49 protein-coding genes and 1 pseudogene (2 of these 50 cut by a window edge) are annotated in these 57399 nt (G+C 72.9%); 37 read left to right on the top strand and 13 right to left on the bottom strand.

Annotated elements, in window-relative coordinates:
* Positions 1–169 (top strand): annotated as a pseudogene (locus OIE51_RS06435) (IucA/IucC family protein); it begins 1581 nt to the left of the window's first position.
* Positions 170–212: 43 nt separating this feature from the next.
* Positions 213–2264 (top strand): ATP-dependent DNA helicase, encoded by a 2052-nt coding sequence (locus tag OIE51_RS06430; RefSeq protein ID WP_326596181.1) that lies wholly within the window; start codon positions 213–215, stop codon positions 2262–2264.
* A 39-nt stretch (positions 2265–2303) separates the two neighbouring features.
* On the opposite strand, the gene lexA is transcribed toward OIE51_RS06430, so the two are convergent.
* Positions 2304–3053, bottom strand: coding sequence for a transcriptional repressor LexA (lexA, locus tag OIE51_RS06425; RefSeq protein WP_326596180.1), 750 nt, complete (start codon positions 3051–3053; stop codon positions 2304–2306).
* Between the two features lie 473 nt (positions 3054–3526).
* On the opposite strand from lexA, the gene nrdR reads away from it, so the two are divergent.
* The 6 genes from nrdR (at position 3527) to OIE51_RS06395 (ending at position 10098) form a co-directional block, all read left to right on the top strand.
* Positions 3527–4030, top strand: coding sequence for a transcriptional regulator NrdR (nrdR, locus tag OIE51_RS06420; RefSeq protein ID WP_326596179.1), 504 nt, complete (start codon positions 3527–3529; stop codon positions 4028–4030).
* 98 nt (positions 4031–4128) lie between these two features.
* Positions 4129–7032, top strand: coding sequence for a vitamin B12-dependent ribonucleotide reductase (locus tag OIE51_RS06415; RefSeq protein ID WP_326596177.1), 2904 nt, complete (start codon positions 4129–4131; stop codon positions 7030–7032).
* A 9-nt stretch (positions 7033–7041) separates the two neighbouring features.
* On the top strand, positions 7042–7941 hold the full coding sequence (locus OIE51_RS06410; protein ID WP_326596175.1) for an SDR family oxidoreductase: 900 nt from the start codon (positions 7042–7044) through the stop codon (positions 7939–7941).
* 122 nt (positions 7942–8063) lie between these two features.
* The gene (locus OIE51_RS06405; protein WP_326596174.1) at positions 8064–8672 is read left to right on the top strand and encodes a YdbC family protein; all 609 of its coding nucleotides are present in this window, start codon (positions 8064–8066) and stop codon (positions 8670–8672) included.
* A 42-nt stretch (positions 8673–8714) separates the two neighbouring features.
* On the top strand, positions 8715–9380 hold the full coding sequence (locus OIE51_RS06400; RefSeq protein WP_326596172.1) for a histidine phosphatase family protein: 666 nt from the start codon (positions 8715–8717) through the stop codon (positions 9378–9380).
* A 13-nt stretch (positions 9381–9393) separates the two neighbouring features.
* Complete coding sequence (locus OIE51_RS06395; protein WP_326596171.1) at positions 9394–10098, top strand: ribonuclease HII; 705 nt, start codon at positions 9394–9396, stop codon at positions 10096–10098.
* A 23-nt stretch (positions 10099–10121) separates the two neighbouring features.
* On the opposite strand, the gene OIE51_RS06390 is transcribed toward OIE51_RS06395, so the two are convergent.
* Positions 10122–12314 carry a RecQ family ATP-dependent DNA helicase gene (locus tag OIE51_RS06390; protein ID WP_326596170.1) on the bottom strand — a complete coding sequence of 731 codons (2193 nt, stop codon included), beginning with the start codon at positions 12312–12314 and terminating at the stop codon, positions 10122–10124.
* A gap of 141 nt (positions 12315–12455) precedes the next feature.
* Between OIE51_RS06390 and OIE51_RS06385 the strand changes: the two genes are divergently transcribed.
* From OIE51_RS06385 to OIE51_RS06360, 6 genes are all read left to right on the top strand, one after another.
* Positions 12456–13607, top strand: a complete 1152-nt coding sequence (locus tag OIE51_RS06385; RefSeq protein ID WP_326596169.1) for a DUF4192 domain-containing protein — start codon at positions 12456–12458, stop codon at positions 13605–13607.
* Between the two features lie 31 nt (positions 13608–13638).
* Positions 13639–14379: an NUDIX hydrolase gene (locus tag OIE51_RS06380; RefSeq protein WP_326596168.1), complete on the top strand. Its 741-nt coding sequence runs from the start codon at positions 13639–13641 to the stop codon at positions 14377–14379.
* Between the two features lie 79 nt (positions 14380–14458).
* Positions 14459–16246, top strand: coding sequence for an ABC transporter ATP-binding protein (locus OIE51_RS06375; RefSeq protein WP_326596166.1), 1788 nt, complete (start codon positions 14459–14461; stop codon positions 16244–16246).
* Between the two features lie 142 nt (positions 16247–16388).
* Entirely contained in the window at positions 16389–17366 is a 978-nt protein-coding gene (locus OIE51_RS06370) for a FadR/GntR family transcriptional regulator (protein ID WP_326596165.1), read from the top strand.
* Positions 17367–17639: 273 nt separating this feature from the next.
* The gene (locus OIE51_RS06365) at positions 17640–19274 is read left to right on the top strand and encodes an RNA polymerase sigma factor (protein WP_326596164.1); all 1635 of its coding nucleotides are present in this window, start codon (positions 17640–17642) and stop codon (positions 19272–19274) included.
* Between the two features lie 108 nt (positions 19275–19382).
* Positions 19383–20297, top strand: a complete 915-nt coding sequence (locus OIE51_RS06360; RefSeq protein WP_326596163.1) for a S1 family peptidase — start codon at positions 19383–19385, stop codon at positions 20295–20297.
* A gap of 65 nt (positions 20298–20362) precedes the next feature.
* Here the strand turns inward: OIE51_RS06360 and OIE51_RS06355 are convergent, their stop codons facing one another.
* Complete coding sequence (locus OIE51_RS06355) at positions 20363–20593, bottom strand: DUF7455 domain-containing protein (RefSeq protein ID WP_326596161.1); 231 nt, start codon at positions 20591–20593, stop codon at positions 20363–20365.
* Between the two features lie 428 nt (positions 20594–21021).
* Here OIE51_RS06355 and OIE51_RS06350 point away from each other — a divergent pair, with 428 nt between their 5' ends.
* Positions 21022–23139, top strand: a complete 2118-nt coding sequence (locus OIE51_RS06350; protein ID WP_326596159.1) for a DNA gyrase/topoisomerase IV subunit B — start codon at positions 21022–21024, stop codon at positions 23137–23139.
* Positions 23140–23152: 13 nt separating this feature from the next.
* Here the strand turns inward: OIE51_RS06350 and OIE51_RS06345 are convergent, their stop codons facing one another.
* Positions 23153–24070, bottom strand: coding sequence for a sucrase ferredoxin (locus OIE51_RS06345; RefSeq protein ID WP_326596158.1), 918 nt, complete (start codon positions 24068–24070; stop codon positions 23153–23155).
* 115 nt (positions 24071–24185) lie between these two features.
* Here OIE51_RS06345 and OIE51_RS06340 point away from each other — a divergent pair, with 115 nt between their 5' ends.
* Positions 24186–25223 carry a CobW family GTP-binding protein gene (locus OIE51_RS06340; RefSeq protein ID WP_326600521.1) on the top strand — a complete coding sequence of 346 codons (1038 nt, stop codon included), beginning with the start codon at positions 24186–24188 and terminating at the stop codon, positions 25221–25223.
* A 29-nt stretch (positions 25224–25252) separates the two neighbouring features.
* Here the strand turns inward: OIE51_RS06340 and OIE51_RS06335 are convergent, their stop codons facing one another.
* Entirely contained in the window at positions 25253–27700 is a 2448-nt protein-coding gene (locus OIE51_RS06335; protein WP_326596157.1) for a DNA gyrase/topoisomerase IV subunit A, read from the bottom strand.
* 141 nt (positions 27701–27841) lie between these two features.
* On the opposite strand from OIE51_RS06335, the gene OIE51_RS06330 reads away from it, so the two are divergent.
* The 3 genes from OIE51_RS06330 (at position 27842) to OIE51_RS06320 (ending at position 31510) form a co-directional block, all read left to right on the top strand.
* Entirely contained in the window at positions 27842–29224 is a 1383-nt protein-coding gene (locus OIE51_RS06330) for a M16 family metallopeptidase (protein WP_326596155.1), read from the top strand.
* Positions 29221–30606 carry a M16 family metallopeptidase gene (locus OIE51_RS06325; RefSeq protein ID WP_326596153.1) on the top strand — a complete coding sequence of 462 codons (1386 nt, stop codon included), beginning with the start codon at positions 29221–29223 and terminating at the stop codon, positions 30604–30606. The genes OIE51_RS06330 and OIE51_RS06325 overlap by 4 nt, the downstream gene beginning before the upstream one ends.
* A 226-nt stretch (positions 30607–30832) precedes the next feature.
* The gene (locus OIE51_RS06320; protein ID WP_326596152.1) at positions 30833–31510 is read left to right on the top strand and encodes a GntR family transcriptional regulator; all 678 of its coding nucleotides are present in this window, start codon (positions 30833–30835) and stop codon (positions 31508–31510) included.
* Positions 31511–31614: 104 nt separating this feature from the next.
* Here OIE51_RS06320 and OIE51_RS06315 read toward each other — a convergent pair whose 3' ends face one another.
* Positions 31615–31905 carry an HPr family phosphocarrier protein gene (locus OIE51_RS06315; RefSeq protein WP_326596151.1) on the bottom strand — a complete coding sequence of 97 codons (291 nt, stop codon included), beginning with the start codon at positions 31903–31905 and terminating at the stop codon, positions 31615–31617.
* Positions 31906–32000: 95 nt separating this feature from the next.
* Between OIE51_RS06315 and OIE51_RS06310 the strand changes: the two genes are divergently transcribed.
* From OIE51_RS06310 to OIE51_RS06295, 4 genes are read left to right on the top strand one after another with little or no spacing between them, the layout of a single operon-like run.
* Positions 32001–34733, top strand: a complete 2733-nt coding sequence (locus tag OIE51_RS06310) for a bifunctional acetate--CoA ligase family protein/GNAT family N-acetyltransferase (protein WP_326596150.1) — start codon at positions 32001–32003, stop codon at positions 34731–34733.
* 49 nt (positions 34734–34782) lie between these two features.
* Positions 34783–35370 (top strand): DUF5998 family protein, encoded by a 588-nt coding sequence (locus tag OIE51_RS06305; RefSeq protein ID WP_326596149.1) that lies wholly within the window; start codon positions 34783–34785, stop codon positions 35368–35370.
* A 41-nt stretch (positions 35371–35411) separates the two neighbouring features.
* Positions 35412–36602, top strand: coding sequence for an alkaline phosphatase family protein (locus tag OIE51_RS06300; protein WP_326600519.1), 1191 nt, complete (start codon positions 35412–35414; stop codon positions 36600–36602).
* 16 nt (positions 36603–36618) lie between these two features.
* A complete protein-coding gene (locus tag OIE51_RS06295; protein WP_326596148.1) occupies positions 36619–37308 on the top strand; it encodes a thymidine kinase in 690 nt (229 codons plus the stop codon).
* 39 nt (positions 37309–37347) lie between these two features.
* Here the strand turns inward: OIE51_RS06295 and OIE51_RS06290 are convergent, their stop codons facing one another.
* On the bottom strand, positions 37348–38127 hold the full coding sequence (locus tag OIE51_RS06290; RefSeq protein WP_326596146.1) for a VOC family protein: 780 nt from the start codon (positions 38125–38127) through the stop codon (positions 37348–37350).
* 88 nt (positions 38128–38215) lie between these two features.
* Here OIE51_RS06290 and OIE51_RS06285 point away from each other — a divergent pair, with 88 nt between their 5' ends.
* Complete coding sequence (locus OIE51_RS06285) at positions 38216–39055, top strand: sulfurtransferase (RefSeq protein ID WP_442811872.1); 840 nt, start codon at positions 38216–38218, stop codon at positions 39053–39055.
* A gap of 10 nt (positions 39056–39065) precedes the next feature.
* Here OIE51_RS06285 and sepH read toward each other — a convergent pair whose 3' ends face one another.
* Positions 39066–40076 (bottom strand): septation protein SepH, encoded by a 1011-nt coding sequence (gene sepH / locus OIE51_RS06280; protein WP_326596144.1) that lies wholly within the window; start codon positions 40074–40076, stop codon positions 39066–39068.
* A 505-nt stretch (positions 40077–40581) separates the two neighbouring features.
* On the opposite strand from sepH, the gene OIE51_RS06275 reads away from it, so the two are divergent.
* Positions 40582–41712 carry a ferrochelatase gene (locus OIE51_RS06275; RefSeq protein WP_326596143.1) on the top strand — a complete coding sequence of 377 codons (1131 nt, stop codon included), beginning with the start codon at positions 40582–40584 and terminating at the stop codon, positions 41710–41712.
* Positions 41713–41741: 29 nt separating this feature from the next.
* Positions 41742–42587 carry an inositol monophosphatase family protein gene (locus OIE51_RS06270; protein ID WP_326596141.1) on the top strand — a complete coding sequence of 282 codons (846 nt, stop codon included), beginning with the start codon at positions 41742–41744 and terminating at the stop codon, positions 42585–42587.
* A gap of 103 nt (positions 42588–42690) precedes the next feature.
* Here the strand turns inward: OIE51_RS06270 and OIE51_RS06265 are convergent, their stop codons facing one another.
* Positions 42691–42852, bottom strand: a complete 162-nt coding sequence (locus OIE51_RS06265; protein WP_326596139.1) for a hypothetical protein — start codon at positions 42850–42852, stop codon at positions 42691–42693.
* A gap of 297 nt (positions 42853–43149) precedes the next feature.
* On the opposite strand from OIE51_RS06265, the gene OIE51_RS06260 reads away from it, so the two are divergent.
* The 3 genes from OIE51_RS06260 (at position 43150) to OIE51_RS06250 (ending at position 45647) form a co-directional block, all read left to right on the top strand.
* Positions 43150–43803 carry a response regulator transcription factor gene (locus OIE51_RS06260; RefSeq protein WP_326596138.1) on the top strand — a complete coding sequence of 218 codons (654 nt, stop codon included), beginning with the start codon at positions 43150–43152 and terminating at the stop codon, positions 43801–43803.
* 3 nt (positions 43804–43806) lie between these two features.
* Entirely contained in the window at positions 43807–45075 is a 1269-nt protein-coding gene (locus OIE51_RS06255; protein ID WP_326596136.1) for a sensor histidine kinase, read from the top strand.
* Between the two features lie 272 nt (positions 45076–45347).
* Entirely contained in the window at positions 45348–45647 is a 300-nt protein-coding gene (locus OIE51_RS06250; protein WP_059011443.1) for a DUF4193 domain-containing protein, read from the top strand.
* A 20-nt stretch (positions 45648–45667) separates the two neighbouring features.
* Here the strand turns inward: OIE51_RS06250 and OIE51_RS06245 are convergent, their stop codons facing one another.
* Positions 45668–46123: a DUF3093 domain-containing protein gene (locus OIE51_RS06245; protein WP_326596134.1), complete on the bottom strand. Its 456-nt coding sequence runs from the start codon at positions 46121–46123 to the stop codon at positions 45668–45670.
* A gap of 58 nt (positions 46124–46181) precedes the next feature.
* Here OIE51_RS06245 and dut point away from each other — a divergent pair, with 58 nt between their 5' ends.
* From dut to OIE51_RS06230, 3 genes are all read left to right on the top strand, one after another.
* On the top strand, positions 46182–46703 hold the full coding sequence (gene dut, locus OIE51_RS06240) for a dUTP diphosphatase (RefSeq protein ID WP_326596132.1): 522 nt from the start codon (positions 46182–46184) through the stop codon (positions 46701–46703).
* 1 nt (position 46704) lies between these two features.
* The gene (locus OIE51_RS06235; protein WP_326596131.1) at positions 46705–47475 is read left to right on the top strand and encodes a DUF3710 domain-containing protein; all 771 of its coding nucleotides are present in this window, start codon (positions 46705–46707) and stop codon (positions 47473–47475) included.
* 95 nt (positions 47476–47570) lie between these two features.
* A complete protein-coding gene (locus OIE51_RS06230; protein ID WP_326596129.1) occupies positions 47571–47870 on the top strand; it encodes a DUF6343 family protein in 300 nt (99 codons plus the stop codon).
* An 85-nt stretch (positions 47871–47955) separates the two neighbouring features.
* Here the strand turns inward: OIE51_RS06230 and OIE51_RS06225 are convergent, their stop codons facing one another.
* A complete protein-coding gene (locus OIE51_RS06225) occupies positions 47956–50283 on the bottom strand; it encodes a helicase-associated domain-containing protein (protein WP_326596128.1) in 2328 nt (775 codons plus the stop codon).
* Positions 50284–50464: 181 nt separating this feature from the next.
* Here OIE51_RS06225 and OIE51_RS06220 point away from each other — a divergent pair, with 181 nt between their 5' ends.
* Together OIE51_RS06220 and OIE51_RS06215 are read left to right on the top strand one after the other, a co-directional pair.
* Positions 50465–50875, top strand: a complete 411-nt coding sequence (locus OIE51_RS06220; protein WP_326596126.1) for an OB-fold nucleic acid binding domain-containing protein — start codon at positions 50465–50467, stop codon at positions 50873–50875.
* A gap of 4 nt (positions 50876–50879) precedes the next feature.
* The gene (locus OIE51_RS06215; protein ID WP_442811871.1) at positions 50880–51677 is read left to right on the top strand and encodes a DUF3159 domain-containing protein; all 798 of its coding nucleotides are present in this window, start codon (positions 50880–50882) and stop codon (positions 51675–51677) included.
* A 140-nt stretch (positions 51678–51817) separates the two neighbouring features.
* Here the strand turns inward: OIE51_RS06215 and OIE51_RS06210 are convergent, their stop codons facing one another.
* Both OIE51_RS06210 and OIE51_RS06205 read right to left on the bottom strand, forming a co-directional pair.
* Complete coding sequence (locus OIE51_RS06210) at positions 51818–52489, bottom strand: potassium channel family protein (RefSeq protein WP_326596125.1); 672 nt, start codon at positions 52487–52489, stop codon at positions 51818–51820.
* Complete coding sequence (locus OIE51_RS06205; protein ID WP_326596123.1) at positions 52486–53151, bottom strand: potassium channel family protein; 666 nt, start codon at positions 53149–53151, stop codon at positions 52486–52488. The genes OIE51_RS06210 and OIE51_RS06205 overlap by 4 nt, the downstream gene beginning before the upstream one ends.
* A 37-nt stretch (positions 53152–53188) precedes the next feature.
* Between OIE51_RS06205 and OIE51_RS06200 the strand changes: the two genes are divergently transcribed.
* From OIE51_RS06200 to OIE51_RS06190, 3 genes are all read left to right on the top strand, one after another.
* Positions 53189–55210, top strand: coding sequence for an APC family permease (locus OIE51_RS06200; protein WP_326596122.1), 2022 nt, complete (start codon positions 53189–53191; stop codon positions 55208–55210).
* Between the two features lie 45 nt (positions 55211–55255).
* Entirely contained in the window at positions 55256–56620 is a 1365-nt protein-coding gene (locus tag OIE51_RS06195) for a class I SAM-dependent RNA methyltransferase (protein ID WP_326596121.1), read from the top strand.
* Positions 56621–56771: 151 nt separating this feature from the next.
* A protein-coding gene (locus OIE51_RS06190; protein ID WP_326596120.1) for an AfsR/SARP family transcriptional regulator crosses the window boundary here: on the top strand, positions 56772–57399 show its beginning. Its footprint extends 2210 nt past the window's final position; the window shows 628 of its 2838 coding nt (coding positions 1–628); its start codon is at positions 56772–56774; the stop codon falls past the right edge of the window.

Below are 57399 nucleotides of genomic sequence, written 5' to 3'. Positions count from 1 at the left end.
GTTCCCCGAGCTGAAGGAGCGCTACGAGACCTTCGACCTGCTGACTCCGCGCATCGAGCGGCTCTGCTTGAACCGCAACCGGCTCTATCTGGACGGCTACCGGGACCGGCCGCGGCGGCCGCACGCGGCCGTGCACGGAACTGTCGCGAATCCGCTGCACTCCCCCTGAGCGGGCGGCGGATGTCAGAGCCGCCGCGTAAGGTGACAGCCCTATGACTGTCACATCCGGGGAGCCCTCCGCGCCCACCGAGTCACCCGTGTCCGAGGAGCCCACCGGGCTCGCCCTCACGGATCTGCTGCACGCCGCGGTCGCCGCCGTGGGCGGGGCCGAGCGGCCGGGGCAGGTCGCCATGGCCCAGGCCGTGGCCGAGGCCATCGAGGACGACACGCATCTGCTGGTCCAGGCGGGCACCGGGACCGGTAAGTCGCTGGGCTATCTGGTGCCGGCTGTCGCGGGCGGCGACCGCGTCGTCGTCGCCACCGCGACGCTGGCGCTGCAGCGGCAGCTCATCGAGCGGGATCTGCCGCGCACGGTCGAGGCGTTGCACCCGCTGCTGCGCCGTCGCCCGGAGTTCGCCACGCTCAAGGGCCGGTCGAACTATGTGTGTCTGCACCGCTTGCGTGAGGGCGTGCCGCAGGAGGACGAGGAGGGCCTCTTCGACCCCTTCGAGGCCGCCCAGGCGGCTCAGCAGGCGGTCGGAGGGCCGAGCAGCAGGCTGGGCAAGGACCTGCTGCGGCTGCGGGACTGGGCCGATGAGACCCAGACAGGGGACCGGGACGACCTGACGCCCGGTGTCTCGGACCGCGCCTGGTCGCAGGTGTCGGTCTCGTCGCGGGAGTGCCTGGGCGCGAGCAAGTGCGCGTACGGGGCCGAGTGCTTCGCCGAGGCGGCCAGGGAGCGGGCGAAGCTGGCCGAGGTCATCGTCACCAACCACGCGCTGCTGGCCATCGACGCCATCGAGGGCGCCCCCGTGCTCCCGGGCCACGACGTGCTGATCGTCGACGAGGCGCATGAGCTGGTGTCCCGGGTCACCGGCGTCGCCACCGGCGAGCTGACCCCGGGCTCGGTCAGCCGGGCGGTGCGGCGCGCCGCCCGGCTCATCGACGAGAAGATCGCGGACCAGTTGCAGACGGCGGCGGAGACGTTCGAGCGCCTGATGGAGCTGGCCCTCCCCGGACGGCTGGAGAAGATCCCCGACGACCTGGGGTACGCGCTGATGGCGCTGCGGGACGCGGCCCGCGCGGTGATCACCGCCCTGGGGAACACGCGGGACGCCTCGCTCGCGGACGAGGACGTGGTGCGCAAGCAGGCACTGGCCTCGATCGAGACGATCCAGGACGTCGCGGAGCGGATCACGCAGGGCTCCGAGTACGACGTGGTCTGGTTCGAGCGGCACGACCGGTATGGCGCCTCGCTGCGGGTGGCCCCGCTGTCCGTCTCCGGGCTGCTGCGGGAGAAGCTCTTCGCGGAGCGCTCGGTCGTGCTCACCTCGGCGACGCTCAAGCTCGGCGGCGACTTCAACGGCGTGGGCGCCTCGCTCGGGCTGGCCCCGGAGGGGGAGCACGGCGAGGACTTCCCGGAGTGGAAGGGCCTGGACGTGGGGTCCCCGTTCGACTATCGCAAGCAGGGCATCCTCTATGTCGCGCAGCATCTGTCGCCGCCCGGCCGGGAGGGCAGCCGCGCCGACATGCTGGACGAGCTGGCCGAGCTGGTGGAGGCAGCGGGCGGGCGGACACTCGGGCTGTTCTCCTCGATGCGGGGCGCGCAGGCGGCGGCCGAGGAGCTCCGCGGTCGGCTCGACCTGCCGATCCTGCTCCAGGGGGAGGAGACCCTGGGCGAGCTGATCCGGACCTTCGCCGAGGACACGCGGACCTGTCTGTTCGGCACGCTCTCGCTCTGGCAGGGGGTGGATGTGCCTGGGCCGAGCTGTCAGCTCGTGGTGATGGACCGCATCCCGTTCCCGCGCCCTGACGATCCGCTGGTCAGCGCCCGGCAGAAGGCGGTGGAGGAAGCGGGGGGGAATGGATTCATGGCGGTGGCGGCCACGCATGCCGCGCTGCTGATGGCCCAGGGAGCGGGGCGGCTGGTCCGTGCCACGGGCGACCGGGGCGTGGTGGCCGTGCTGGATCCCCGGCTGGCCAAGGCGCGCTACGGAGCGTTCCTCCGCGCCTCGATGCCCGGCTTCTGGTACACGACCGATCGCAATCAGGCGCGCCGGTCGCTCGCGGCGATCGACGCGGCAGCGCGGGCGACCGCGTCGTGAGAAGGGGCGCGAGCCAGAGGGCGCGGTCGACGCGGCGGGTCAGACCCGGCGCATGACGGCGACGACCTTGCCGAGGATCGTGGCCTCGTCGCCGGGGATCGGCTGGTATGCCGCGTTGTGCGGGAGGAGCCAGACATGGCCGTCCTCGCGCTTGAAGCGCTTCACGGTCGCCTCGCCGTCCAGCATGGCGGCCACGATGTCGCCGTTCTCCGCAACGGGCTGGCGGCGGACCGTCACCCAGTCGCCGTCGCAGATAGCAGCCTCGATCATCGAGTCTCCGACGACCTTCAGCACGAAGAGCTCGCCGTCGCCGACGAGCTGCCTGGGGAGGGGGAAGACGTCCTCGACCGACTCTTCGGCGAGGATCGGGCCACCGGCCGCGATCCGGCCGACCAGCGGCACATACGAGGCGGCGGGCTTGCCGGCCGTGTCCGCGGCCTGGGGCGTCGGCGTGTCGGCACCGCGCACCTCGTACGCGCGGGGGCGGTGCGGGTCGCGACGCAGGAATCCCTTGCGCTCCAGGGCCATGAGCTGATGGGCCACGGACGAGGTGCTGGACAGGCCGACGGCCTGGCCGATCTCCCGCATCGACGGCGGGTAGCCGCGGCGCTGCACGGAGTCCCGGATGACCTCGATGACCCGGCGCTGGCGGTCGGTGAGGCCCGAGCTGTCGGCCCTGATCCCCGGTGGGCGCCCCGGCAGCGAGCGGGCGGGCGCGGCTCCCGGCGTGCCCAGCCGGTCTTGGCGGCGCTCAGCGGCGGTGATGGCGTCGTCTGCTGCGGTGGTCATGTCGGCCCCTTCTCAGGTGGTACTCGCTAGTCAGACAACGGTAGTTGCTATCGAAAGGTTGCGCCAAACACACGTTCGAGTGAAATATCGCAGATCGCCTGACGTGGTCGCAAAACCGGGTGTATGGCCCCTCGGTAAAAGGGGACTCCGGCCGCGAACGGTAACCGCCCGTGCGATAGCCTCCCATGCGGCCGCCACCCGCCCGACCCCGGGCCCCGTTTGTCGCGGCGCGACACGCGTTCTGATGATGTTGACAGCGGAACCCTAGATGTAGTGGTTTCATGACTGGCGGCTCCCCACAAATTGTGGTCCTGGGTCCTCATCGGCGGTGGATATCGCCTATGCTGGTGATCGCCCCCACAGGCCGTTCGAACGGCCTGGCGAGGTCATGACGCCGTGCCCGCACGCCCGGCGTCCGCACGCTGCGTCACCGAGCTGTCGGAAAGTCGGAAAGTCGGAAAGGGAGAGAAGAGATGCACTGCCCCTTCTGCCGACACCCCGACAGCCGCGTCGTCGACAGCCGCACCGCCGACGATGGCACCATGATCCGCCGTCGCCGCCAGTGTCCGAGCTGCTCCCGGCGGTTCACCACGGTGGAGACCGCCTCGCTGATGGTGATCAAGCGCAGCGGCGTCACCGAGCCGTTCAGCCGGGACAAGGTGATCGTCGGCGTCCGCAAGGCGTGTCAGGGCCGTCCCGTCACCGAGGACGCCCTCGCCCAGCTCGGCCAGCGGGTCGAGGAGGCGGTGCGCGCGACCGGCAGCGCCGAGCTGTCCACGCACGACGTCGGCCTCGCCATACTCGGGCCGCTCCGCGAGCTGGACCTGGTGGCCTACCTGCGCTTCGCGTCCGTCTATCGGGCCTTCGACTCGCTCGAGGACTTCGAGGCCGCCATCGCCGAGCTGCGCGAGGGCTTCCCCGCCGCTGACGACCGGCCGGACTCCGCGCCCGCGCGGACCGGGGCCGACAAGAGCTGACCGGGGCGCATCGCCGCGCCACGGTCGATGGAACGACAACACGTGACCTTGCCCCGGCCGGGTCACACCAGGGCGTTGTGCCCGAACAGGGAGGCGGAATGACTGAGACGACGAGCGGCCCGGCACGAGGCTCCCGCACCAAGGGTGGCAAGGGAAGCAAGGGCCTGCGGATCGAGCGCATCCACACCACCCCCGGCGTGCACCCTTACGACGAGGTGGTCTGGGAGCGCCGTGACGTCGTCATGACCAACTGGCGCGACGGTTCGATCAACTTCGAACAGCGTGGCGTCGAGTTCCCCGACTTCTGGTCGGTGAACGCGGTCAACATCGTCACGAGCAAGTATTTCCGCGGGGCGGTCGGCACGCCGCAGCGCGAGACCGGCCTCAAGCAGCTCATCGACCGCGTGGTGAAGACCTACCGGCGGGCGGGCGAGGACTTCGGGTATTTCGCCTCCCCGGAGGACGCCGAGACCTTCGAGCACGAGCTGGCCTACGCGCTGCTGCACCAGGTCTTCAGCTTCAACTCGCCGGTGTGGTTCAACGTCGGTACCAAGCAGCCGCAGCAGGTCAGCGCCTGTTTCATCCTCTCCGTCGACGACTCCATGGAGTCGATCCTCGACTGGTACAAGGAAGAGGGGATGATCTTCAAGGGCGGCTCGGGCGCGGGGCTGAACCTGTCCCGTATCCGCTCCTCCAAGGAGCTGCTGTCCTCCGGGGGCAACGCCTCGGGTCCGGTCTCCTTCATGCGCGGCGCGGACGCCTCCGCCGGGACGATCAAATCGGGCGGCGCCACGCGCCGCGCGGCCAAGATGGTCGTGCTGGACGTGGACCACCCGGACGTGGAGGCCTTCATCGAGACCAAGGTGAAGGAGGAGGAGAAGATCCGCGCGCTGCGCGACGCGGGATTCGACATGGACCTGGGCGGCGACGACATCACGTCGGTGCAGTACCAGAACGCGAACAACTCGGTGCGAGTCACCGACGAGTTCATGCGGTCCGTCGAGGCCGGCGAGCGGTTCGGCCTGCGGGGGAGGACCAGCGGCGAGATCATCGAGGAGGTCGACGCCCGCGGTCTGTTCCGCAAGATGGCGGAGGCCGCCCACGTGTGCGCCGACCCCGGCATTCAGTATGACGACACGATCAACCACTGGCACACTTCGCCCGAGACCGGCCGGATCACCGCGTCCAACCCGTGCAGCGAGTACATGCACCTGGACAACTCCAGCTGCAACCTGGCCTCGCTGAACCTGATGAAATTCCTCTCCGACGACGGCGAGGGCCACCAGGCGTTCGACGCCGCGCGGTTCGCCAAGGTCGTGGAGCTGGTCATCACGGCCATGGACATCTCGATCTGCTTCGCGGACTTCCCGACCCAGAAGATCGGCGAGACCACGCGCGCCTTCCGCCAGCTCGGCATCGGCTACGCCAACCTCGGCGCGCTGCTGATGGCGACCGGCCACGCGTACGACTCGGACGGCGGCCGGGCCCTGGCGGGCGCGATCACCTCGCTGATGACCGGCACCTCCTACCGGCGCTCCGCCGAGCTGGCCGCGGTCGTCGGCGCGTACGACGGGTACGCCCGCAACGCGGACGCCCACAACCGCGTCATGCGGCAGCACGCCGAGGCCAACGACGCGGCCCGGCGGATGGACGACCTGGACACCCCGGTCTGGTCGGCGGCCACCGAGGCGTGGCAGGACGTTCTCCGCCTGGGCAAGAAGAACGGTTTCCGCAACGCGCAGGCGTCCGTGCTGGCCCCGACCGGCACGATCGGCCTGATGATGGACTGCGACACCACGGGCATCGAGCCCGACCTGGCGCTGGTGAAGTTCAAGAAGCTGGTCGGCGGCGGCTCGATGCAGATCGTGAACAACACCGTGCCCAAGGCCCTCAAGCGCCTGGGGTACCAGCCGGAGCAGGTGGAGGCGATCGTCGCGCACATCGCCGAGCACGGCAACGTCGTCGACTCCCCCGGTCTGAAGCCCGAGCACTACGAGGTCTTCGACTGCGCCATGGGGGAGCGGTCGATCGCGCCCATGGGGCACGTGCGGATGATGGCCGCCGCCCAGCCGTTCCTCAGTGGCGCCATCTCCAAGACGGTCAACATGCCGAGCACCAGCACGGTGGACGACGTGGCCGAGATCTACCTCCAGGGGTGGAAGCTCGGCGTCAAGGCCCTCGCGGTGTATGTGGAGAACAGCAAAGTCGGTCAGCCGCTGTCCGCCAAGAAGAAGGACAAGGAGGGCGAGCGGCCGACGGGGTCGGCCCGGGCTCCCGAGCCGGAGAAGGTCGTGGAGTACCGCCCGGTGCGCAAGCGGCTGCCGAAGGGCCGGCCCGGGCTCACCACCTCGTTCACGGTGGGCGGCGCCGAGGGGTACATGACGGCGAACTCCTACCCGGACGACGGGCTGGGCGAGGTCTTCCTGAAGATGTCCAAGCAGGGCTCGACCCTGGCGGGCATGATGGACGCCTTCTCGATCGCCGTCTCGGTGGGCCTCCAGTACGGCGTGCCCCTGGAGACGTACGTCTCGAAGTTCACCAACATGCGCTTCGAGCCGGCCGGTATGACCGACGACCAGGACGTCCGGATGGCCCAGTCCATCGTGGACTACATCTTCCGCCGGCTGGCGCTGGACTTCCTGCCCTTCGAGACCAGGTCGGCCCTGGGAATCCACACGGCGGGCGAGCGGCAGCGCCACCTGGAGACCGGCTCGTACGAGTCGGCCGACGAAGACATGGACGTCGAGGGGCTCTCCCAATCCGCGCCCCGCCAGCCGCAGGCCGGCCGGTCCGGCGGCTCGGCGGCGGCGCCCGCCGCGGCGGCGGAGCCGGAGGAGGAGCGGCCCGCGCCGAAGGAGGCGCACAGCTCCACCGAGCTGCTGGAGATCCAGCTCGGCCTGAACGCGGACGCGCCGCTGTGCCTGTCCTGCGGGACGAAGATGCGCCGCGCCGGTAGCTGCTACCTCTGCGAGGGCTGCGGCTCCACGAGCGGCTGCAGCTAGTGATCCCCGGTGCCACCCGCCGTGCCGCGCGCGGTGGGTGGCACCGGCCTGTCCGGCCCGCCCATGGTGCGGCTGCGCGTTCCGGCCGGCTCCGCGAGGATGGAGGCGGCGGAAGGCGATGACCATGACCATGGGGCGATCATGCACAGCGTGATCCTGGTGACCGGCGGTACGGGGACACTCGGCCGCGAGGTCGTGCGCAGGCTGCTGGAGGACGAGCACGAAGTGCGCGTTCTCAGCCGCCGGGGGCGCGCGGAGGGGGAGCGGCTGCCGGTCGAGTGGGTGCGCGGTGATCTGAGGACCGGTGGCGGGCTCGGCCCGGCGCTGTCCGGCACCGACGCGGTCGTGCACTGCGCGACGGCGAACGGGTCGGGCGACGTGGCGATGACGCGGCGGCTGGCCGAGGCCGCGCGGGCCGCCGGGGCACCGCACCTGGTGTACATCTCGATCGTGGGCGCCGACCGGGTGCCCGGCTTCCCCTATTACCGGGCGAAGCTGGAGTGCGAGCGGATCGTCGCGGAATCCGGGCTGCCGTGGACGGTGCTGCGGACCACGCAGTTCCACGGCCTGATCACCCGGCTGGTGGCGGCGCAGCGCCGGCTGCCGGTGGTGCTGACGCTGGGCGGCGGGGTGCGGCTGCAGCCGGTGGCGGAGCGGGAGGCGGGCGAGCGGCTGGCGGAGCTGGCGGTCGGCGAGCCGGCCGGACGGGTCGCCGATCTGGCGGGGCCCGAAATCCGCACGGCGCGCGATCTCACGCGGGCGGCGGCGCGGGCGGCGGGGACGCGCCGTTCCGTGGTGCCGCTGCGGCTGCCGGGGAAGGCGTTCCGCGCGGTGCGGGAAGGAGCGCTGCTCGCGCCCGACCGCGCGGTGGGCCGGATCGCCTTCGACGACTTCCGGTCCGCCCGGTGATCCCGGCCACGCGATGAAGGACCGGTACCGGCGGGTGAGTTGACCGCCGGGAAGCGCTGGGTGTGATCGCGTGATCGACGATCTCGTCCACCCCTGACGCGAGTTGGCCGTACGATGGCGCGGTGCTGGTCAAGTGGATGCGGTGCACCGTCGTCGACCGAGTCGGCTTCGAGCGCGGGCAGCGGAAGTGGGCGGGACTGCTCGGCGAGCCCGGATTCCGGTCCCAGGGTGGCGGCTGGAGCCGGACCCGGCCGGGCGTCGTACATCTCTTCGGCTTCTGGGAGAGCCGCGCGTTCTACGACTCCTTCATGGCCCGCTCCCACGACCGGCTCGCGGCGGCCCAGAGCGGCACGTTCCAGGACATGCGGGTGCGGCTCTTCCAGTACCGCTTCGACGTCAAGATGGGCTTCGAACCGCGCTTCACCGACGCGAACCTGCTGCGGGTCGCGCACTGCCGCGTCCACAAGGAGCGCGCCGAGCACTTCGCGCTGATGCAGGAGAAGGTGTGGAACCCGGCGATGGCCGGATCGCCCGGGATGCTGCGCGGGGTCTTCGCCGAGGCGGAGCCGGACTGCGAGTTCCTGGTGCTGTCGATGTGGGACTCGGCCGCTGAGCGCGCCAAGTACCGCACCGAGCGGGTGGAACGGCTCGCGCTGCGCGCGCAGACCGGGGCCGACGTCGCCACCATCGCCGGCGACGTGATCGACATGGAACGGGCCTGGACGGTATGACCGCCCCCGGCCTCCCGCTCGGCGCAGAACTAGGCTGACACCATGGCACAGCCCCGGCGTATCGTCCTCCTGCGGCACGGAGAGTCACAGGGGAACTACGACGACTCCGTCTACGAGCACCTTCCCGACCACGCGCTGGCGTTGACGGAGAAGGGCCGACGGCAGGCCGAGGCCGCCGGGGAGCGGCTGCGCGCGGTCTTCGGCCAGGAGCGGGTGTCCGCCTACGTCTCGCCGTACCGGCGCACCCACGAGACTTTCCGCGCCCTCGGACTCGATCCGGCCAGGGTACGGGTGCGCGAGGAGCCGCGGTTGCGCGAGCAGGACTGGGGGAACTGGCAGGACCGCGAGGACGTGCTCCGCCAGAAGCGGTCCCGCGACGCCTATGGGCACTTCTTCTACCGTTTCGCCCAAGGGGAGTCGGGAGCCGATGTCTACGACCGGGTCGGGGCCTTCCTGGAGAGCCTGTGGCGCAGCTTCGAGGAGCCGGACCACCCGCCGAACGTGCTGCTGGTGACGCACGGGCTGACGATGCGCCTGTTCTGCATGCGCTGGCTGCACTGGTCCGTCGCCGAGTTCGAGTCGCTGTCCAACCCGGGCAACGGGGAGACCCGGGAGCTGCTGCTCGGCCGTGACGGCAGGTACCACCTCGACCGGCCCTTCGAGCACTGGCACACCCCCAAGCGGCCCTTCGACGGCTGGTGCACATAGGGTGGCTCGCGTCATGCCGTACGAGCCTCCCACCCACCGAGTCGAGCGGTCGCTGCGCGCCACCACCGGAGCGCGGCTGGTCGCGGGCGTCGACGAGGTCGGGCGCGGAGCCTGGGCCGGTCCGGTCACCGTCTGCGCCGCTGTCACCGGACTGCGCCGCCCGCCCGAGGGACTCACCGATTCCAAGCTGCTGACGCCGCCGCGCCGGACCGCCCTGGCCGAGGTGCTCACCGGCTGGGTGACCTCCTACGCGCTCGGCCACGCCTCACCGGGGGAGATCGACAGCCTCGGCATGACAGCCGCGCTGCGTCTGGCGGCCGTCCGCGCCCTGGGGGGACTGCCGGAGTGGCCGGACGCCGTGATCCTGGACGGGAAGCACGATTATCTGGGCGCGCCCTGGCGGGTGCGGACGGTCATCAAGGGGGACCAGTCCTGCGTCGCGGTGGCCGCCGCCTCCGTCATCGCCAAGGTGCGGCGCGACGCGATGCTCGTGGAACTGGCCCCGGAGCACCCCGAGTTCGCCTTCGACAGCAACGTCGGCTATCCTTCGCCCACGCACCGCGCCGCGCTGGAGGAGCTGGGCCCGACCCCGCACCACCGCAGGTCGTGGGCCTACCTCGACGCGCTGCCCCGCTGGCGCCATCTCAAGCTCCCCTCTCATCGCGACGCCCTGGCCACCGAATCGCTGGAGAGCGCCGGTCAACTCGGCATGTTCTGAAGCTCGCCGCAGCCCGGTCACCGTCAGCCCTGCACGGCCAGCACCAGCGGTAGCACTTCCCCGGCGCCCGAGGTGCGCAGCAGCCGCGCCGCCAGGGCGAGGGTCCAGCCCGACTCGGTGAAGTCGTCGACGAGGAGCAGTGGCCCGCCCGCGGCCCGCACCGCCTCCGTCAGCTCGGGCGCCAGCCGGAGTGACCCGCTCAGCGCCCGCACCCGCTGGGCGCTGTTGCCGCGGCCGGGCGAGGCGGTCCCGGGCTCCCGCTCCACCGTGCCGAGCAGCGGCATGCGCCCGACGGCGGCGATCCGTTCGCCGAGCGAGCGCACCAGCCGGGGCCGGGACGCCGAGCCGACCGTGACCACGCCGACCGGCCGGCCCGGTGCCCCGGCGGCGCCGGACGTCCAGCCGTCGGGCGCCCGTGCCCAGTCGGCGAGCACGGTGACCACCGCGTCCACCACGTCGTCGGGCACCGGAGCGTCCGGAGCCCCGGGGGTGAGCAGCGGGCGCAGCCGGTTCCCCCAGCCGATGTCGGACAGCCGTCCCAGGGCGCGGCCGGGCGCGGCCTGCTCGCCGGCCGGGATGCGTCCCTTCAGCTCGATCCCCACGGCGGGCAGGCCGGTCGGCCACATGCGGCGTGGCTCGATCGGCGCCCCGGGCCGTGCCAGCTCGCCGTGGGCCGCCTCCAGGGCGGCGGGCTCCACCTCCGGGGCGAACGGGCTCCGCGCGCAGACGTCGCACCGGCCGCAGGGCGCGGCCTCCTCGTCGTCGAGCTGGCGCCGCAGGAACTCCATGCGGCAGCCGGCCATCGAGGCGTAGTCGCGCATCGCCTGCTGCTCCGCCTCCCGCTGCCGCGCCACGCGCGCGTACCGGAGCGCGTCGTACTCCCAGGGGGCGCCGGTCGCCGTCCAGCCGCCCCGTTCCCTGCGCACCGCGCCGTCCACGTCGAGGACCTTGAGCATCATCTCCAGCCGGGAACGCCGCAGGTCGACGAGGGGCTCCAGCGCGGGCAGCGAGAGCGGCCGGCCGGCGTCCGCGAGCGCCTGGAGCGTGCGCCGCACCTGGTCCTCCGGGGGGAAGGCCAGCGACGAGAAATACCGCCAGATCGCCTCGTCCTCGGGTCCTGGCAGCAGCAGCACCTCGGCGTGGGCCACGCCGCGTCCCGCGCGGCCCACCTGCTGGTAGTAGGCGATGGGGGAGGACGGGGAGCCGAGGTGGACCACGAAGCCCAGGTCGGGCTTGTCGAAGCCCATGCCCAGCGCCGAGGTCGCCACCAGGGCCTTCACCCGGTTCCCCAGGAGATCTTCCTCGGCGGCCTGGCGGTCCGCGTGCTCCGTGCGCCCGGTGTAGGCGGCCACCCGGTGCCCGCGCGCCGCGAGATGGGCGGTCACCTCCTCGGCGGCGGCGACGGTCAGCGTGTAGATGATGCCGGAGCCCGGCAGCCGGTCGAGATTGCCGTCGAGCCAGGCGAGCCGGTGGGCCGCGTCCGGCAGCCGCAGGACGGACAGCCGCAGGCTCTCCCGCTCCAGCGGCCCGCGCAGCACCAGGGCCTCGCTCGCGTCGACGCCGGTGCCCAACTGCTCGGCGATGTCCGCCGACACCCGGGCGTTGGCCGTCGCGGTGGTGGCCAGCACCGGGACGCCCGCCGGCAGTTCGGCGAGCAGGGTGCGCAGCCTGCGGTAGTCCGGGCGGAAGTCATGGCCCCAGTCAGAGATGCAGTGCGCCTCGTCGACCACCAGCAGGCCGGTCGTCGCGGCCAGTTGGGGCAGGACGTGATCGCGGAAGTCCGGATTGTTCAGCCGCTCCGGGGAGACGAGCAGGACGTCCACCGCGCCGGCCTCCACCTCGGCCCGCACGGCGTCCCACTCCTCGATGTTCGCCGAGTTGATCGAGCGGGCCCGGATACCGGCCTTGGCGGCGGCCTCGACCTGGTTCCGCATCAGGGCCAGCAGCGGGGAGACGATCACCGTAGGACCGCTGCCTCGCTCCCGGAGCAGGGCGGTGGCCACGAAATACACCGCCGACTTGCCCCAGCCGGTGCGCTGCACCACCAGCGCCCGCCGGCGCTGGGCGACGAGCGCCTCGATGGCTCGCCACTGGTCGGTGCGGAGCCGGGCGCCGACATCGCCGACGAGGCGCGAGAGCACCGCGTCCGCCGCCGCGCGCAGCTCCTCGGTCTCCGGCTCGGGACGCGGGTCGGGGCCCGCGGAAGGGTGTCGCATGCCCCCATGCAAGCCGATGACCCCGCGTCCCCGCCAACCAGCCTGTGGATAACCCGGTCATTCTTATGACTCGTATGCTTCGCGGGCGGAGCTGTGGACAACGGACGCCGCCGAACCGCCCGGACCCGGCATCCTCACGCCATGACCCGACACAGCGGATCCGCGCCCGTACTGACCCTGTCCGACTGCCGCGTCAAGCTCCGCGGCCCGGCCGAGCTGGCCGACGCCCTGCCCTACCTCATGGGGTACCACCCCGACGACTCCATCGTGCTGATCGGCCTGCACGGCCCGCGAGGGCGCCTCGGGGGGCGCATCCGCACCGGCATTCCCGACAGCCGGGACGGCTGGGACGCGACCGCCGACCAGCTCGCCGCCTGCCTGGTGGAGAACAGCGAGGCCCGGGGCACCCGCCCGGAGGCGGCGGTGGTCTATCTCTGCCAGGACCCGCCCGACGGAGCCCCGGCCGCGGACACCATGGAGCGGCTCCGGCCGCTGGCCCAGCGGCTGCGCACCGCCTGCGGCGCCCTCGAAGTCCCCGTCTGGGAGGCGCTCTACGTCTCGCGCGACCGGTACTGGTCGTACTGCTGCGCCGATCCCGGCTGCTGTTCCGGCGACGGGAACGAGCTCCCCCGGGCGGGGACTTCGGCGATGGCCGTGGCCGCGGCGTACGCGGGGATCGAAGTGCGTGGCTCGCTGACGGAGCTGAGACGGCGGTTCGCGCCGCTCGGCGAGCCCGTCGAGGGCCGGCAGATCAGGGCGCTGGACGCGGCGGCGACCGCGCTCGTGCCCCGCATGCTCGGCGGTGTCCCGGCCGTGGCCGGCGTCCGGGTGGAGACCGCGGAGCTGGCCGAGCGGTTGATGGGCCGCTTCCGCCGGGTCCCCGCCCCGGCGGGTGGTGGTGAGGCGGCGGCCGACGCCACCGACGACGCGCTGCTCACTTCGGACGACGCCGCGCACCTCATCCTGGGCCTCCAGGACCGAGTCAGCAGAGACCGGGCGGCCGAGTGGATGGAGGGCGCCGACGCCCCGGTGGCGCTGCGCCTGTGGCGTGCGCTGGCCCGGCGTTGCGTCGCGGCCTACCGGCAGCACGCGGCGGCCCCGCTCACCCTGGCCGGCTGGGTCGCCTTGTCCTCGGGGGACGAGACCGGCGCCCAGGTGGCGCTCGCTCTGGCCCTGGAGACGGACCCGGAGTACGTGTTCGCCGGGCTGTTGCACCAGGCGTGCAACGACGGTCTGGATCCCGAGCCGCTGCGCCGCTGCATGCGGCAGCAGCGGGCCGCCCGCGGGCGCTGATTCCGGTCGTGGGTCCCCCTATGATCACGACATGCCCTACGACCCGTCGGAGTTCCCGCCGTTCGCCGTCACCGTCGATCTGGTCGTGCTCACCGTCCGGCGGCATGCGCTCTGCGCCCTCACCGTGCGCCGCGCCGAGGAGCCGCACCGGGGCCGGTGGGCGCTCCCCGGCGGCTTCGTCCGGGTCGACGAGGACCTGGCCTCGGCCGCCGCGCGCGAGCTGGCCGAGGAGACGGGGCTCCGGGCGCAGGACGCGGGCAGTCGGCACGCGGGCGCCTATCTGGAACAGCTCGCGACCTACGGCGATCCGCACCGCGATCCGAGAATGCGCGTGGTCAGTGTGGCTCATCTGGTGCTGGCCCCGGATCTTCCGGCTCCCACGGCGGGCGGTGACGCGGGCAGCGCCCAGTGGACGCCCGTGGCACGGCTGCTGGGCGGCGCTGAGGGCGGTGCCGTCGAGCGGCTGGCGTTCGACCACGCGCGGATCCTCGCGGACGGAGTGGAGCGCGCCCGGTCGAAGATCGAGTACTCCTCGCTCGCCGCCGCCTTCTGTCCCGCCGAGTTCACCGTCGGCGAGCTGCGCAGGGTCTACGAGGCGGTGTGGGGAGTCGCCCTCGATCCGCGCAACTTCCATCGGAAGGTGACCGGGACGCCCGGTTTCCTGGTGCCCGTCGGCGGCACGACGACCCGTCAGGGCGGTCGCCCTGCCCAGTTGTTCAGGGCAGGTGGCGCGACGCTGCTCAACCCGCCGATGCTGCGCCCCGAGGTGTAGTCCGCAACGCCTGCGCGTTGCGCGGAAAATCCGATATGTCCCGTTATCGTGCCAGGGTGCACCCCCAACGGGAGGATCGATGATCCAGGCCATCGGACTCACCAGCGCGACTCGGCGCGGCCGGCCCCCGACCGTTGACGATCTCACCTTTGAGGCGCGCCCGGGCAGTGTCACCGCGCTCCTCGGGCCGCCGGGAGCGGGCAAGTCCACGGCCCTGCGGCTGGCGCTCCAACTGTGCCCGGGACGCGGTGTCGCGCTGCTCCGGGGACGGCCGCTGGACCGAGTCCCGCACCCGGCGCGGGAGGTCGGCGTCCTGCTCGGCGACGTCCCGGGCCACCCGCGCCGCACCGCGATCGGACACCTGCGGATGCTGGCCGCGGTGGCCGGGATGCCGGCCGGCCGGGCCGAGGACGTGCTCGACGTGGTGGGCCTCAGTGGGCTCGCCGACCAGCGGCTCGGACGGTTCTCGCTGGGCATGGACCGCAGGCTGGGACTGGCGGTCGCGTTGCTGGGCGATCCGCACACCCTCGTCCTGGACGAGCCCGCGCGCGGCCTGTCCCCCCGCGAGGGCGCGTGGCTGCGCGGTCTGCTGCGCGGATACGCGGACCACGGTGGCGCCGTGCTCGTCACCAGTCAAGACCCCGCGGAGGCCGCGCGGTTCGCCGACCGCGTGGTCAGTCTGCGCGCCGGGCGGCTGGTGGCGGACCAGGCGGTCGAGGACTTCGCCCGCGCCCGGCTGCGGCCCCGGGTGGCCGTGCGCACCCCGCACGCCGACCGGCTCGCGGCGCTGCTCACCCGGGAGTTCCGGACGGAGCGGGATCCGGCGGGGGCGGGTCCGGCGGAGGTGGTGCGGGAATCCGGCAACAGGCTGTCGGTCTTCGGCAGCGACTGCGCGGTGGTCGGCGAGATCGCCTACCGGCACCGCGTCGTGGTGCATCAACTCGCGGACGAGCTGGGCGACTCCGGTGACCGGGCACCGGCCGGGCCGCTGCATCGCGCGGACGGCAGGGCGGCGGGCGCGCCCGGCGGCGCCCGCCGCCCTGCCGTCCGTTCCGGCGCGCGCGGGGCGGCGCTGCCGCCCCGGCTCCCGGCGGTGCCGCCGCCCGGGCCGAGCTGGCCGGTGCGCTACGAGCTCCGCCGGTGGGCCGGGGTGGGCACCGGGTGGTGGCTGATGGGCGCCACGCTGCTGGCCGCCCTGGTGACCGGCCTGGTCCTGGCCTCGGCCGGCACCCGTTCCGCCGAGCGCGTGCTCACCGGCTGGCCCCGCCCCTTGCCCCTGCCCCCCGTCGCGATCGCCGCGGGCGTGCTCGGCGCGCTGGCCTTCGGCCAGGAGTTCCGCTATCCCGCGCTCGCCCCGGCGCGGGTCCTCGTGCCGCGCAGACTCTCCTTGCTCGCGGGCAAGCTCGTCGTCTCGGCGACCGCGGCACTCCTGCTGTGCTGTGCCACCGTCATCCTCAACTCCACCACACTCACCCTCCTGTTCGGCCAGCACATCCCCATCGACGGCCCCTGGCAGACCGTTCTGCTCGCCACCGCCGCGCTGTCCGTCGCCTGTGCCTGGGCGGGCCTGCTCGCCGCCGGTGTCTTCCGGTCCACGTTCCTCGGGCTCGCGGCCGTCGCCGCCGTGCCCCTGGGGCTGGCCCCGGCGCTGCGGGCCCTGCCGGTGGGACCCGCGGGCCGGTCGCTCGACGGACTGTCGGGTCGGCTGCACGCCTTGACCACGCTTCCGTTCCCGTCCGGAGCCGACCGCTGGCTGTCCGCGAGTGTGCGCCTCGCGTCCCAGCCGATCGGCTGGGCGCTCGGTCTGTCGCTCACGGTGCTGCTGTGCGGATACGCCCTCGTCAGCCTGCGCAACAGCCCGCGCTGAGCGGCCAGTAGCCCGGCGGCGCGCGGCGGCCCGCGGGGCGCTCCGCCTCAACGCCCTTGCGCGGTGTCCGGCTTGGACGGGCGACGTCCATTTCCTTCCGGTTAGGCGTCAATTATGCGGGAGTCGCCGATCACCCTTTCGTGTGCTTTTCACCAAAGACCTCAAGGTGCCAACGGGCGCCGCCGACAAAGGAGGCGTGACTACCCTTGCGCACTCCATGATGACCCCCACTCGTTCCACCGACCCGGGCCGCGGCGGCCCCAGCGAGCTCGACCGGTACTCCTACGCCGAATCCACCGGCGCCGCCCGCACCACCAACGCGCCCGCCTGGGACGGCGACCCGGACATGGGCCGCGTCGGCCGCCGGGCCGCCGGCACCCGCGGCCGCGGCCTGCACGGGCAACTTGTGCAGCAGCTCGGGCAGATGATCGTCTCCGGCGATCTGGGCGCCGACCGGCCGCTCGTCCCCGAGGAGATCGGCCAGCGCTTCGAGGTCTCCCGCACCGTTGTTCGCGAGTCCCTGCGCGTGCTGGAGGCCAAGGGCCTCGTCAGCGCCCGCCCCAACGTCGGCACCCGGGTCCGCCCCGTCGGCGACTGGAACCTGCTCGACCCCGACATCATCGAATGGCGCGCCTTCGGGCCGCAGCGCGAGGATCAGCGCCGCGAGCTGAGCGAGCTGCGCCTCACCATCGAGCCCCTCGCCGCCCGGCTCGCGGCGGCCGACGCCACCGACGAGGTCCAGCAGCGCCTCGGCGACATGGTCGACATCATGACCCACGCCCTGGCCCAGGGGGACGCCCTCACCTTTTCCCGCGCCGACGCCGAGTTCCACGGGTTGATGCTGCAGGCCGCGGGCAACCGCATGCTGGAGCACCTCTCCGGCATCATCGGCGCGGCTCTCCAGGTCTCCGGTGGCGCCTCCTCCGGATGCGAGCACCCCACCGAGGCGTCCATCGCTCTGCACCAGCGCATCGTCGACGCGATCGGGTCCGGCGAGCCGACGACCGCCGAGACCGCGATGCGGCACCTTCTCAGCTTTTCCCCCGAGACCGCGGCCCCGGTCGCCGGACCGGCCCCGGCAGGTGCCGACCATGTGGTTCCCGCTCCGCGCGAGCACTGACGCGGCGCGCACCGAAGCGTCGCCGGGCCCGGTCCGGGCAGGGCTCCGGCGACGCTTCCGCCCTGGCCCGCTACAGTCGAGCGTGCGGTGTGACTCGGGACACGCGAAAGCTGCGTAACGCTTCGGGGAGCAGCGCGATGATTGAAGAGGTGGCCGCAGCGGCCGGACAGTGATCCGCCGCCGTTCCACCGAAGCCGTCGGCTCCCCCCGCCGCCGGTCACGGTCCCGCTTGCACCGGGCGGACCTCAAGCCGTTCCCAGAGTTTCCGAGAGGTTGTTCGTGTCGGCCAGCACTTCCCGTACTCTCCCCGCAGAGATCGCCGAGTCCAATTCTGTGATGGCGCTCATCGAACGGGGAAAGGCCGAGGGGCAGATCGCCGGCGATGACGTGCGCCGGGCCTTCGAGGCTGACGAGATCCCGTCAACCCAGTGGAAGAACGTTCTGCGCAGCCTCAACCAGATCCTCGACGAGGAGGGCGTGACGCTGATGGTGAGTGCCGCCGAGGCGCCCAAGCGCACCCGGAAGAGTGTCGCCGCGAAGACGACGGCCAAGCGGACAGCGACCAAGACGGTCGCGGCGAAGACCACGCCCGCCAAGGCCACCGCGACGGCTCACCCCGAGGACCCACCCGTCGACGTCGAGGGCGCCGAGATCGCCGACGGCGGACCGCTGAGCGACGCCGAGGCCGCGAGGCCCGAGGCGCGCAAGTCGGCGGCGGCGAAGAAGGCGCCCGTCAAGAAGGCCGCCGCGAAGAAGGCCCCGGCCAAGAAGGCCGCCGCGAAGAAGACCGCGGCCCCGGGCAAGAAGACGGACTCGAAGAAGGAGATCGTCGACGAGTTCCTTGAGGGCGAGGAGGAAGGTCCGGAGGAGCCCGCCGAGCGGGCCGTCCGGGGCGCCACTCCCGGCGAGGGACCCGACGGCAAGCCCGAGAACGAGGGCTTCATCCTCTCCGACGAGGACGAGGACGACGCGCCGGCTCAGCAGGTCGCGGCGGCCGGCGCCACCGCCGACCCGGTCAAGGACTACCTGAAGCAGATCGGCAAGGTGCCGCTGCTCAACGCCGAGCAGGAGGTCGAGCTCGCCAAGCGCATCGAGGCGGGGCTCTTCGCCGAGGACAAGCTGGCCAGCTCCGACAAGATCGCTCCCAAGCTCAGGCGCGAGCTGGAGATCATCTCCGAGGACGGCCGCCGCGCGAAGAACCACCTGCTGGAGGCCAACCTCCGCCTCGTGGTCTCGCTCGCCAAGCGGTACACCGGCCGCGGCATGCTCTTCCTGGACCTGATCCAGGAGGGCAACCTGGGTCTGATCCGGGCCGTCGAGAAGTTCGACTACACCAAGGGCTACAAGTTCTCCACGTACGCCACCTGGTGGATCCGGCAGGCCATCACCCGCGCCATGGCCGACCAGGCTCGCACCATCCGTATCCCGGTGCACATGGTCGAGGTGATCAACAAGCTCGCCCGCGTCCAGCGGCAGATGCTCCAGGACCTGGGCCGCGAGCCCACCCCGGAGGAGCTCGCCAAGGAGCTCGACATGACCCCGGAGAAGGTCGTCGAGGTCCAGAAGTACGGCCGTGAGCCGATCTCGCTGCACACCCCGCTCGGCGAGGACGGCGACAGCGAGTTCGGTGACCTCATCGAGGACTCCGAGGCCGTCGTCCCGGCGGACGCCGTGAGCTTCACCCTGCTGCAGGAGCAGCTCCACTCGGTGCTGGACACCCTCAGCGAGCGCGAGGCCGGTGTGGTCTCGATGCGCTTCGGGCTCACCGACGGCCAGCCCAAGACGCTGGACGAGATCGGCAAGGTCTACGGCGTGACGCGCGAGCGCATCCGTCAGATCGAGTCGAAGACCATGTCCAAGCTCCGCCACCCCTCTCGCTCGCAGGTCCTCCGGGACTATTTGGACTGAGCGGGGCGCAACGGCAGCACGACGGCCGCGGGCGCTTCGGGATGCGCGCCGCGGCCGTCGCCGTGACGCTGGGTGGTTACAGGATTCCGTACGGTTCCAGGAGCCTCCATGCGTCATCCGTCCCGGCCGTCGCGCACCGTCTCGCTGTCCGTCCTGGCCGCGGCCCTGCTGTCCTGGCCGCTCCTGTCGGCCCTCCCGTCCCAGCACCCCGCCGCCGCGGCCGGTGCCGCCGTGGTCGGCGGTCATCCGGCTTCGGTGTCCCGCAGCCCGTGGGCGGTGGCGCTGAGCAGTCGCGCGCTGTTCGGAGACGCCCGTTCGGGTCAGTTCTGCGGCGGGGTGGTCGTCGGCGGTCGCACGGTCGTGACCGCCGCGCACTGCCTGACCCGGCCCGCGCCCGGCGCCGGGCGCGGGGACCTGCGCGATCTGGCGGTGATCGTCGGCCGGGACGACCTGAACGGCACGGCCGGCCGCGAGGTGCCGGTGACTGGGGTGTGGATCAATCCGGCCTACGACGAGCTGACGAACGCCGGCGATCTCGCCGTGCTCACGCTCGCTCAGCCGCTTCCGGCGCGGTTCGCCATCACCGTGGCAGATCGGGGGAATCCCGCCTACACGGCGGGCACGCCGGCCGACGTCCTCGGCTGGGGGGACACCGCCGGAGACGGCAGCTATGCCGACCGGCTGCGCTCGGCCCGGGTCCGGATGCTGGACGACGCGGCCTGCGCGGACGCCTACGAGGCCGACGGCGGGAACGCGGCGGGCAGCCGTTTCGATGCGGAGTCGATGGTGTGCGCGGCGTCACCGGGTGGCGGCCGGGACGCCTGTCAAGGCGACAGCGGCGGCCCGCTGGTGGCCGGCGGGCTGCTGGTCGGCCTGGTCTCGTGGGGGACGGGCTGCGGCGAGCCCGGCCTCCCCGGTGTCTACACGCGCGGCTCCGCGGTCGCCGAGCTGCTGCGCGCGGTCGGTGCCGGAACCGACGGTCTCAAAGGCAACGGGCGGTCACCCCGGATGGCACCGGGGTGACCGCCCGTCCTCCGGCTCGAGGGCCGGACCGAGCCCGTCGTTGATGCGACGAGATACGCCGCGGATCAGCGTTCGTCGTCGTGTACGGGAGCAGGAGTCGCCGTGAGCTTCTCCGTCTCGTCCTGTATCTCCGCAGCGATCTTCTTGAGCTCCGGCTCGAACTTGCGCCCGTGGTGGGCGCAGAACAGGAGCTCACCGCCGTTGGCGAGGACCACGCGGAGATACGCCTGGGCACCACAGCGGTCGCAGCGGTCCCCGGCCGTCAGTGGGGTCGCGGGGGTCAGAACAGTAGTCACGTCGCCTCTTCTCTAGCTCGACGAGCTGTCGTACCAGGGACAACATCCAACCAGGCCGAGAACGTTCCCGCTCGCGGCTTTCTCGCTCAAAAACTTTCTGCCGAGATGGCCGAACGCTGCCGGTTGGCGGCGAATGAGCCGTATTGCAGGTGGATCGTTGTTATAAGCGCTGTCTTGGTCGTTTTGTTCCGGCTACCTCGGTGTATCCGGGGTCGGTCCTCCCGTTCAGAAGGACGTGCCCGGAGCCTAAATGGTTCATGCCTCGAAGGGAACGTGACGTGCGCGTCACCCGGACGAGTCATCGAACACGTGAACGACTCTGGGCTACTCTGATATTCCTCGGGTAGCTGCACAACCGCTCTACATGGCCTCGGTACCCTCTGAGCGGCACTAAGCCACAGATCTGGATTCAGCGAGGAGCGAACTGCGTGACCGCCGACACGTCCGTGCCATCTACCGCACTGCTGACCGGATCCGATCCTGGAGGCAACTACACCGCCCGGCACCTGCTGGTTCTGGAGGGGCTGGAGGCGGTGCGCAAGCGCCCCGGGATGTACATCGGGTCGACGGACAGCCGCGGCCTGATGCACTGCCTGTGGGAAATCATCGACAACGCCGTCGATGAGGCGCTCGGCGGCCACTGCGACCACATCGATGTCCTGCTCGGCGAGGACGGCTCGGTGGAGGTGCGGGACAACGGGCGCGGCATCCCCGTCGACATCGAGCCGAAGACCGGTCTGTCCGGCGTCGAGGTCGTGATGACCAAGCTCCACGCGGGCGGGAAGTTCGGCGGCGGGTCCTACGCGGCCTCCGGCGGCCTGCACGGGGTCGGCGCCTCGGTGGTGAACGCCCTCTCCGCCCGGCTCGACGTGGAGGTCGACCGCGGCGGGCGCACCCACACGATCAGCTTCCGGCGCGGCACCCCCGGCATCTTCACCGAGTCCGGTCCGGACGCCCCCTTCGACCCGGCCGGCGGACTGCTCACCGGCAAGAAGATCCCCAGGACGCGCACCGGCACCCGCGTGCGGTACTGGGCGGACCGGCAGATCTTCCTCAAGGACGCCAAGCTCTCCCTGGAGACCCTGTACGCCCGCGCCCGCCAGACGGCCTTCCTGGTCCCCGGGCTGACGATCGTGGTGCGCGACGAGCGCGGCGTGGAGGGCGCGGAGCCGTCCGAGGAGGTCTTCCGCTACGACGGCGGCATCGGCGAGTTCTGCGAGTACCTGGCGCCGGACAAGCCCGTCTCGGACGTGCTGCGGCTCCAGGGCGAGGGAGCGTTCAAGGAGACCGTCCCGGTCCTCGACGACCGCGGCCACATGATCCCCACCGAGGTCAAACGCGATCTGTACGTCGATGTCGCGCTGCGCTGGGGCACCGGCTACGACACCACGCTGAAGTCCTTCGTCAACATCATCGCCACCCCCAAGGGCGGCACCCACATCGCCGGCTTCGAGCGGGCCGTCCGGACGACCGTGAACGAGGTGCTGCGCGCCACCAAGCTGCTGCGTGTCGCCGAGGACGACATCACCAAGGACGACGCCCTGGAGGGGATGACGGCCGTCGTGACGGTCCGGCTGGCCGAGCCGCAGTTCGAGGGGCAGACCAAGGAGGTGCTCGGCACCTCGGCCGCCTCCCGGATCGTGGCCGCCGTGGTGGCCAAGGAGCTCAAGACCTTCCTGACCTCCACCAGACGGGACGCCAAGCAGCAGGCCCGCGCGGTCCTGGACAAGGTCGTGGCGGCGGCCCGCACCCGGATCGCCGCCCGGCAGCACAAGGAGGCCCAGCGGCGCAAGACGGCCCTGGAGTCGTCGGCGCTGCCGGCGAAGCTCGCCGACTGCCGCAGCGACGAGGTGGAGCGCAGCGAGCTGTTCATCGTGGAGGGCGACAGCGCCCTGGGCACGGCCAAGCTCGCGCGGAACTCGGAGTTCCAGGCGCTGCTGCCGATCCGTGGCAAGATCCTGAACGTTCAGAAGTCGTCGGTGTCCGACATGCTGAAGAACGCCGAGTGCGGAGCGATCATCCAGGTGATAGGAGCCGGTTCCGGGCGGACCTTCGACATCGACCAGGCGCGGTACGGCAGGGTGATCTTCCTCGCCGACGCCGATGTGGACGGCGCGCACATCCGCTGCCTGCTGCTGACTCTCTTCCAGCGCTACATGCGGCCCATGGTCGAGCAGGGCCGGGTCTTCTCGGCCGTCCCGCCGCTGCACCGTGTCGAGCTGAGCAATCCGAAGAAGGGCCAGGACAAGTACTTGTACACGTACTCGGACGGCGAGCTGCGGGAGACCCTGCGGGACTTGGACCGCCGGGGCGTGCGGTACAAGGACTCGATCCAGCGCTACAAGGGCCTCGGCGAGATGGACGCCGACCAGCTCGCGGAGACCACGATGGATCCGCGCAAGCGGACGCTGCGCCGGATCAACATCGGCGACCTGGACGCCGCGGAGGAGGCGTTCAGTCTCCTGATGGGCAACGAGGTGGCGCCGCGCCGCGAGTTCATCGCCAACGCGGCGGCGACCCTGGACCGCTCCCGTATCGACACCTGAACGCGCCCGGCGCTCAGGGGAGCGGGTCGGCGGAGGTGATCACCAGCGCGGGCTGAGGCGTGAACGCGGCGCCGCAGCTCGCGGGCGCCGGCTCGTCGGCGGCCTCCTCGGCGACCCCGACCCGCCAGCGGCGGCCGTCCCGGTGCACGACGGTCACCGACCAGGCCGCGCCGTGCCGCGGCCCCGTCTCCACGGTCAGGGCGTCGGCGGCCTCCTCGCCGGTCAGCTCCCGCACCGCCAGCTCGGCGGCCTGGCCCGGACGGTCCCAGGTGGACCGGCCACGGCAGTGCTCCGTCACCACCCGGCCGTCCTGGAGGGCGGCCAGCACGCCCTTGACGGCGATCGCCGTCATCCGGCCATAGGCGTAGCCGTGCGGGAGCGTCAGCAGGGTCGGGGAGAAGCGGTGGCCGCCGATGTGGGTGATCTCCCAGACCTCCGCGCCGCCGGCCGCGGCGATCTCGGCGGCCAGCGGGCGGCCGAGGACCGCGCAGCAGCGGTCGCGCTTGCCGTTGGTGCACACCAGCGTCAGCGGACCGCCCCGGTGGGGCTCCCACAGGCCGTCGTGGTGACCGGCGCCGAGACGGGGGAAGTCGAGGCCGAGCAGGTCGCGCGCGGCGCGGTCGTCGCCGAGCTCGGTGGTCCGGATCCACGGGGCACCGGGGCTGGTGTGCGCCAGCCAGACCCGCCGCCGGGTCGCGGCCCGCTCGCCGTCCCGGCGGGGGCGGCGGATCAGCGCGACGCGGACGCCGGTCCCGGCCCCCTCGGCGGCGGCCTCCAGGGCCCGGCCGAGGCCGGGGTCGAGCCGGCTCTCGGTGAGCGCCTTGCCGCCCCAGGGACCGGGCTGCTCGATCAGCAGCCAGGTCCGGGCGGTGGTGGCCGTGCCGGCGAGGGGCTCGGCCCGCGCCCGGGAGATAATCGCACATTCGCTCACACAGGCAAGGCTAACCTCGTTCGCCCCAGCCGCCCCGGCGGTCCCGCACCGCGCGCGGTGCGGGACCGTGATCACGGGCGGCGGGGTGCCGCTAGGCTCGGGCGCTGTGCGGAACATGGTCAGCGGCCGGATTCCGGTCATCGTGCTCGCCGGCTTCCTGGGGGTGGGGAAGACGACGCTTCTCAACCACCTGCTGCGCAACCGCGAGGGGGTCCGGATCGGGGCCGTCGTCAACGACTTCGGCAGCATCCCGGTCGACGCCATGCTGGTGGCCGGACAGGTGGACGCCATGGCGTCGTTCGGGAACGGCTGCCTGTGCTGCGCCGTCGACACCGAGGATCTGGACGCGGCGCTGGAACGGCTGGCGCGGCCCGACGCGGGGATCGACCTCATCGTCGTCGAGGCCAGCGGACTGGCCGAGCCGCCCGTGCTGATCAGGATGATCCTGGCCTGCGAGAACCCGCGCATCGTCTACGGCGGGCTCGTTCAGGTCGTGGACGCCGCCGAGCCGGACCGGAGCCGCCACCTGGGCGCCGCCGACCTCCTGGTGCTCAACAAGACCGACCGGGTCGACGCCGCCCGGCGCGGCGTCCTGTCGGCCGGGCTGCGGGAGCGGGCCGGTGGCGTCCCCGTCGTGGAGGCCGTGCACGGGCGCGTCGACCCCGGCCTGTTCTTCGACCGGTCGGACACGGCGGACACGGCGGACACGGCGGACACGGCGGTGCCTCGGACCGGCGCGCGGCAGCTCTCGTTCGCCGACCTGGCGGCCGACGAGAACGACGACCCCGGCGAGCACCTCCACACCGCCTACGACAGCGTGGCGTTCACCACCGACCGGCCGCTCGGCCCGCGCCGGCTGATGCGCTTTCTGGACAGCAGGCCGACCGGGCTCTACCGGATCAAGGGCTTCGTCTCCTTCGGCGCTGAACGGCTCACCCTGCACGCCGTCGGCCGGTTCCTGCGGTTCTACCCGGCCCCCACCGATGGCCCGACCACCGAGCTGGTCCTGATCGGCGCCGGCGTCGACGCCGAGGCGCTCCGCAAGGAGCTGGCCGACTGCGTCGCGGCGGACGGCGAGCCCGCCGACGACGGCATGGCGGAGGTCCGGCGCTTTCTGGACGATCCCGACGACATCGGCGAGGACCCCGTCTGAGGCGTCTCAGGCCCTACCCCGGCCCGGCCCTACCCCGGCCCGGCGATCACCGCGATCGCCTTCGCCAGCGGCGTCCCCGAGCCGTCCCGGCGCGGATCGGGCTCCGGCAGGTCCACCGGGGCGCCGGCGGCCGTGGCCGCTCGCGCGGGCACGGCCCCGGCCCAGGCGAACGTCAGCCGGTCCTCGCCCTTCAGGAACCGCTGGCAGCGGACCCCGCCCGTGGCCCGCCCCTTGCGGGGATACTGGTCGAGCGGTGTGAGCTTGGCCGTCCCCAGCGAGTCGTCCAGCGTGCCGCTGCCGCCCGCCACCGTGACCACAACCGCGTCGCCCGCCGGATCGATGGCCGTGAACGAGATGACTCGCGCGCCCTCGGCGAGCTTGACCCCCGTCATACCGCCCGCCGGCCGGCCCTGGGGGCGGACCTGCGAGGCTGGGTACCGCAGCAACTGCGCGTCGCTGGTGATGAAGACGAGGTCCTCCTCGCCGGTGTGCAGCTCGGCCGCGCCCACGATCCGGTCACCCTCCTTCAGGGTGATGACCTCCAGCTCCTCCTTGTTCGCCGGGTAGTCCGGCACCACCCGTTTGACCACGCCCTGCTCGGTGCCGATGGCCAGGCCGGGGGAGGACTCGTCCAGGGTGGTCAGGCAGACCACCCGCTCGTCGGCCCCCAGCGACAGGAACTCCGAGAGCTGCGCCCCGCCCGCCAGACTCGGCGCCGACGCGCCGCGCGGGAGCGGGGGCAGGTCCACCACGGCCAGCCGCAGCAGCCGGCCCGTCGACGTCACCGCGCCGACCTCGCCCCGCGTGGTGGACGGCACCGCGGAGACGATCACATCGTGCTTGCCTCTCCTGCCGCCGCTCTCGAACGACATGTCGCCGTCCGCCGTCCGCGCCAGCAGCCCGGTGGAGGACAGCAGCACGCGACACGGGTCGTCGGAGACCTCCAGCGGCACCGCCTCGGCCCGGTCGCCCTCGGACTCCAGCAGCCGCGTGCGGCGCGGCGTGCCGTACTTCTTGGCGACCTCGGACAGCTCCGCGGAGACCAGCTTCCGCAGCTCCGCGTCCGAGTCGAGAATCCGGGTCAGCTCCTCGATCTCCCCGGTCAGCCGGTCGCGCTCCGACTCCAGCTCCAGCCGGTCGAACCGCGTCAGCCGCCGCAGCGGCGTGTCCAGGATGTACTGCGTCTGCGTCTCGGAGAGCCCGAAGCGCGCGATGAGGGACTCCTTGGCCGCCGCCGCGTTGTCGCTGGAGCGGATGATCCGGATGACTTCGTCGATGTCGACCAGCGCGACGAGCAGACCCTCGACCAGGTGCAGCCGGTCCCGCCGCTTGCGGCGGCGGAACTCGCTGCGCCGCCGCACCACTTCGAAGCGGTGGTCGACATAGACCTCCAGGAGCTCCCGCAGGCCCATCGTCAGCGGCTGGCCGTCCACCAGCGCCACGTTGTTGATGCCGAAGGTCTCCTCCATCGGCGTCAGCTTGTAGAGCTGGGCCAGCACCGCCTCGGGGTTGAAGCCGTTCTTCACCTCGATGACCAGGCGCAGCCCGTGCTCCCGGTCGGTCAGGTCCTTGACGTCCGCGATGCCCTGCAGCCGCTTCGCGTTGACCAGGTCCTTGATCTTGGCGATGACCTTCTCCGGGCCGACCATGAACGGCAGCTCCGTCACCACCAGTCCGCGCCGCCGGGCGGTGACCTTGTCCACCGTCACCGTGGCCCGCATCCGGAACGTGCCCCGGCCCGTCTCGTAGGCGTCCCTGATCCCGTCGAGCCCGACGACCTGGCCGCCGGTCGGCAGATCCGGCCCGGGCACGAAGCGCATCAGCGCGGCCAGGTCGGCGTTCGGATACCGGATCAGATGCCGGGCCGCCGCGATGACTTCCGTCAAGTTGTGCGGTGGCATGTTCGTCGCCATGCCGACCGCGATCCCGCTCGCCCCGTTCACCAGCAGGTTCGGATAGGCGGCGGGCAGCGCCACCGGCTCCTGTTCGCTGCCGTCGTAGTTGGGCGCGAAATCGACCGTGTCCTCGTCGATCGACTCCACCATCAGCCCGGCCGCCGGCGCGGACCGGCACTCCGTGTACCGCATGGCGGCGGGTGGATCGTCGTTCCCCAGCGAACCGAAGTTCCCATGGCCGTCCACCAGGGGCAGTCGCATCGAGAACGGCTGGGCCATCCGCACCAGCGCGTCGTAGATCGCGGTGTCCCCGTGCGGATGCAGCTTGCCCATCACCTCGCCGACCACGCGGGCGCACTTCACATAGCCGCGCTCGGGCCGCAGCCCCATGTCGTGCATCTGGTAGAGGATCCGGCGGTGCACCGGCTTCATGCCGTCCCGCGCGTCCGGCAGCGCCCGGGAGTAGATGACGGAATAGGCGTACTCCAGGAAGGAGCCCTGCATCTCGTCGACGACGTCGATGTCGAGGATGCGCTCCTCGAATGCCTCGGGAGGCGGGGACTTCGTGCTGCGGCGGGCCATCGCGGCAGGCTCCTTCGTAGGGGCGGGCGGGGTTGCTGGCGACCATTGTGGACCGCCCCACTGACAACCGGGAACTTCGCACACCCCGGCTCACCTTGCATAAGGTGACGTACACCTCGACCGTCCGAGCGAAGGGACCTCATGCCCATGGGCCACACGGCCATCCCGCAGGACACCGCCGGCGCGCTCACCGCCACCGAGCACAGACTGGCCAACGGGCTGCGCCTGGTGCTTTCCGAGGACCACCTCACCCCGGTCGCCGCCGTCTGCCTCTGGTACGACGTCGGCTCCCGGCACGAGGTCCAGGGCCGCACCGGACTGGCGCACCTCTTCGAGCACCTGATGTTCCAGGGCTCGGCCCAAGTGAAGGGCAACGGGCACTTCGAGCTCATCCAGGGAGCCGGCGGCTCGCTCAACGGGACCACCAGCTTCGAACGCACCAACTACTTCGAGACCATGCCCGCCCACCAGCTCGAACTGGCCCTGTGGCTGGAGGCGGACCGGATGGGCACGCTGCTGTCGGCGCTGGACGAGGAGTCCATGGAGAACCAGCGCGACGTCGTCAAGAACGAGCGCCGCCAGCGGTACGACAACGTGCCCTACGGCACGGCGTTCGAGAAGCTCACCGCCATGGTCTTCCCGGCGGGGCATCCCTACCACCACACCCCGATCGGCTCGATGGCCGATCTGGACGCCGCGTCGCTGGAGGACGCCCGGGAGTTCTTCCGCACCTACTACGCGCCCAACAACGCCGTCCTGGCGGTCGTCGGCGACATCGACCCGGAACAGGTCCTGGCCTGGGCCGAGAAGTACTTCGGCTCGATCCCCGCCCACGACGGCAAGCGCCCGCCGCGCGACGGCACGCTGCCGCTGATCATCGGCGCGGAACTGCGCGAGCTGGTCCGCGAGGACGTCCCGGCGCGGGCGCTGATGGCGGCCTACCGGCTGCCCCACGACGGCACCCGGGAGGGCGACGCGGCCGACCTGGCGCTGACCGTGCTGGGCGGCGGGGAGTCGTCCCGGCTGCACAACCGGCTGGTGCGGCGGGACCGCACGGCCGTCTCGGCCGGCTTCGGCCTGCTGCGCCTGGCGGGCGCGCCCTCGATGGGCTGGCTGGACGTGAAGACCTCGGGGGACGCGGAGATCGCGGACATCGAGGCGGCCCTGGACGAGGAGCTGGCGCGGTTCGCCGAGCAGGGGCCGACGCCGGAGGAGATGGAGCGCGCCCAGGCCCAGTTGGAGCGCGAGTGGCTGGACCGGCTCGCCACGGTCGGCGGCCGGGCCGACGAGCTGTGCAAGTTCGCCGTGCTCTTCGGTGACCCGACGCTCGCCTTCACCGCCGTGCGGCGCGTCCTGGAGGTCACTCCCGAGGAGGTGCGCGCGGTGGCCGTCGCCCAGCTCCGCCCGGACAACCGCGCGGTCCTGGTCTACGAGCCGACCGGGCCCTCCGAGCAGGCGGATCAGGGGGACCAGACGGACACCACCGAGTCGACCGACTCCGACACCGAAGGGGCGGACAAGTGACGGACGCCACCACCACGCCACTCCACCCGCGGCCGGTGGGCGGGGAGCCCAGGCCGTGGGCGTTCCCGGCACCGGAGCGGAGCAGCCTGCCCAACGGGCTGACGGTGCTGCGCAGTCACCGGCCCGGCCAGCGCGTCATCGCGGTCGAGATGAACCTGACCGCGCCGCTGGAGACGGAGCCACAGGGGCAGGAGGGCGTGGCCACCATCATGGCCCGTGCCTTCAACGAGGGCACCGACAAGCACACGGCCGAGGAGTTCGCCGCCGAGCTCGAACGCTGCGGCGCCACGCTCGACGCCCACGCCGACCACGCGGGTCTGCGCGTCTCGCTGGAGGTCCCCGCCTCCCGGCTGACCAAGGCGCTCGGGCTCCTCGCCGACGCGCTGCGTGCCCCCGCCTTCGCGGACAGCGAAATCGAGCGGCTGGTCCGCAACCGGCTGGACGAGATCCCGCACGAGCTGGCAAACCCCGGGCGCCGCGCGGCGATGGCGCTGTACGCGGCGCTGTTCCCGGCCGAGTCCCGGATGTCGCGGCCCCGGCAGGGCACGGCGGAGACCGTGGAGCGGATCGACGCCAAGGCGGTGCGCGCCTTCTACGACGCGCACATCAGGCCCGCCGCGGCCACCGCCGTCGTCGTCGGCGACCTCACCGGGATCGACCTGGACGCGGCGCTCAAGGAGACCCTGGGCACGTGGACCGGGTCCGCCGCCGAGCCGCCCGTCTGGTCGTCGGCCGATGTGAACGACGCCGCCCGGGTCGTCATCGTGCACCGTCCGGGCGCGGTGCAGACCCAGCTCCTCATCGGGCGGACCGGCCCCGACCGGCACGACCCGGTGTACCCCGCGCGCCGGCTCGGCATCTACTGCCTGGGTGGCACGATCACCTCCCGGCTGGACCGGGTGCTGCGCGAGGAAAAGGGCTACACGTACGGCATCCGCGCGTTCAGCCAGGTGCTGCGCTCCAGTGCGGACGGCTCGGGTCTGGCGCTGCTCGGCATCCGGGGCTCGGTGGCCACGGACGTCACCGGCCCGGCGCTGGCCGACCTGTGGCAGGTGCTGCGCACGCTGGCCGCCGAGGGGCTGACGGACGACGAGCGGGACGCGGCCGTGCAGTACCTGGTGGGGGTGGCGCCGCTCAGCTTCGAGACGGCGGCGGCGGTGGCGGGCACGCTGGCCGACCAGGTCGAGGAGGAACTGCCGGACGACTACCAGGCGCGGTTGTACGCCAGGCTGGCCGAGACCGGCGCGGTGGAGGCGTCCGCGGCCGTGGTCCGGGCGCTGCCCGCCGACGGGCTGGTGACCGTGCTCGTCGGGGACGCCGAGCAGATCGCGGGGCCGGTCCGGGACCTCGGAATCGGCGAGGTCACCGTCGTCGGCGGCTGACCGGCGCGCGAGAAGCTCACAAGGGCCCCGGGCGCACGCCGCCCGGGGCCCGCGCTGTCCGTATTCGTGGCCGTACCTCCGCGGAGCTTCCGTGTTCACGGCCGAAAATCGGTGGGTTTTCGGGGGGCGGTATCGGCATACCGGGGTTTTTGCCATACAGTTCGGGTTAGTGACCCGGTAGTAATGCAACAGGGCTGACGCCGGCTATGTCAGTGGGGGTTTGTTCATGCGTATCTCCGCGCACACGGTATGCACGGCGATCCGTGACGACATTGTCGGTGGAGTCCTGCCACCCGGCACGCGGCTGGCCGAGGAGCAGCTCGCCCAGCGGTACGGCGTCTCCCGGGTCCCGGTGCGCGAGGCGCTGCGCACGCTGGAGTCCGAGGGCTTCGTCGTCTCCCGGCGCCACGCCGGGGCCTGTGTGGCGCAGCTCGGCGACCGCGAGGCGGCGGACCTGCTGGACATAAGGGCGCTGCTGGAGCCGCTGGGCGCGGCCCGGGCGGCGCAGCGGCGCACCGAGGCGCACCTCAAGGTCCTGCGCGGGCTCGTCCGGCTCGGGCGTCAGCGCGCAGGCCAGGGACAGGAAGCGGACCTGCGGTCGCTGGGCGACTGGTTCCACGAGACGGTGGCCCAGGCGACGTGCAGTCCCGGCCTCACGGCCCTGCTGGTGCAGCTGCGGCGCAAGATCACCTGGCTGTACGCGGCGGAGCCGGTCTCCCGGGCCGTGGTGGTCTGGCAGGAGCGCGGCGCCCTGGTGGACGCCATCGCGCGCGGTGACGCGGAGCGGGCGCGGGCCCTGTCGGCGGCCCAGCTCGAACGGGCGACGCCGACCCGCCGCCAGTTTCGCTCGGTCGCCGTGAGGAGCCCGAAACCTGCCGTAAACACGGTTCGCGGCCAGATTTAACAGCGACCGTATACACCTGGAGAATAAGGGCTGCGAATTCCTTTGATGGAATGCGGCCCGGGAATTCTGCTGCCCAGAATTCCCGGGTGCCGCGAACAATTCGTTCACACGGTTTCCGGAAGCTCCTCAAGTCCTTCGGAAACGAGCTTCGCCAGACGGTCGAGAGCGGCCTCGGCGGCCGTCGTGTCGTCGGTCGGGGAAGCCAGCACGACTTCCTCGCCGCCCTCGGCACCGAGGCTGAGAACGGCCAGCATCGAGGCGGCGTTCACGGGAGTGCCGCCCTTCTTGGCGATGGTCACCGGCACGCCGGTGGCGGTCGCGGCGCGGACGAAGATCGAGGCGGGACGGGCGTGTAGCCCTTCGGCCCAGCCGATGGAGACGCGGCGCTCGGCCATGTGTTGCCCTCCGGGGTGGTTCGGGTTGCGGAGTGGTCGCCGTGGACGGGGCACCGAGGGTCCCGTCCGGACGTGGTCAACCGTACGCTGAAGCCATGCGGACACCCGCCCTGCCTCACTACCCGGCCCACTGGGAAGCCGATGTGGTGCTCCGGGACGGGGGCACCGCGCACATCAGGCCCATCACCCCGGCGGACGCCGACCGGCTGGTGAGCTTCTACGAGCGGGTGTCCGACGAGTCGAAGTACTACCGGTTCTTCGCGCCCTACCCCCGGCTCTCCGCCCGCGACGTGCACCGATTCACCCACCACGACTACGTGGACCGGGTGGGGCTGGCCGCCACGGTCGGCGACGAGTTCCTCGCGACCGTCCGCTACGACCGGGTGGACGAGGAGGGGCGGGCCGCCTCCGGGAACGCCGACCGCGCGGAGGTCGCGTTCCTCGTCCAGGACGCCCACCAGGGCCGGGGCCTGGCCTCCGCCCTCCTCGAACACATCGCGGCGGTCGCCAGGGAGCGCGGCATCCGGCGCTTCGAGGCGGAGGTGCTGCCCGCCAACAACAAGATGATCAAGGTGTTCACGGACGCCGGCTACTCCCAGCGCCGCAGCTTCGCCGACGGCTCCGTCCACCTCACCCTCGACCTGGAGCCCACCGCCGCGTCCGTCGAGGTGATGCGTGCCCGGGAGCAGCGCGCCGAGGCCAGATCCGTGCAGCGGCTGCTGGCCCCCGGCAGCGTCGCCGTCATCGGTGCCGGCCGCCGCCCCGGCGGCGCCGGGCGCACCGTGCTCGCGGGCCTGCTCGGCGGCGGCTTCACCGGTGAGGTGTACGCGGTCAACGCCGCCCTCGGCCCGGACCGGACCGTGCTGGAGGGCGTGCCCGCCTTCCGGTCCGTGCGGGACATCTCCGCCCCCGTCGACCTGGCCGTGCTCGCCGTGCCGGCCGACCGGGTGGCCGAAGTCGTGGCCGAGTGCGGCGAGCACGGGGTGCAGGGCGTGGTGGTGCTGGCCGCCGGGCACAGCCGGGAGGAGCAGCGCGAGCTGGTGCACCTGGCCCGTTCGTACGGCATGCGGATCATCGGGCCGAACGCGTTCGGCGTGATCAACACCGCGCCCTCCGTCCGGCTCAACGCCAGCCCCGCGCCCCGCCTGCCCAGCGCCGGCCGGATCGGCCTGTTCACCCAGTCCGCCGCCATCGGCATCGCCGTCCTGGACGAGCTGGAACGGCGCGGCGCCGGCCTGTCCACCTTCCTCTCCGCCGGCAACCGGGCGGACCTGTCCGGCAATGACGCGCTCCAGCACTGGTACGAGGACCCGGCCACCGACGTCGTCCTCATGTACCTCGAATCCGTCGGCAACCCGCGGAAGTTCACCCGCATCGCCCGCCGCACCGCCGCCGCGGGCAAGCCGGTCGTCGTGGTGCGCGGCGGACGGCACAGCGGTGGCGCCCCGCCGCACGGCCACGCCGTCCCGGCCGGGCGGACCCCCGACAGCACCGTCTCGGCGCTGCTCAGCCAGGCCGGCGTCATCGAGGTGGACACCGCCGTCGAACTCGTCGACACCGGGCTGCTCCTCGCCCGCCAGCCGCTGCCCCAGGGCCCGAACGTCGCCGTCGTCGGCAACGCCGAGGCGCTCGGGCTGATCGCCCACGACGCCTGCCGCGCCCAGGGCCTGCGCCCGTTGCCGCTGGCCAGCCTGGGCTCCGGGGCGACCCCGACCGACTACCACCGGGCGCTGTCCGGCGCCCTGGCCGACCCGGGCGTCGACGCCGTCGTGGTCACCGCGCTGCCGATCGTCGGCGAGGACACCCGGGTCACCCACGACCTCGACCTGATGGCCGCCCTGCACACCGCCGTCGCCGACGCCAAGGCCGACAAGCCCGTGGTCGTCACCCACCTCGCCCTGGAAGAGCTGGCCGCCGCGCTCAACGTCCAGGGCATCCCCGCCTACCCGTCCGCCGAACGGGCCGTCCGCGCCCTGGCCCAGGCCGTCCGGCACGCCCAGTGGCGCGCCAAGGCCGCCGCGCCGGGCCGCGTTCCGGAGTTCGACGATATCCACGAACACGTCGCGGCCCGGCTGCTGGCCGACCTCATCGGCCCCGCCGCGCCCGCGGTACCGGCCGTCCTCGCCGCGCCGGGCGGCCCCGGCACCCCCGTCGGCCAGGAGCGCACCCGCCTCCTGCTCGGCGCCTACGGCATCCCGCTGCTGTCCGCGCTGCCCGCCCCCGACGAGGAGGCCGCCGCCGCGGCGGCCCGCCGGATCGGCTTCCCGGTGGCCCTGAAGGCCACCGCCCCCCAGCTGCGGCACCGGTCCGATCTGGGCGGCATCCGGCTCGGCATCGCCACCGAGGCCGAACTGCGCGGCGCCTACGCCGAGCTGACCCGGCAGCTCGGCAGCCCCGCCGAGCTCCAGCCGGTCGTCCAGGCGATGGCGCCGCGCGGCGTGGACACCGTGGTGCGGGCCACCGTCGATCCGGCCATCGGCGCGGTTCTCTCCTTCGGCCTGGCCGGACCGCCCTCCGAGCTGCTCGGCGACCTCGCCCACCGGCTGCTGCCCGTCACCGACCGGGACGCCGCCGAGCTGGTCCGCTCCATCCGCGCCGCCCCCATGCTGTTCGGCTGGCGCGGTGCGCGCCCGGTCGACACCGCGGCGCTGGAGGAGCTGCTGCTGCGCCTGGGGCGCCTGGTCGACGACCGGCCCGAGATCTCCGTCGTCGAGCTGGAGCCGGTCGTCGTCGGCTCGCGCGGCGCGACGGCGCTGGCCGCGACGGTGTGGGTGGCGCCGCCGCCACCGCGCGCGGACCTGGGCCCGCGTCGCCTCCCGGCGTACTGACCGCCCGACGGCTCCTCGGCCGTCGGGGCCGCCCCTTAGGATGGGGCTCATGGCGAAGACCGGTACGACGTCCCAGGGGCTGCGGGAGGCGATCGAGCGCAGTGGGTATTACCCCGCGCTGGTCGCCGAGGCGGTGGAGGCCGCTGTGGGCCGGGAGCCCGTCGTCTCCTTCCTGGTCCATCAGGAGACGACCTTCGACAGCAACGAGGTCCGTCGGCACGCCACGGTCCTGGTGCTGACCGGCACCCGCTTCATCGTGAGCCATACCGACGAGCAGTCCGCGGACAGCACCGCGCCCGCGCCCTATGCCACCACCTCCACGGAGTCCGTGAAGCTCTCCCGGATCTCCTCCGTGGTGATCAGCCGCGTCGTCGCCGATCCCCAGTCGTACGTGCCGGGCACGGTGCCCCGGGAGGTCGTGCTCACCATCGGCTGGGGCGCCGTCTCCCGTATCGACATGGAGCCCGCGAGCTGCGGTGACCCCAACTGCGAGGCCGACCACGGCTACACGGGCTCGACCACGGCCGACGACCTCTCCCTGCGCATCAGCGAGGCGGGTGACGGCCCGGAGACGGTGCGCCAGACGCTGGAGTTCGCGCAGGCCCTCTCCGAGGCGACCGCGGTGACCGGCAGGTGACGCTCCCCACGTCCGGGGGAAGCCGGGAGGCTTCCTCGTCCCTGGCCCACCCCGCCCACGATCCCGTGCCGCTCGATCCGCGCGGGGCTCCCGCGCCGCGGTACGGATCGGCGTCGCTGGCCGACGTGCTGCCCGCCGCCGCGGCCGGTCTCGGGGTCCCCGGCATGACCTCGGGGCTCGCCCTGCCGCCCGCCGACCGGGTCTGCCTCTTCCTCATCGACGGGCTCGGCTGGGAGGCGCTGCGCGCGCACCCGGAGGCGGCCCCGTTCCTCACCTCCCTGCTCCCCACCTCGCGGGCCGGCGCCGGTGAGCCCATCACCGCCGGATTCCCCTCCACGACGGCCACCTCGCTCGCCTCCGTGGGCACCGGGCTGCCCCCGGCCGCGCACGGCCTGGCCGGGTACAAGGTGCTCGACCCGGCCTCCGGCCAGCTGATGAACCAGCTCCGCTGGGACCCGTGGACGGACCCCGCGCTGTGGCAGCCGCACCCCACCGTCTTCCAGCTCGCGCACGCGGCGGGCGTCGCCGCCGCCCAGGTATCCGCCCCCCACTTCGAGCGCACGCCGCTCACCCGGATCGCGCTCTCCGGCGGCACGTTCCTCGGCCGGCTCGACGCGGGGGAGCGCATGGACCTCGCCGCGCGCCGGCTCGCGGCGGCCGACCGCGCCCTCGTCTACACCTACTACGCGGAGCTGGACGCCACCGGTCACCGGCTCGGCGTGGACTCCGACGCCTGGCGCGGCGAGCTGCGGTATGTGGACGGGCTCGCCCAGCGGCTGGCGGAGCGGCTGCCCCCGCGCTCGGTGCTGTACGTCACGGCCGACCACGGCATGGTCGACGTGCCGCCGACCGCTGAGGCCCGGTTCGACTTCGACGACGACTGGGAGCTGCGGGCCGGTGTCGCCCGCCTCGGCGGCGAGGGCCGCGCCCGCCACGTGTACGCGGTGCCGGGCGCCGCCCCCGACGTCTACGCGGTCTGGCGCGAGGTGCTGGCCGGGCACGCCTGGGTGGCGACCCGCGACGAGGCGGTGGAGCTGGGCTGGTTCGGGCCGCCCGGCGCCGGGGTGGAGCCGCGCGTGCGCTCCCGCATCGGCGACGTCGTGGTGGCGATGACCGGCACGTCGAGCGTCGTCGCGAGCGTCTCGGAGCCCCACGAGTCCGCCCTCATCGGCATGCACGGCTCGGTGACCCCGGCCGAGCAGCTCGTTCCGCTGCTCGAAGTACGAACCTGACCTGGAGCCCGTTCCGTTGCCTGAACTCGCCTTCTTCTCCGGCACGATGGACTGCGGGAAGAGCACGCTGGCCCTGCAGATCCAGCACAACCGCTCGGCCCGCGGCCTTCAGGGCATGATCTTCACCCGCAACGACCGGGCCGGGGAGGGCAAGCTGTCCTCCCGGCTCGGCCTGGTCACCGACGCGATCGAGGCCGACGAGGGCTTCGACTTCCACGCCCACCTGGTGCGGCACCTGACGGCGGGCGGGCGCGTGGACTACGTGATCGCCGACGAGGCCCAGTTCCTGTCGCCCGCGCAGGTCGACCAGCTCGCGCGGGTCGTGGACGACCTGGGCATCGACGTCTTCGCGTTCGGCATCACGACCGACTTCAGGACCCGGCTCTTCCCCGGCTCGCAGCGGTTGATCGAGCTGGCCGACCGGGTGGAGGTGCTCCAGGTCGAGGCGCTGTGCTGGTGCGGGGCGCGGGCCACGCACAACGCCCGCACGGTCGGCGGCCGGATGGTGGTCGAGGGCGCGCAGGTGGTCGTGGGCGATGTGGGGGACGTGGGCGCGCGCGGGGAGGTCGGCTACGAGGTGCTGTGCCGCAGACACCACCGCCGTCGGCTGACCGCCGTGGCGGCGGGCGCGGGAGTGCTCTCCCCGGACGTGCTCCCGGCCGATGTCCCTCCGCAGCTCGGCCGGGCCCGGGGCGGGCCGGTGTAGTCGGACCCGGGCGGGTCACTCCACCGGCCCGCCGCGGCCTTATCGTGCGGGGCGGAGCACCGCGAACGGTGCGCCCTCGGGGTCGGTGACCCGGGCCCAGCGCCCGAAGGAGGAATCCTCCGGCTCGCTGAGCTGTCGGCCACCGAGGGCGACGACGCGGCGCAGGGCCTCGTCGACGTCCGGCACCGAGAAGTACGTCAGCCAGTGCGGGCCCCGGTCGTGCGGCAGGGCGCCGCCCACGCCGCGGATACCGGCGACCTTGTGGCCGTCGAGGTGCAGCGCCAGGTAGTCCAGGTCGGCGGGCGCTCCCGGCACGGGCACCGTGTCGTACCCGAAGACCACCGAATAGAACTTGCTGACACCCGAGGTGTCAGCGGCGATGAGCTCGTTCCAGCAGGGAGCGCCGGCCGGGCCCTGGAACGGGCCGTGCCTGCGCGGCCCGCCCTGCCAGATGCCGAACGCCGCGCCGCCCACGTCGGCGGCTATGGCCAGCCGGCCGACCTGGTCGACATCGAGCGGGCCGACCGCCACCGTGCCACCGCAGTCGCGGATCAGCATCGCCGTGGCGTCGGCGTCCCTGGTGGCGATGTACGGCAGCCACGTGACCAGCCGCCGCACCCCTTGCGCGATCTCACCGAGTCCGGCGACCGGATGGCCGTCCAGCAGTGCCTGCACGTAGGGGCCGAGCTGCGCCGGCCCCTCCTCGAACTCCCAGCCGAACAGGGAGTGGTAGAACTCCTGGCTCGCGGCCAGGTCATGGACCATCAGACTTACCCAGCGGTGCGTGCCGGAAACCGGCGGACTCGCTGCTTCGGTCATCCTTGTCTCTTCTCCTGTAGGACAATCGCGCCACTGCCGTTTATTCGCACAGACCAGTCTCCCCCCGAACACGGAGAGAATGGCCCCCATGACAGCAATGATCTCCACAGCCGGACTCCGCGCCGAACTGGCCCCCGGCAACGCGCCGCCCGGGCGGCCCGTCCTGCTCGACGTACGCTGGCAGCTCGGCGGCCCGCCCGGCCGGCCCGCGTACGCGGCGGGCCACTTGCCGGGCGCTGTCTACGTGGACCTGGACTCCGAGCTCGCCGCTCCGCCCGGTCCCGGCGGTCGGCATCCGCTGCCCGACCTGGAGGTCTTCGGGGCCGCGATGCGCCGGGCGGGTGTCTCGCACGGGCGCCCGGTCGTGATCTACGACGGCGGCCAGGGGTGGGGCGCGGCGCGGGCCTGGTGGCTGCTGCGCTGGACCGGCCACGAACGGGTGCGGGTGCTGGACGGTGGGCTGGCGGCGTGGGACGGCGAGTTGACCACCGAGGTGCCCGAGCCCGCCGGGGGCGACTTCACGCCGCGGCCGGGGGCGCTGCCCGTGCTCGACGCGGCGGCGGCGGCCCGGCTGGCCAGGAGCGGGGTGCTGCTCGACGCGAGGGCGGGGGAGCGGTACCGCGGCGAGGTGGAGCCCATCGATCCGGTCGGCGGCCACATCCCCGGCGCCCGCTCGGCGCCGACCACGGAGAACGTCGGCCCGGACGGCCGGCTCCGGTCGGCGGCGGAGCTGGCCGCGCGGTTCGCGGAGCTGGGCGCGGTACCGGGCGCCGCGGTGGGCGTCTACTGCGGCTCGGGGGTCTCCGGGGCGCACGAGATCCTCGCGCTCGCCGTGGCGGGAGTCGACGCGGCCCTCTACCCGGGGTCGTGGAGCGAGTGGACCGCCGACCCCGGGCGCCCCGTCGCCAGGGGCCCGGAGCCGGGCTGACCGGCCCCGCTCAGTCTTTCTTCTTGCGGCGGGTGCCGAACACGATCTCGTCCCAGCTCGGCACGGCCGCCCGGCGGCCGGGGCGGACGCCGTCCGCCTCGGCCTGGCGGTCGGTGCTGCCCGTCAGCCGGTCGCGGTGTCCGCCCACGGAGCGCGGCATGAGCACGTCCGCGTAGGTGGATCCCGCGCTGGCCGCCGGCGCGGGCACCGCCGCCTCTTCGTCCTCGGCCTCCGCCTCGTCCCCGGACGGCGCGGTGACCGAGGCCGCCGCGGGCGGTCCGGCCTGCTCGGGCACCACCAGGTCGCCGCGGAAGCTCGGGACGGCCTCCAGCAGGCTGGTGAGCGAGTCGGCGTCGCTCTCGCTGGACACGCGCGGCGCCGGCGGTCGCTCGCCGTCGCGCGGCAGCCGGGCGATGCGCGGCACGAACGGCGTGCTCGGCTCCGGCATGTCGTCCGTCTCGCCCAGCAGCGAGCGCGCCTCGTCATCCACCGCCTGGACCAGACGGCGCGGCGGGTCGTAGGCCCAGCTCGCCGAGTGCGTCTCGCCGGCCACCCGGTAGACGAGCAGCACCTCCCAGGTGCCGTCGTCGCGCCGCCAGGAGTCCCAGCGGACGGCGTCCTTCTCGGCACCGCGCAGCATCAGGCGCTCGGTGACCGCGTCACCGAGCTGCGGCCCGGCGGTCTCGCCGGGACGCCGCAGCGGCGTCTTACGGGCCCGCTCGGCCATGAAGGCCCGCTCGGCCAGCACGGGACCCTCGAAGCGGCGCACCCGTTCCACGGGGATGCCGGCGAACTGGGCCACCTCTTCGGCCGTCGCACCGGCTCGTATCCGCGCCTGGATGTCGCGCGGGCGCAGGTGGTTCTCGACCTCGATCTCGATCTGGCCGAGCCGCGCCCTGTCGTTCCGGACGGCGGCGCGCAGCCGCTCGTCGATGGGAAGCGTGTATTCCGTGTTGTCGGCAGCCTTGAGCACCAGGCGTGTGCCGTCATTGCTCACGGCCACGACACGCAGTTCGGGCACGAGGACCTCCCGGTGGTGCCTGCCGACGTCACCTACGTCGCTGCTCCCGCTAGACGAGTGTGACTTGCCCGGGCGCAGCCTGCCACAACCTTGCCGACTTGCCCGGCGTGTCGGGCCATGGTCTTGAGCCGCGGTTGTGGCACAGTCACCACTTTGCCACGTGCGGTGACCGGCGCGAGCGTCGGTGCACGCGCGTGGACCGCAGGAACCAGGACCAAGGGAGCTTCACACTACTCCATTAGGGCCCGCGGGGGTGGGGTGCGGCGCCGGTGAAGTTCTCCCCGAGCAAGGGAGTTGGCCTGTCGGCACACGGCAGACATGGGCCGCAAGGCTCGCGGAAGCCCCAAAAGCCCGTCTATCACCACGTGACGGAAGCCACTTGCGGGGATGACGTGCAGGGACTGTGTGCATACGGCCGAACGGGCGAATCGGGGGTCGCGGGCGCCTCCGCCCGGGCCATTGGCGCCGGGCGGGAGGCGGGCCGCCCGTGGCAGGATGCGGAGACATGGACCGCGCGCTCAACCCGCATCCCTATGACGCCCTGCTGCTGCTCTCCTTCGGCGGCCCCGAAGGCCCGGACGACATCCTGCCGTTCCTGGAGAACGTCACCCGGGGGCGCGGCATCCCGCGTGAGCGGCTGGCCGAAGTGGGCGCCCACTACAACCTCTTCGGCGGCGTCAGCCCGATCAACGAGCAGAACCGGACGCTGCTCGACGCGCTCCGCGCCGATTTCGCCGAGCAGGGTCTGGACCTGCCGGTCTACTGGGGCAACCGGAACTGGGCGCCGTACGTCACCGACACCGTCCGCGAGATGGCCGCCGACGGCCGCCGCCGTGTCCTCACCCTGGCCACCAGCGCCTACGCCTCCTACTCCGGCTGCCGGCAGTACCGGGAGGACCTGGCGGGCGCCCTGGCGGCGCTGGAGGCCGAGGGCGCGGACCTGCCGCGCGTCGACAAGCTGCGGCACTACTACAACCACCCGGGCTTCCTGGACACCGTGATCGATGGCGTGCTGACCGCCCTGGTGACGCTTCCCCCGGAGGCGCGCGACGGCGCCCACCTGGCGTTCACCACCCACTCCATCCCGGAGGCCGCGGCGGAGGCCTCGGGCCCGCCGGTCGAGCACGGTCCCGCGGGCGGGGCGTATGTCGCCCAGCACCTGGACGCCGCCCGCGTCGTGGCCCGCGCGGTGCGCGAGGCCACCGGCATCGACCACCCGTGGGAGCTGGTCTACCAGTCGCGCAGCGGCGCGCCGCACATCCCATGGCTGGAGCCGGACATCTCCGACCACCTCAGGGCCCTGCACGCCAAGGGAGTCCCGGGCGCCGTCATGGTCCCGATCGGCTTCGTCTCGGACCACATGGAGGTGCTGTACGACCTCGACACCGAGGCCACGGCGACCGCCGAGGAGCTGGGCATGCCGGTGGTCAGGTCCGCCACGGTCGGCGCCGACCCACGCTTCGTGGCGGCGGTGCGCGACCTGGTGCTGGAGCGGGCGGCCGAGGAGCGCGGCGAGACGCCCCGGCGCCCCGCGCGGGGCGCGCTGGGCCCCGGCCACGACGTCTGCCCGGTGGGCTGCTGCCCGGGCCGCCTGCTCAAGCCCGCCGCCGCGGGCGCCGACAGCCCGTATGCGTGACGTACGCCCGAGTGGAGGAGCACCGCGCCATGCCTGACCGAGCCGCGGCCGACCGGCCGTCCCCCGACCGACTCGCCGGAGAGCTGCTCGCGCTGGCCCAGGAGGCCGCCGGGCGGGCGGGCCGACTGCTGCGCGAGGGCCGTCCCGCCGACCTGGGCGTGGCGGCCACCAAGTCCAGCCCGATCGACATCGTCACCGAGATGGACATCGCGGCCGAGAAGCTGATCACGGGCTTCCTGTCCGAACGGCGCCCGGACGACGGGTTCCTCGGCGAGGAGGGCGGCGTCAGCGGCGGGACCAGCGGCGTGCGCTGGGTCATCGACCCGCTCGACGGGACCGTCAACTATCTCTACGGGCTGCCCCAGTGGGCGGTGTCCATCGCCGCCGAGGTGGATGGCGAGGTGGTGGCCGCCGTGGTCGAGGCGCCGATGCGCGGCGAGACCTACCGGGCCGTGCGCGGCGGCGGCGCCGAACGGCTGCGGCCGGACGCGGCCCCCGAGCCGGTGCGCCCGCGCCCGTCGCCGCCGCTGGAGCAGGCGCTGATCGGCACCGGCTTCAACTACGTGGCCACCGTCCGCGCCGCACAGGCCGCCGTCGCCCACCGGCTGATCCCCCGGGTCCGCGACATCCGCCGCTCGGGGTCGGCCGCCGTCGACCTGTGCGACGTGGCCTGCGGCCGGCTGGATGGCTTCTACGAGCGCGGTCTCGCCCCCTGGGACCTGGCCGCCGGCGACCTCATCGCCCGGGAGGCCGGCGCGCTGACCGGCGGCCGGGTGGGGCAGCGGCCGGGCGGGGACCTGACCGTCGCCGCGAGCCCCGGCGTCTTCGCCGTGCTCCAGCCGTTCCTGGACGAGCTCGGCGCCTGGCACGACTGACCCCACGGCCGGGGAGGGCGGCACGGTCGCGCCCCCGCACGGCACGACAGAGCGCCCCCGGGACCAGCCCGGGGGCGCTCTGTCGTCGATGTGTCAGACGGCCTCAGCCGATGTGCACGCCGTGCTCTGCCGCCAGTCGGCGCAGGTCGTCCAGCTCGGCCTGCTCCACATCCATCGTGAACACATCTCCGGCCTCACGAGCGCGGTGCAGATCGGACTCGGTGTTCTCGATGCGCTGCAGGATTCCAGCGGTGAACGCGTCCAAGGTGCGCCCCCTCGTCTTCGATCGGCGGCACTGGGGAGTGCCGAGGGTGGGTGCGACCACAGCGGACCCCGTGGAACGGTCGGCAGCGCAGGGGGTGGCTTACCGCCTACAAGGGGGTGGTCGCGGGGTTGTGGAGCTTCCTCCCCGATGCGCTCACAGCGGAAACCTCCCGGCAACAAGAATCACCGCGGAGCCGTCCCCGTCGTCCCCTTACCGGTCGTTTACGGGGGGTCAGGGCAGGATGGACCGGGGCGGCCGGCCAGGATCCCGTCCCGACTTGATGAGGAAGGACAGGACGTGCGCGTACTGGTGGTGGAGGACGAGCAGTTGCTCGCTGACGCCGTGGCCACCGGGTTGCGCCGCCAAGCCATGGCGGTGGACGTGGTCTACGACGGGGCCGCCGCGACGGAGCGCGTCGATCTCAACGATTACGACGTGGTCGTCCTCGACCGCGATCTCCCCCTCATTCACGGGGACGACGTCTGCCGCCACATCGTCGGCAGCGGGCGCGCGACGCGGGTGCTGATGCTCACCGCCTCGGGCGACGTCAGCGACCGTGTGGAGGGCCTGGAGATCGGCGCGGACGACTATCTGCCGAAGCCGTTCGCCTTCAGTGAGCTGATCGCCCGGGTCCGTGCCCTGGGCCGCCGCGCCACCGCGCCGCTGCCACCGGTGCTGGAGCGGTCGGGGATCAGGCTCGATCCGAACCGCAGGGAGGTCTTCCGGGAGGGCAGGCAGGTGAATCTGGCGCCGAAGGAGTTCGCGGTGCTGGAGGTCCTGATGCGCAGCGAGGGCACGGTCGTCTCGGCCGAGCAGCTCCTGGAGAAGGCGTGGGATGAGAACACCGACCCCTTCACCAACGTGGTCCGTGTCACGGTGATGACGCTGCGCCGCAAGCTCGGTGATCCGCCCGTGATCACCACCGTCCCCGGCGCGGGGTACCGGGTCTGAGCCATGGCAGCATCGCCCTCTCCCAGCCCCCTCACCCCGCCGATGCCCGCGGCCCCGCCGAAGCCGCCGTGGGACCCGCGCGAGACGGATCAGCCGCACAGCTGGCTCCGGCCCACGATCCGCATCCGGCTCACCCTGCTGTACGGCGGGATGTTCCTGATCGCCGGGGTCGTGCTGCTGACGATCATCTATCTGTTGGCGGCCCAGTCCCTCGACCGCGGCACGGCCCTGCCGTTCGAGTTCAACGACATGCAGACGGACGTGACGATCGTCTCGGACGTCTGCGCTCCGCTCCCCGAGTCGGTGACCAAGGAGGAGTTCAAGGCGTGGTTCGAGGAGTGCACCGGCACTCAGCGCGCCATCGCCCTCGACCAGCTCCTGCGCAGCTCGCTCCTCGCCCTGCTGGGGCTGGCGGTGGCGGCGTTCGCGTTCGGCTATGTGATGGCCGGCCGGGTGCTCTCCCCGCTGGGCCGGATCACCCGCACCGCCCGCCGGGTGGCCGGCTCCGACCTGCACCGGCGGATCGAGCTCGACGGTCCCGACGACGAGCTCAAGGAGCTGGCGGACACCTTCGACGAGATGCTGGACCGGCTCGACCGGGCGTTCACCGCGCAGCAGCGCTTCGTCGCCAACGCCTCGCACGAGCTGCGCACCCCGCTCGCGATCAACCGCACGCTGCTGGAGGTCCAGCTCTCCGACCCGGACGCCTCCACGGAGCTGATCCAGCTCGGGAACACCCTGCTCGCCACCAACGAGCGCAGCGAGCAGCTCGTGGAGGGCCTTCTGCTGCTCGCCCGCAGCGAGAACGAGCTGGTGGACCGGAAGCCCGTGGACCTGGCGGAGGTGGCCGGTCAGGCCGTCGAGCAGACCCGGGGCGAGGCCCACGCCCGGGGCGTGGCGCTGCGGGGCGTCCGCCCGCCGGTCCACATCCTGGGCAACGGCGTGCTGCTGGAGCGGATCGCGCTGAACCTGGTGCAGAACGCGGTGCGATACAACGTTCCCGAAGGCGGCTGGGTGCGCGTGGACACGGAGGTCAGGCCAGGGCAGGCGGTTCTCGTAGTGGAGAATACGGGTCCGGTGGTGCCCGCGTATGAGATCGACAACATGTTCGAGCCCTTCCGGCGGCTACGCACGCAGCGCACGGGTAGCGACAAGGGAGTCGGTCTCGGGCTGTCCATCGTCAGATCGGTGGCGCGTGCCCACGGCGGCTATGTCGTGGCCGAGCCCCGGGAGTCCGGCGGGCTCGTCATGCGGGTGGCGATTCCGGTCTGAGGGCAGGTCGGGACGGGAAAGAGAGAGATGTGATCAATCACATACACATGCCCGCGGAAGCGGGCCCAAAGGGGCCGTAGCAGGCTTTTTCGCCAGTCCGCGGTCCGATCGGCAGCCGGAATGATCACCTCTTCAGGCGTTCGGTTGGGTGTCGATTGAGTAACACCACTTGATGTGAGGCAAAATCTCCGCCTCGGGTCGGGCACAAAGTCGGACCCCCCGCGCGTTACGTGCGCTGGAGATACCAAAGACACCCGGAGGGGGAGAACGAAATGGCAACCGACTACGACACTCCACGCAAGACCGACGATGACGTCAACGAGGACAGCATCGAAGAGCTGAAGGCCCGGCGGAACGACAAGTCCGCTTCCACGGTCGACGTGGACGAGTTCGAGCAGGCGGAGGGCCTGGAGCTGCCCGGGGCCGACCTCTCCAACGAGGAGCTGTCCGTCCGGGTGCTGCCGCGCCAGGCCGACGAGTTCACCTGCATGAGCTGCTTCCTGGTACACCACCGGTCCCAGCTCGCGAGTGAGAAGGACGGTCAGCCGGTCTGCCGCGACTGCGCGGCGTGAGTGGACCGCCCGGACCGGGGCTAGACCGCGTCCGGGCGGCGGGCAGCGGTCAGGGCCGCGGTCAGGCGGTCGGGGCGGCGGGTCGAGAGATACAGATAGGGCGTCGGATCGGCCGGGTCCGTCACCTCGACCCGTACGGCTGTCGGAATATAGGCCCGTAGCAACATATGAGCCCGGGCATCCGCACGGTGGGTGCGCCAGGCGCGCGCCTCATCGGCGTCGAGCGCCCGGGCCTCGCCCAGGGCGGTGAGTGGGATCCTGGCCTGGCCCGCGATCAGCGAGTCGGCCACCACCCGGATGCGCGCCGAGCCATAGGTGCTCAGCGCGACGCCGGCGAGCGCCCCGCCAGCCGCCAGCCCGCACAGCAGCGGGACCGCCCCGAGTGGCGCCAGGGCGACCCCGAGCAGGACGACACCCAGCGCGGTGATCGCCCACCAGGCCCTCGGAACGGTCAGTCGCTCGTCATACGGCTTCATATGGCCAAGCATGGCAGGCTCGCCTCCGGGTCCCGCCGACGGCGGTAGGGTCTGCATCGTGAGTGCCCACAGCAGAGCCCCGGTTGACGTGCTGATCCGGCGGACCGATCCGGCGGTCCCGATCCCGGCCCGGGCCCACCCCGGTGACGCCGGCGTCGACCTGGTGACGACCGAGGCCGCGGAGCTGGCTCCCGGCGAGCGCGCGGTCCTGCCCACCGGGGTTTCGATCGCCCTCCCCGACGGGTACGCCGCCTTCGTGCATCCGCGTTCCGGCCTCGCCGCCCGCTGCGGAGTCGCCATGGTGAACGCGCCCGGGACCATCGACGCCGGGTACCGTGGGGAACTCAAGGTCATCCTGATCAATCTGGACCCGCGGGAGACCGTTCGGTTCCAGCCATTCGACCGGGTCGCCCAGCTCGTCGTCCAGCGGGTGGAGACGGTGCGTTTCCACGAGGTCACGGAGCTGCCGGGATCGGCGCGGGCCACGGGCGGTTTCGGCTCCACGGGCGGGCACACCGGCGCGCACCACCCCTACGCTGCGGTCGGTCCCGGCGGGACTGCCGACCGGAAAGGACAATGACGTGTTCGGACGTCGTCGTAAGCGGAACGAGGAGCCCGAGGAAGCGGTCGAGGCCACCGCTGAGGAGGAGGCTCCCGGCGAGCCCGACGAGGAAGAGGTGCGCCGGGTCAGGCTGGAGCCGGCCCCTCGGCCGGACGGCCCCTGGGACGTGAGCGAGGTCGGCAAGCCGTCCGAGGGCAGGGTCGACCTCGGGGGCCTGTTCGTGCCCGGTGTGCAGGGCATGGAGCTGCGCGTCGAGGTGGCCGGGGACGCGATCGTCGCCGCGACCGTGGTGGTCAAGGACAGCGCCGTGCAGCTCCAGGCGTTCGCCGCGCCGCGCCGCGAGGGCATCTGGTCCGAGGTCCGCGAGGAGATCGCCGCCGGGATCACTCAGCAGGGCGGTGTGATCGACGAGATCGAGGGTCCGCTCGGCTGGGAGCTGCGCGCGCGGGTGCCGGTGCAGCTTCCCGACGGCAAGCGCGGCATGCAGGTCGTGCGGTTCGTCGGGGTGGACGGTCCGCGCTGGTTCCTGCGCGGCGTCATCTCCGGCCAGGGCGCGGTCCAGCCGCAGGCGGCCGGCCTGCTGGAGCAGATCTTCCGGGACACCGTCGTGGTCCGCGGCGACTCGCCCATGGCGCCCCGCGACCCGATCGTCCTCAAGCTGCCGCAGGACGCCCAGATGGTCCCCGACGGCGTGAAGAAGGAGGAGGCCGCCGAGGGCGGCACCGTCTCCCGCTTCGCCGGCGGTCTGGACCAGCTCCGCCGCGGCCCGGAGATCTCCGAGGTCCGCTAGCGCGCGACACACCACCGCACACCCCCCGCCCTCGGGCGGCGGGGTGTGTCATCGGTCTGTCCGACGGGTACCCGGGAGGCCCCGAGGAGGCCGCCATGACCCGAGGACGCCGTCCGCGGACCGGCACCGAGCCGGTCACCGCCTACAGCGCGCTGCGCCTGCGGCTGCTGCTGTCCGGGATCTTCGTGCCGTTCTTCGCCGCCGTCACCACCGCGTTCGCCGTGTGGTGGGCCGCGAGCGACTCCGGTGACCAGCCCAGTCCCGCCGAGCTGGGCCGGCTGACCCTCGGGTGTGCCGTGCTGACCCTGCTGGCCGCGATCGACCTGGTCGTCGTCCTGCGCCGCAGGCGCGCCCAGCGCGAGGGCCGGGACCGCCTGACGCCGCCACCGCCGTAGTGGGCCGCGCGCCCGGCGCCTCACCGCGGAAGCGCCCGGCCGGGTGCTGTCGGCGGGTGCTACCGGGGGGTGCTGTCGGCGGGTCCTACCGGGGGGTGAGGACGCCGACGAGGCGGGAGATGAGGAAGCGGCGGCGGGCGTTGTCCCCCTCGCAGCGGGCGTAGATCCCGGGTGCCTCCAGAGAGATGTCGTGGATCGTCAGCAGCTCGCTCTCGTCCTCGCACTCGATGGTCACCGGGCGGTCGTTGTCGATCGCGTGGGCCAGCAGCCGGATCTCGGAGCGCGGCAGGTCCGTGGCCAGATCGGAGATGACGCGCTCCGTCTCGGTGCGGACGGCCGCCAGCCGGACGGCCAGGAGGTCCAGATCGCCCGGGTCCACGCGGGGGACGCCGTAGCGCCGCTGAGCCGGGACCGGCTTGGCGCGGGCGCGCTCCGGGCGTTCGACGCGGACCGTGCCGTCGGCCGTCTCGGAGACGGGAGCGTAGCCCTGGTCCCGCAGGGCGGACAGGGTGTCGTTCACCGGGGTGCGGCTGACCAGGACCGTGGGCGCGAGCAGGCGCAGGCCAAGGCCGGCCAGCCTGCGGTGGTAGAGGATCTCGGTGATCAGCGCCGGCTCGTCCGCGTGGATCACGCAGGCGGCGGCCACCACTTGGAGGCGGCCGTGGCGGCGGGCGGCGTCGGTGATCAGGTAGACGAGCGGCTGCGGCAACGGGCCGTCGGTGACGGCGGTCAGGTCGGTCTCGATCGACTCCGCCGTCCCGCCCACGTCCAGGGCGCGGCGGACGCTGGCGGGCGTGAACCGCCACACCGAGGCCGTGCCGCGCGCCTCCCGGTCCGCGACGGCGTCGAGGAGGCGCTCCAGCCGGGCGGAGGGCGCCCCGGTGACGACGGCGGTCAGGTCGCCGCCGATCCGCGCCCGTTCGGTGGCGGCGGGCAGCAGCCGGCGGGCCGTCTCCGCCAGGCGCTCTTCGTCGCCGGAACGCAGGGCCGCGCCGAGCGGCGAGAGCGTCCCCCGGGCCAGCACGCCGAACATCGTCGCCTCGCGCAGCAGTGTGGCGAAGGGCGGGGAGTCGTCGTCCAGCCGCCTGGCCATCGGGCGGTGCCAGGCGACGGCGGCGCCGAACGCCAGGACGTCCCGCGCGCCCCGGCCCGCGGGCAGGCGGGCGGCGGCGCCGAGCAGCGCGCGACGGGCGGCCAGCCGGTCGTTGCGCGGCGGAACCCCGTCCACCAGGGCGGGCAGCACCCGGCCCTCCGCGTCCCGGGACCGGGTGGGGGAGCCCGCGATCGACCACCAGGCACGCAGCAAGGCGGCCACCCGGAACGCCGGGTCCCGCTCCACCCACTGGTCATAGGCGTCGGTGACCGGGAAACGGTCGCCGTCGCGGGCCAGCAGTCCGGCCGCCACGGCGGTCTCCAGCACCAGCCGCACCTCGGTCTCCCCGCACTGCGCGGTGGCGCTCAGCCGGGCCAGCTCGCGGGTGCCGACGCCGCCCGTCTTCAGCCGGGCCGGCGGCTCGGCCGCGCACGCGGCGAGAACGGACGCGGCCTGCCCGGCGAAGGCGTAGGCCGCCGCCGCGGCCTCCCCGGCGACGGCCTCCTCACTGACCGGCGTGAGGGCCGGTACGGGCGGGGTCGGGGCGAACGGCGCGCGCCAGTCCTTGCCGCGCAGCGCGAGCGCCACCTCGGCGGGCATCCGGGCCGGCCCGTATCCGTAGCGGGCGCGGACCAGCAGGCCGCGGTCGAGCGCCCACCGCAGGGCCGGGGCGGACCCCGACTCCCGCTCCTCGGAGACGGCCCGGCTGTGCTTCGCCAGCAACTCCCGCGTCTCCCGGGGCGCCGCCGCGGCGAGCGCGGCCACCCGGTCGGGGTCACTGTGGTGGTCGAGCAGCGCGGTCAGCCGCTGGTGCCTGGCGGCCGGCGGGGTGACGCCCACGACCGACAGCACCGCGTGCAGGTCCTCGGTGCTCTTCTCGCCCATCAGATGCCGCAGCCCTCGCCCCAGGCCGAGCGGCGTCGGCCACGTCTCGCGCAACGGATCGGCCATGCGCAGCAGCCCGTCCTCGTCCGGCCAGGTCAGCGCGTACTGGGTCAGCTCGGTCAGCGCCGCCTCCACACCTGGGCCGGGGTCGCCCAGCAGGGTGGTGAGGCGGTCCCGGGGCACGCCCTCGTCCGGCGGCGCGAGGGCGGTGAGCGCGGCGAGCGCCTCGGCGGCCTGGAAGCAGCGCAGCGGGAGCCGGGCCATGGCCCGCGCCACCGACTTCTGCTCCGAGAGCCGGCCGGCGAGCTCTCCCAGATTGTGCGGGCCGGGGTGGCGGGCGACGTCCGGGCGGGCGGCGAGCAGGTCGCGCAGCCGCCCGGCGTCGAGCCGGTGCAGCCAAGCGGCCAGCGGGGACTCTGCGGCGATCGGGATCACCCCATCTGTGCGACGGTCCGGAGACTGACAGTCACCGTATCGTTCCTGTCCGCGCGCGGGACACGGTTGCGGGGGAACCCGTCCCGTCCGGCGGGACGGGGTGCGCGGGCCGCGCCACGCCACCTGATCACCGGACGCTGGATGGGCTACCGCTTCGAGCGCCGACCGTTACGCTGATGGCATGAGTGCGGATGGCGGCTCGGGGACCGGGCGGCGAGGCGGCCGGCTGTGGCGGCTGCTGGGACGTTCCGGGCCGGACGACGGCGGGGACCTGGCCGTCGCGGCGGAGCCGGCGGACGCCGGCTGCACCCGTATCGGCGACTGCGGCGAGCGGCCCGGGGGGCGGCCCGTGGTGCGTGTGACGGGTACGCTGCGCTCGGTCACCGAGCGGACCGTGGCGGGGATGCCCGCCCTCCAGGCCGAGCTGGACGACGGCTCGGCCTCGCTCGACGTGGTCTGGCTGGGCAGGCGCTCGATCGCCGGCATAGAGCCGGGCCGCGCGCTGGTCGCCTCCGGGCGTATCGCGATGACACACGGCCGGCCGGTGCTGTTCAATCCCCGATACCGACTGCAACCCCGTGGACAGGAGTAGCCGGGTGACCCCATCCGAGAGGTCCCAGAGTCCCCAGAGTCCCGACAGACAGATCGCGGAGCAGGTCGCGGACGAGGCCGCGACGCGGGCGGCTTTCTTCGAAGCCTTCGGCGGCGTGCGGGGCATGGTGGAGACCACGGTGCCCGGGCTCGTCTTCGTGCTCAGCTACACGATCAACCGGAACATCAACGTCTCCGCCATCGCCGCGCTCAGCATCTCCGCCGTGCTGGCCGTGGCCCGGCTGGCCCGGCGGGACACCCTCAAGCACGCCCTCGGCGGTGTCTTCGGGGTCGCGTTCGGGGCGGCCTTCGCGATGATGTCGGGAGACGCGAAGAACTTCTATCTGCCCGGCATGCTGTACACGCTGGTGCTGGGCGTGGCCTACGTGGTGACGTCGCTGGCCGGGGTGCCGCTGCTCGGCCTGATCCTGGGGCCGGTCTTCCGGGAGAACCTGTCCTGGCGGACGCGGAACCCGGGGCGCAAGCGGGCGTATGTCAAGGCCAGCTACGTGTGGGGCGGGATCCTGCTGGCGAAGTCGGCGATCACCTTTCCCATCTACTTCTGGGGCGACGCCACGCAGCTCGGGTGGCTGCGGGTGGCGCTGGGGATTCCGCCGTTCCTGGTAGCCGTCTACTTCACATGGATCATCCTGGTGAAGGCGCCGGCGCCGATCGACGTGATCGCCGAGTGGGAGGCCAGGGAGGCCGCTGAGGCGGAGGCGGCCGACGGGGCGAAGGCCGCGGGGTTCTCGCCCACCCGCCCACCCCTGGCCGGCGACGGAGAACGCCCCACGGCACGCTGACGCCCGCGGCCGGGCCGGCCCGCGGTCGGCCCGCCCGCCCGGGTCCGGGCCGGCTGTGGGTTTTCGGGTGGCCCGGTCATCCGGGCCTTTCCGCGTCGTGTGGTCGCGAGGGTTCCCCACTCGCCGACTCGGGAGGCCCCTCAGGGCTTCGGGGGGCGGGGGGAGAGGAGCTCTTCGAGCTGTGCCTCGCGGGCCGGGGCGGCCACGAAGAGGAGTTCGTCGCCCGCCGCCAGGGCGTCGTCGGGGTCGGGGATCAGGACTCGGGCGCCTCTGATGATCGTCACCAGGGCCGTGTCCTGGGGCCAGGCCACCTCACCGACGCGGGTGCCGACCAGGGTGGCGCCCTCGGGGAGGGTCAGCTCGACCAGGTTCGCCTCGCCCTGGCTGAAGCGGAGCAGGCGGACCAGGTCGCCCACGCTCACCGCCTCCTCCACCAGCGCCGACATCAGGCGCGGGGTGGAGACCGCGACGTCCACGCCCCAGGCGTCGTTGAACAGCCACTCGTTCTTCGGGTTGTTCACCCGCGCCACCACGCGCGGCACGCCGTACTCGGTCTTCGCCAGCAGGGACACCACCAGGTTCACCTTGTCGTCGCCGCTCGCCGCGATCACCACCTGGCAGCGTTCCAGCGCGGCCTCGTCCAGCGTCGTGATCTCGCAGGCGTCGGCCAGCAGCCATTCCGCCTGCGGGACCCGCGCGACCGAGACCGCCTGGGGCGACTTGTCGATCAGCAGCACCTCGTGGCCGTTCTCCAGCAGCTCCGCCGCGATCGAGCGCCCCACCGCGCCGGCTCCCGCGACCACGACCCTCATGCGGGGTCCTCCGGTCCCAGCAGGCACACGGTCTCCACCTCGGCGACCCGGTCGCTGTACATCATCACGTGCACCAGGTCACCCTCCTGTAGCACCGTCCGCGCGTCCGGCAGCGTCGGCGCGCCCATGCGGGTCAGGAACGCCACCCGCACGCCCGTGCGCTCCTGGAACGCGCTCACCCGGTGGCCCACCCACGCCTGCGTGACGTGCACCTCGGAGAGCTGCAGCCCGCCGCTCGGGTCGCGCCACAGCGGCTCGGCGCCCGCCGGGAGCAGGCGGCGCAGCATCTGGTCGGCGGTCCAGCGGACGGTGGCGACCGTGGGGATGCCGAAGCGCTCGTAGACCTCGGCGCGGCGGGAGTCGTAGATGCGGGCGGTGACGTTCTCCACGCCGAACACCTCGCGGGCCACCCGGGCCGCGATGATGTTGGAGTTGTCCCCGCTGCTCACCGCCGCGAAGGCGCCCGCGTCCGCGAGGCCGGCCTCGGTGAGCGTGTCCCGGTCGAAGCCGAGCCCGGTCACCCGACGGCCGCCGAACCGCGAGCCGAGACGGCGAAAGGCCGTGGGGTCCTGGTCGATGACCGCGACCGAGTGGCCGCGGGCCTCCAGGTTCTGCGCCAGGGTCGCGCCGACCCGGCCGCAGCCCATGATCACGATGTGCATAGATCTCCTCCGCGCGACCACGCTATACGGTGTGCCCATGGATGGCACCAAACGCCTGCTGCTCGGCCGCGCGTTGCGCAGTGACGCGTTGGGGGAGACGCTGCTGCGCAAGCGCGTCGCGCTGCCGGTGTTCGCCTCCGACCCGCTGTCCTCGGTGGCCTACGCGCCCGGTGAGGTGCTGCTCATCCTGTCCATCGCGGGGGTGTCGGCCTACCACAACAGCGTGTGGATCACGGCGGCCGTCGTGGTGCTGATGCTCACCGTGGTCGCCTCCTACCGGCAGACCGTCCACGCCTATCCCAACGGCGGCGGCGCCTACGAGGTCGTCTCCAGTAACTTCGGCCGCCGCTCCGGACTCACCGTCGGCAGCGCGCTGCTGGTGGACTACGTGCTGACGGTCGCCGTCTCGGTCTCCGCCGGAGTGGACAACCTCGGCTCCGCGGCGCACTTCGTGGAGCGCAACGAGGTGCTGTGCGCGCTCGCCATCATCGCCGTGCTGATGCTGATGAACCTGCGCGGCGTCAAGGAGTCCGGCACGCTCTTCGCCATCCCCACCTACGCGTTCGTCGTGGGCGTGCTCGGGACGGTGGCCTGGGGCGGTTTCCGGGCGCTGGTCCTCGACGACACCATGCGCGCGCCGACCGCCGACTACGACATCGTGCCCGAGCAGACCGACCTGGCCGGCTTCGCCATGGCCTTCCTGCTGCTGCGCGCGTTCTCCTCCGGCTGCGCCGCGCTCACCGGGGTGGAGGCCATCAGCAACGGGGTGCCCGCGTTTCGCGAGCCCAAGGGGCGCAACGCCGCCGGGACGCTGGCCCTGATGGGCGGGATCGCGGCCACCATGTTCCTCGGGGTGATGGCGCTCGCCCTGAGCACCGACGTGCGTCTGGCCGAGGACCCGGCCCACGATCTGCTGATCGGTGGCGATCCGGCGGGCTCCGGCTATCACCAGGACCCGGTGATCGCCCAGGTCGGGGCGGCGGTGTTCGGCTCCGGCTCGGCCGCGTTCGTCTTCCTCACCACGGCGACCGCCCTCATCCTCTTCCTGGCCGCCAACACCGCCTACAACGGCTTCCCGGTGCTCGGCTCGATCCTCGCCCAGGACCGCTATCTGCCTCGGCAGCTCCACACCCGGGGCGACCGGCTCGGGTTCAGCAACGGCATCGTCTTCCTGACCGGCCTCGCCGCGCTGCTCGTCGTCGCCTTCAACGCCGACGTCAACCGGCTGATCCAGCTCTACATCGTCGGCGTCTTCGTCTCCTTCACCTTCAGCCAGAGCGGCATGGTCCGGCACTGGAACCGCCTGCTCGGCCAGGAGCGCGACCGCGCCGCGCGCCGCCGCATGCACCGGGCCCGCGCCCTCAACGGGTTCGGCGCGGTGCTGTGCGTCGTCGTCCTGGTGATCGTGCTGATCACCAAGTTCAGCCACGGCGCCTGGGTGTCGATCGTCGGCATGGCGTGCTTCTACGCGGTGATGACGGGGATCAGGAGCCACTACGACCGGGTGGCCGCGGAGCTGGCTCTGGACGTGCCGGAGGAGGAGCTCGACGTGCGGCCCTCACAGGTGCACGCCGTCGTGCTGGTCTCGAAGATCCACAAGCCGACGCTGCGCGCCCTGTCGTACGCCAAGCTGCTGCGCTCCGACAGTCTGGTGGCGGTCACCATCGCCGTGGACCCCGAGGAGGCGGCGGCGCTCAAGGCCGAGTGGCGGCACCGCCACCTCGACGTGCCGCTGAAGGTGCTCGACGCCCCGTACCGGGAGATCACGCAGCCGTTCATCCGCTTCGTGAAGAAGCTCCGCAAGGCCCATCCGCACGATGTGGTGAGCGTGATCATCCCGGAGTACGTGGTCGGCCACTGGTACGAGGCGATCCTGCACAACCAGAGCGCTCTGCGGCTCAAGGCCCGGCTGCTGCTCACCCCGGGCGTCACCGTGACCTCGGTGCCCTGGCAGCTCGACTCCGCCGAGGCCGCCCGCGAACGGGCCAGGCGGCGACACCCGCTGAACGCCCCCGGGGCCGTCCGGCGCGGGGCGGGGCACCGGGACCGGCGGCCGTAGACTGGACCGTCTCCCCGCCTTCCGACCCCCTTGGAGTCCTTCGTCATGCCCACCGCACACTCCTCGTCCACGGCCGCCGCTTCTCTGGTGGGCCGGGAGTACGAGGTCGAGGTCGGCCCGGTGGCGCATGGCGGGCACTGTGTCGCCCGCACCGCCGAGGGGCGGGTGCTGTTCGTCCGCCACACGCTGCCCGGCGAGCGGATCGTCGCCCGCGTCACCGAGGGCCACGAGGAGTCCCGTTTCCTGCGGGCCGACGCCGTGGAGGTGCTGACCGCGTCGAAGGACCGTGTCCCGGCGCCGTGCCCGTTCTCCGGGCCGGGGAAGTGCGGCGGCTGTGACTGGCAGCACGTGAAGCCGGGGGCGCAGCGGCGGCTGAAGGGCGAGGTGCTGGCCGAGCAGCTCCGCGCGCTGGCCGGGCTCACCCCCGAGGAGGCCGGCTGGGACGGCACGGTGGAGCCCGCGCCCGGTGACAAGGTGGCGCCCGGCGAGGTGCCCGCCTGGCGCACGCGCGTGCAGTACGCGGTGGACGACGAGGGCCGGGCCGGGCTGCGGCGCCACCGTTCGCACGAGGTGGAGCCCGTCGACCGCTGCCTGATCGCCGCCGAGGGCGTCACCGAGCTGGGCGTCGAGCATCGCCGCTGGCCCGGGATGGCGACGGTGGAGGCGATCGCCGCCACCGGCTCCAGCGACCGGATGGCGATCCTCACCCCGCGCCCCGGCGCCCGGCTGCCGCTGGTGGAGCTGGACCGGCCGGTCTCCCTGATGCGGGCCGAGGAGGAGCGCGGACGTGGCGGCGAGCACTCGGTGCACCGGGTGCACGGCCGGGCGTTCGTCCGGGAGCGGGCTGACGGCCGCACCTGGCGGGTGAGCGGCGGCGGGTTCTGGCAGGGCCACCGCGAGGCGGCGGGCGTGCTGGTGGACGCGGTGATGCGGGGGCTGACGCCGCGCAAGGGTGAGATGGCGCTCGATCTGTACTGCGGGGCGGGCCTGTTCGCCGGGGCGCTCGCCGACCGGCTGGGGGAGCGCGGCGCGGTGCTCGGCATCGAGGCGTCCAAGCGGGCCGTCGAGGACGCCCGCCACAACCTCGCGGACTTCCCCCGGGTCCGCGTCGAGCACGGCACGGTGGCCCGGGTGCTGCCGAGGACGGGTATCACCGAGGCCGACCTCGTGGTCCTCGACCCGCCCCGGGCGGGCGCGGGCGAGGAGGTCGTGCGGCGGCTGGCCGGGCTGAACGCGCGCCGGATCGCGTACGTCGCCTGCGACCCGGCGGCCCTGGCCCGCGACCTGGCGCACTTCCGGGCGGTGGGGTATGTGCCGCACTTCCTGCGGGCGTTCGATCTCTTCCCCATGACGCGGCACCTGGAGTGCGTGGCGATCCTGCAGCCGGTGCGGCGGGCCACCGCGCGGTAACCCCGTTGTGATGGACCATCGGTAGGGTGGGCGGCCCGGACGGGCGGTGTGGCGGTGACCCAGCCGGGAAAGGTGGTTGGAGCCGCGCCGGTCCCCGTGCGAGGATCGCGGGCTCGGCGTGTGTCGGCGTTGTGTCGGTTGGGAGTTTCCCTTGGACATCCGGCTCCTCGGTCCACTTCAGGTGCTCGCGGACGACGGCACGCCGCTGCCCGTCACGGCTTCCGTGCCGCGTGCGGTGCTGTCCGCGCTCGCGCTGCGGGCCGGGCAGGTCGTGCCCGCCGCCGAGCTGGCCGCGCAGGTCTGGGTCGGCGAGCCGCCCGGTGGTGCCGGGGCGGCGCTGCGTGGCGGCGTCGCCCGGCTGGGCGCCGTGGTTCCCGGCGCGCGGGTCCGCGACGTGCCCGGCGGGTATCTGCTGCGGGCCGACCGGGAGGAGACCGATCTCGGGCGGTTCCAGGACGCGCTGCGGCTGTCCCGCGAGCTGTCCGCGCGGGCCCCGGCCCGGGCGGTGGCCCTGCTGGACGAGGCGCTGGGGCTGTGGCGGGGAGCGCCGCTGGCCGATCTGGACGACTGCCCGCTGCGTGTCCTGGAACAGCCCCGGCTCGCGGAGCTGCGGCTGATCGCCGTCGAGGAACGCTTCGAGCTGCGGCTGGCGCTGGGCGAACACGACGCGGTGATGGGCGAGCTGACGGCGGAGAGCCGCGCCCACCCGCTGCGCGAGCGCCTCGCCCGGCAGACGGTGATCGCCCTCCACCGCTGCGGCCGGACCGCCGAGGCGCTGG

It is taken from the genome of Streptomyces sp. NBC_01803, from assembly GCF_035917415.1.
Lineage (GTDB): Bacteria > Actinomycetota > Actinomycetes > Streptomycetales > Streptomycetaceae > Streptomyces.
The sequence above is the reverse complement of the archived record's forward strand: the minus strand, read 5'-3'. Positions and strand labels throughout refer to the sequence as shown.

Bases quoted from the DNA above. Each gene is read 5' to 3' on its own strand.
- OIE51_RS06430 (WP_326596181.1), top strand. From the start codon at position 213: ATGACTGTCACATCCGGGGAGCCCTCCGCGCCCACCGAGTCACCCGTG.
- lexA (WP_326596180.1), bottom strand. From the start codon at position 3,053: ATGACCACCGCAGCAGACGACGCCATCACCGCCGCTGAGCGCCGCCAA.
- nrdR (WP_326596179.1), top strand. From the start codon at position 3,527: ATGCACTGCCCCTTCTGCCGACACCCCGACAGCCGCGTCGTCGACAGC.
- OIE51_RS06415 (WP_326596177.1), top strand. From the start codon at position 4,129: ATGACTGAGACGACGAGCGGCCCGGCACGAGGCTCCCGCACCAAGGGT.
- OIE51_RS06400 (WP_326596172.1), top strand. From the start codon at position 8,715: ATGGCACAGCCCCGGCGTATCGTCCTCCTGCGGCACGGAGAGTCACAG.
- OIE51_RS06395 (WP_326596171.1), top strand. From the start codon at position 9,394: ATGCCGTACGAGCCTCCCACCCACCGAGTCGAGCGGTCGCTGCGCGCC.
- OIE51_RS06390 (WP_326596170.1), bottom strand. From the start codon at position 12,314: ATGCGACACCCTTCCGCGGGCCCCGACCCGCGTCCCGAGCCGGAGACC.
- OIE51_RS06385 (WP_326596169.1), top strand. From the start codon at position 12,456: ATGACCCGACACAGCGGATCCGCGCCCGTACTGACCCTGTCCGACTGC.
- OIE51_RS06380 (WP_326596168.1), top strand. From the start codon at position 13,639: ATGCCCTACGACCCGTCGGAGTTCCCGCCGTTCGCCGTCACCGTCGAT.
- OIE51_RS06375 (WP_326596166.1), top strand. From the start codon at position 14,459: ATGATCCAGGCCATCGGACTCACCAGCGCGACTCGGCGCGGCCGGCCC.
- OIE51_RS06360 (WP_326596163.1), top strand. From the start codon at position 19,383: ATGCGTCATCCGTCCCGGCCGTCGCGCACCGTCTCGCTGTCCGTCCTG.
- OIE51_RS06340 (WP_326600521.1), top strand. From the start codon at position 24,186: ATGGTCAGCGGCCGGATTCCGGTCATCGTGCTCGCCGGCTTCCTGGGG.
- OIE51_RS06335 (WP_326596157.1), bottom strand. From the start codon at position 27,700: ATGGCCCGCCGCAGCACGAAGTCCCCGCCTCCCGAGGCATTCGAGGAG.
- OIE51_RS06330 (WP_326596155.1), top strand. From the start codon at position 27,842: ATGCCCATGGGCCACACGGCCATCCCGCAGGACACCGCCGGCGCGCTC.
- OIE51_RS06320 (WP_326596152.1), top strand. From the start codon at position 30,833: ATGCGTATCTCCGCGCACACGGTATGCACGGCGATCCGTGACGACATT.
- OIE51_RS06315 (WP_326596151.1), bottom strand. From the start codon at position 31,905: ATGGCCGAGCGCCGCGTCTCCATCGGCTGGGCCGAAGGGCTACACGCC.
- OIE51_RS06310 (WP_326596150.1), top strand. From the start codon at position 32,001: ATGCGGACACCCGCCCTGCCTCACTACCCGGCCCACTGGGAAGCCGAT.
- OIE51_RS06305 (WP_326596149.1), top strand. From the start codon at position 34,783: ATGGCGAAGACCGGTACGACGTCCCAGGGGCTGCGGGAGGCGATCGAG.
- OIE51_RS06290 (WP_326596146.1), bottom strand. From the start codon at position 38,127: ATGACCGAAGCAGCGAGTCCGCCGGTTTCCGGCACGCACCGCTGGGTA.
- OIE51_RS06285 (WP_442811872.1), top strand. From the start codon at position 38,216: ATGACAGCAATGATCTCCACAGCCGGACTCCGCGCCGAACTGGCCCCC.
- OIE51_RS06275 (WP_326596143.1), top strand. From the start codon at position 40,582: ATGGACCGCGCGCTCAACCCGCATCCCTATGACGCCCTGCTGCTGCTC.
- OIE51_RS06270 (WP_326596141.1), top strand. From the start codon at position 41,742: ATGCCTGACCGAGCCGCGGCCGACCGGCCGTCCCCCGACCGACTCGCC.
- OIE51_RS06255 (WP_326596136.1), top strand. From the start codon at position 43,807: ATGGCAGCATCGCCCTCTCCCAGCCCCCTCACCCCGCCGATGCCCGCG.
- OIE51_RS06250 (WP_059011443.1), top strand. From the start codon at position 45,348: ATGGCAACCGACTACGACACTCCACGCAAGACCGACGATGACGTCAAC.
- OIE51_RS06245 (WP_326596134.1), bottom strand. From the start codon at position 46,123: ATGAAGCCGTATGACGAGCGACTGACCGTTCCGAGGGCCTGGTGGGCG.
- OIE51_RS06230 (WP_326596129.1), top strand. From the start codon at position 47,571: ATGACCCGAGGACGCCGTCCGCGGACCGGCACCGAGCCGGTCACCGCC.
- OIE51_RS06220 (WP_326596126.1), top strand. From the start codon at position 50,465: ATGAGTGCGGATGGCGGCTCGGGGACCGGGCGGCGAGGCGGCCGGCTG.
- OIE51_RS06210 (WP_326596125.1), bottom strand. From the start codon at position 52,489: ATGAGGGTCGTGGTCGCGGGAGCCGGCGCGGTGGGGCGCTCGATCGCG.
- OIE51_RS06205 (WP_326596123.1), bottom strand. From the start codon at position 53,151: ATGCACATCGTGATCATGGGCTGCGGCCGGGTCGGCGCGACCCTGGCG.
- OIE51_RS06200 (WP_326596122.1), top strand. From the start codon at position 53,189: ATGGATGGCACCAAACGCCTGCTGCTCGGCCGCGCGTTGCGCAGTGAC.
- OIE51_RS06195 (WP_326596121.1), top strand. From the start codon at position 55,256: ATGCCCACCGCACACTCCTCGTCCACGGCCGCCGCTTCTCTGGTGGGC.